Annotated in this window: 49 protein-coding genes and 1 riboswitch (2 of these 50 cut by a window edge); of the genes, 20 read left to right on the top strand and 29 right to left on the bottom strand. The window is 68.3% G+C overall.

Going from position 1 to position 57,212, the window contains the following annotated elements:
* Both DIE08_RS02135 and DIE08_RS02130 read right to left on the bottom strand, forming a co-directional pair.
* Positions 1-877, bottom strand: the 5' end (the start) of a protein-coding gene (locus tag DIE08_RS02135; RefSeq protein WP_124900881.1) for a TonB-dependent receptor domain-containing protein. 1,052 nt of this gene lie to the left of the window's left edge; 877 of the gene's 1,929 nt are visible here — the first part of the coding sequence; the start codon lies at positions 875-877; the stop codon falls past the left edge of the window.
* A 318-nt stretch (positions 878-1,195) separates the two neighbouring features.
* Positions 1,196-1,389, bottom strand: a riboswitch (cobalamin riboswitch).
* A gap of 108 nt (positions 1,390-1,497) precedes the next feature.
* Positions 1,498-2,541, bottom strand: a complete 1,044-nt coding sequence (locus DIE08_RS02130; protein ID WP_124900880.1) for an AraC family transcriptional regulator — start codon at positions 2,539-2,541, stop codon at positions 1,498-1,500.
* Positions 2,542-2,710: 169 nt separating this feature from the next.
* Between DIE08_RS02130 and DIE08_RS02125 the strand changes: the two genes are divergently transcribed.
* Genes DIE08_RS02125 through DIE08_RS02105 form a run of 5 tightly spaced genes read left to right on the top strand, consistent with a single transcriptional unit; the run spans position 2,711 to position 6,469 of the window.
* Positions 2,711-3,055 carry a hypothetical protein gene (locus DIE08_RS02125; RefSeq protein WP_059679445.1) on the top strand — a complete coding sequence of 115 codons (345 nt, stop codon included), beginning with the start codon at positions 2,711-2,713 and terminating at the stop codon, positions 3,053-3,055.
* Positions 3,045-3,677 carry a Dabb family protein gene (locus tag DIE08_RS02120; RefSeq protein WP_124622777.1) on the top strand — a complete coding sequence of 211 codons (633 nt, stop codon included), beginning with the start codon at positions 3,045-3,047 and terminating at the stop codon, positions 3,675-3,677. Before DIE08_RS02125 ends, DIE08_RS02120 begins: the two co-directional genes overlap by 11 nt.
* A gap of 54 nt (positions 3,678-3,731) precedes the next feature.
* The gene (locus tag DIE08_RS02115; protein WP_124900879.1) at positions 3,732-4,724 is read left to right on the top strand and encodes an NADP-dependent oxidoreductase; all 993 of its coding nucleotides are present in this window, start codon (positions 3,732-3,734) and stop codon (positions 4,722-4,724) included.
* A gap of 43 nt (positions 4,725-4,767) precedes the next feature.
* Positions 4,768-5,643, top strand: coding sequence for an SDR family NAD(P)-dependent oxidoreductase (locus DIE08_RS02110; RefSeq protein ID WP_124900878.1), 876 nt, complete (start codon positions 4,768-4,770; stop codon positions 5,641-5,643).
* 1 nt (position 5,644) lies between these two features.
* On the top strand, positions 5,645-6,469 hold the full coding sequence (locus tag DIE08_RS02105) for an SDR family NAD(P)-dependent oxidoreductase (protein WP_124900877.1): 825 nt from the start codon (positions 5,645-5,647) through the stop codon (positions 6,467-6,469).
* A gap of 46 nt (positions 6,470-6,515) precedes the next feature.
* On the opposite strand, the gene DIE08_RS02100 is transcribed toward DIE08_RS02105, so the two are convergent.
* From DIE08_RS02100 to DIE08_RS02085, 4 genes are all read right to left on the bottom strand, one after another.
* Entirely contained in the window at positions 6,516-6,764 is a 249-nt protein-coding gene (locus tag DIE08_RS02100; protein WP_059600498.1) for a hypothetical protein, read from the bottom strand.
* Positions 6,765-6,894: 130 nt separating this feature from the next.
* Positions 6,895-7,869 carry a threo-3-hydroxy-L-aspartate ammonia-lyase gene (locus DIE08_RS02095; protein ID WP_124900876.1) on the bottom strand — a complete coding sequence of 325 codons (975 nt, stop codon included), beginning with the start codon at positions 7,867-7,869 and terminating at the stop codon, positions 6,895-6,897.
* A 57-nt stretch (positions 7,870-7,926) separates the two neighbouring features.
* Positions 7,927-8,565 (bottom strand): transcriptional regulator, encoded by a 639-nt coding sequence (locus tag DIE08_RS02090; protein WP_124900875.1) that lies wholly within the window; start codon positions 8,563-8,565, stop codon positions 7,927-7,929.
* The gene (locus tag DIE08_RS02085; protein WP_124900874.1) at positions 8,562-9,083 is read right to left on the bottom strand and encodes a YbaK/prolyl-tRNA synthetase associated domain-containing protein; all 522 of its coding nucleotides are present in this window, start codon (positions 9,081-9,083) and stop codon (positions 8,562-8,564) included. Before DIE08_RS02085 ends, DIE08_RS02090 begins: the two co-directional genes overlap by 4 nt.
* 412 nt (positions 9,084-9,495) lie before the next feature.
* Between DIE08_RS02085 and DIE08_RS02080 the strand changes: the two genes are divergently transcribed.
* Positions 9,496-11,082, top strand: a complete 1,587-nt coding sequence (locus tag DIE08_RS02080) for an isocitrate lyase (protein ID WP_059600494.1) — start codon at positions 9,496-9,498, stop codon at positions 11,080-11,082.
* Positions 11,083-11,135: 53 nt separating this feature from the next.
* Here the strand turns inward: DIE08_RS02080 and DIE08_RS02075 are convergent, their stop codons facing one another.
* Complete coding sequence (locus DIE08_RS02075; protein ID WP_124900873.1) at positions 11,136-11,852, bottom strand: EthD domain-containing protein; 717 nt, start codon at positions 11,850-11,852, stop codon at positions 11,136-11,138.
* A 50-nt stretch (positions 11,853-11,902) separates the two neighbouring features.
* Positions 11,903-12,424, bottom strand: a complete 522-nt coding sequence (locus DIE08_RS02070; RefSeq protein ID WP_124900872.1) for a nuclear transport factor 2 family protein — start codon at positions 12,422-12,424, stop codon at positions 11,903-11,905.
* 210 nt (positions 12,425-12,634) lie between these two features.
* Between DIE08_RS02070 and DIE08_RS02065 the strand changes: the two genes are divergently transcribed.
* The 5 genes from DIE08_RS02065 (at position 12,635) to DIE08_RS02040 (ending at position 18,083) form a co-directional block, all read left to right on the top strand.
* Entirely contained in the window at positions 12,635-13,135 is a 501-nt protein-coding gene (locus DIE08_RS02065) for a nuclear transport factor 2 family protein (RefSeq protein WP_059600491.1), read from the top strand.
* Between the two features lie 51 nt (positions 13,136-13,186).
* Positions 13,187-14,053 carry an SDR family NAD(P)-dependent oxidoreductase gene (locus tag DIE08_RS02060; RefSeq protein ID WP_124900871.1) on the top strand — a complete coding sequence of 289 codons (867 nt, stop codon included), beginning with the start codon at positions 13,187-13,189 and terminating at the stop codon, positions 14,051-14,053.
* Positions 14,054-14,062: 9 nt separating this feature from the next.
* Complete coding sequence (locus DIE08_RS02055) at positions 14,063-14,818, top strand: SDR family NAD(P)-dependent oxidoreductase (protein ID WP_124900870.1); 756 nt, start codon at positions 14,063-14,065, stop codon at positions 14,816-14,818.
* A gap of 97 nt (positions 14,819-14,915) precedes the next feature.
* The gene (locus tag DIE08_RS02050; protein WP_124622758.1) at positions 14,916-15,692 is read left to right on the top strand and encodes a glucose 1-dehydrogenase; all 777 of its coding nucleotides are present in this window, start codon (positions 14,916-14,918) and stop codon (positions 15,690-15,692) included.
* Positions 15,693-16,217: 525 nt separating this feature from the next.
* Positions 16,218-18,083 carry a phosphoenolpyruvate carboxykinase (GTP) gene (locus DIE08_RS02040; protein ID WP_124900869.1) on the top strand — a complete coding sequence of 622 codons (1,866 nt, stop codon included), beginning with the start codon at positions 16,218-16,220 and terminating at the stop codon, positions 18,081-18,083.
* 131 nt (positions 18,084-18,214) lie between these two features.
* Here DIE08_RS02040 and DIE08_RS02035 read toward each other — a convergent pair whose 3' ends face one another.
* The 5 genes from DIE08_RS02035 to DIE08_RS02015 all read right to left on the bottom strand — a co-directional run bounded on the left by DIE08_RS02035 (position 18,215) and on the right by DIE08_RS02015 (position 22,150).
* Positions 18,215-19,120 (bottom strand): NAD-dependent epimerase/dehydratase family protein, encoded by a 906-nt coding sequence (locus tag DIE08_RS02035; RefSeq protein ID WP_124900868.1) that lies wholly within the window; start codon positions 19,118-19,120, stop codon positions 18,215-18,217.
* A gap of 78 nt (positions 19,121-19,198) precedes the next feature.
* Positions 19,199-20,032 (bottom strand): SDR family NAD(P)-dependent oxidoreductase, encoded by an 834-nt coding sequence (locus DIE08_RS02030; RefSeq protein ID WP_221622452.1) that lies wholly within the window; start codon positions 20,030-20,032, stop codon positions 19,199-19,201.
* A gap of 40 nt (positions 20,033-20,072) precedes the next feature.
* Positions 20,073-20,831, bottom strand: a complete 759-nt coding sequence (locus DIE08_RS02025; protein WP_124900867.1) for an SDR family oxidoreductase — start codon at positions 20,829-20,831, stop codon at positions 20,073-20,075.
* Between the two features lie 41 nt (positions 20,832-20,872).
* Positions 20,873-21,730, bottom strand: a complete 858-nt coding sequence (locus DIE08_RS02020; RefSeq protein WP_124900866.1) for an SDR family NAD(P)-dependent oxidoreductase — start codon at positions 21,728-21,730, stop codon at positions 20,873-20,875.
* Positions 21,731-21,733: 3 nt separating this feature from the next.
* Positions 21,734-22,150 carry a nuclear transport factor 2 family protein gene (locus tag DIE08_RS02015; protein ID WP_124900865.1) on the bottom strand — a complete coding sequence of 139 codons (417 nt, stop codon included), beginning with the start codon at positions 22,148-22,150 and terminating at the stop codon, positions 21,734-21,736.
* Between the two features lie 452 nt (positions 22,151-22,602).
* Here DIE08_RS02015 and DIE08_RS02010 point away from each other — a divergent pair, with 452 nt between their 5' ends.
* Positions 22,603-22,812: a hypothetical protein gene (locus DIE08_RS02010; protein ID WP_059600595.1), complete on the top strand. Its 210-nt coding sequence runs from the start codon at positions 22,603-22,605 to the stop codon at positions 22,810-22,812.
* 294 nt (positions 22,813-23,106) lie between these two features.
* On the top strand, positions 23,107-24,603 hold the full coding sequence (locus DIE08_RS02005; RefSeq protein ID WP_124900864.1) for an FAD-dependent oxidoreductase: 1,497 nt from the start codon (positions 23,107-23,109) through the stop codon (positions 24,601-24,603).
* Positions 24,604-24,698: 95 nt separating this feature from the next.
* Here the strand turns inward: DIE08_RS02005 and DIE08_RS02000 are convergent, their stop codons facing one another.
* Positions 24,699-26,363 (bottom strand): acid phosphatase, encoded by a 1,665-nt coding sequence (locus DIE08_RS02000; protein ID WP_124900863.1) that lies wholly within the window; start codon positions 26,361-26,363, stop codon positions 24,699-24,701.
* Positions 26,364-26,776: 413 nt separating this feature from the next.
* Here DIE08_RS02000 and ftsH point away from each other — a divergent pair, with 413 nt between their 5' ends.
* Positions 26,777-28,744 carry an ATP-dependent zinc metalloprotease FtsH gene (gene ftsH / locus DIE08_RS01995; protein ID WP_124900862.1) on the top strand — a complete coding sequence of 656 codons (1,968 nt, stop codon included), beginning with the start codon at positions 26,777-26,779 and terminating at the stop codon, positions 28,742-28,744.
* A gap of 33 nt (positions 28,745-28,777) precedes the next feature.
* Here ftsH and otsA read toward each other — a convergent pair whose 3' ends face one another.
* From otsA to DIE08_RS01980, 3 genes are all read right to left on the bottom strand, one after another.
* Positions 28,778-30,184, bottom strand: a complete 1,407-nt coding sequence (otsA, locus tag DIE08_RS01990; RefSeq protein ID WP_124622739.1) for an alpha,alpha-trehalose-phosphate synthase (UDP-forming) — start codon at positions 30,182-30,184, stop codon at positions 28,778-28,780.
* A gap of 533 nt (positions 30,185-30,717) precedes the next feature.
* Complete coding sequence (locus tag DIE08_RS01985; RefSeq protein WP_124900861.1) at positions 30,718-32,355, bottom strand: methyl-accepting chemotaxis protein; 1,638 nt, start codon at positions 32,353-32,355, stop codon at positions 30,718-30,720.
* A gap of 412 nt (positions 32,356-32,767) precedes the next feature.
* Positions 32,768-34,795 carry a TonB-dependent receptor gene (locus DIE08_RS01980; RefSeq protein WP_124900860.1) on the bottom strand — a complete coding sequence of 676 codons (2,028 nt, stop codon included), beginning with the start codon at positions 34,793-34,795 and terminating at the stop codon, positions 32,768-32,770.
* A gap of 474 nt (positions 34,796-35,269) precedes the next feature.
* Between DIE08_RS01980 and adhP the strand changes: the two genes are divergently transcribed.
* Positions 35,270-36,298: an alcohol dehydrogenase AdhP gene (gene adhP, locus DIE08_RS01975; protein WP_124900859.1), complete on the top strand. Its 1,029-nt coding sequence runs from the start codon at positions 35,270-35,272 to the stop codon at positions 36,296-36,298.
* 64 nt (positions 36,299-36,362) lie between these two features.
* Here adhP and DIE08_RS01970 read toward each other — a convergent pair whose 3' ends face one another.
* From DIE08_RS01970 to DIE08_RS01955, 3 genes are all read right to left on the bottom strand, one after another.
* Positions 36,363-37,823 (bottom strand): sialidase family protein, encoded by a 1,461-nt coding sequence (locus DIE08_RS01970; RefSeq protein WP_124622733.1) that lies wholly within the window; start codon positions 37,821-37,823, stop codon positions 36,363-36,365.
* A gap of 460 nt (positions 37,824-38,283) precedes the next feature.
* On the bottom strand, positions 38,284-38,715 hold the full coding sequence (locus DIE08_RS01960; protein ID WP_124622729.1) for a MarR family winged helix-turn-helix transcriptional regulator: 432 nt from the start codon (positions 38,713-38,715) through the stop codon (positions 38,284-38,286).
* The gene (locus tag DIE08_RS01955; RefSeq protein WP_124900857.1) at positions 38,712-39,629 is read right to left on the bottom strand and encodes a serine aminopeptidase domain-containing protein; all 918 of its coding nucleotides are present in this window, start codon (positions 39,627-39,629) and stop codon (positions 38,712-38,714) included. The genes DIE08_RS01960 and DIE08_RS01955 overlap by 4 nt, the downstream gene beginning before the upstream one ends.
* 299 nt (positions 39,630-39,928) lie before the next feature.
* Between DIE08_RS01955 and DIE08_RS01950 the strand changes: the two genes are divergently transcribed.
* Together DIE08_RS01950 and DIE08_RS01945 are read left to right on the top strand one after the other, a co-directional pair.
* Positions 39,929-40,894 (top strand): ABC transporter substrate-binding protein, encoded by a 966-nt coding sequence (locus DIE08_RS01950; RefSeq protein WP_124622725.1) that lies wholly within the window; start codon positions 39,929-39,931, stop codon positions 40,892-40,894.
* A gap of 52 nt (positions 40,895-40,946) precedes the next feature.
* Positions 40,947-42,041, top strand: a complete 1,095-nt coding sequence (locus DIE08_RS01945; RefSeq protein WP_124622723.1) for an LLM class flavin-dependent oxidoreductase — start codon at positions 40,947-40,949, stop codon at positions 42,039-42,041.
* Between the two features lie 91 nt (positions 42,042-42,132).
* Here DIE08_RS01945 and DIE08_RS01940 read toward each other — a convergent pair whose 3' ends face one another.
* The 9 genes from DIE08_RS01940 to DIE08_RS01900 form a co-directional block, all read right to left on the bottom strand.
* The gene (locus DIE08_RS01940; protein ID WP_124900856.1) at positions 42,133-43,062 is read right to left on the bottom strand and encodes an ABC transporter substrate-binding protein; all 930 of its coding nucleotides are present in this window, start codon (positions 43,060-43,062) and stop codon (positions 42,133-42,135) included.
* Between the two features lie 34 nt (positions 43,063-43,096).
* The gene (locus tag DIE08_RS36510) at positions 43,097-44,881 is read right to left on the bottom strand and encodes an amino acid ABC transporter permease/ATP-binding protein (RefSeq protein ID WP_124900855.1); all 1,785 of its coding nucleotides are present in this window, start codon (positions 44,879-44,881) and stop codon (positions 43,097-43,099) included.
* Positions 44,882-44,940: 59 nt separating this feature from the next.
* Positions 44,941-46,299, bottom strand: a complete 1,359-nt coding sequence (locus DIE08_RS01930) for an LLM class flavin-dependent oxidoreductase (RefSeq protein WP_124622718.1) — start codon at positions 46,297-46,299, stop codon at positions 44,941-44,943.
* 7 nt (positions 46,300-46,306) lie between these two features.
* Entirely contained in the window at positions 46,307-47,356 is a 1,050-nt protein-coding gene (locus DIE08_RS01925) for an LLM class flavin-dependent oxidoreductase (RefSeq protein ID WP_124900854.1), read from the bottom strand.
* A 38-nt stretch (positions 47,357-47,394) separates the two neighbouring features.
* Positions 47,395-48,336, bottom strand: a complete 942-nt coding sequence (locus DIE08_RS01920) for an ABC transporter substrate-binding protein (protein ID WP_124900853.1) — start codon at positions 48,334-48,336, stop codon at positions 47,395-47,397.
* A gap of 64 nt (positions 48,337-48,400) precedes the next feature.
* A complete protein-coding gene (locus tag DIE08_RS01915) occupies positions 48,401-48,961 on the bottom strand; it encodes a GNAT family N-acetyltransferase (protein ID WP_124900852.1) in 561 nt (186 codons plus the stop codon).
* A gap of 273 nt (positions 48,962-49,234) precedes the next feature.
* Complete coding sequence (locus DIE08_RS01910; RefSeq protein WP_124900851.1) at positions 49,235-50,266, bottom strand: succinylglutamate desuccinylase/aspartoacylase family protein; 1,032 nt, start codon at positions 50,264-50,266, stop codon at positions 49,235-49,237.
* A gap of 242 nt (positions 50,267-50,508) precedes the next feature.
* On the bottom strand, positions 50,509-50,784 hold the full coding sequence (locus DIE08_RS01905) for a hypothetical protein (RefSeq protein WP_059600470.1): 276 nt from the start codon (positions 50,782-50,784) through the stop codon (positions 50,509-50,511).
* A gap of 291 nt (positions 50,785-51,075) precedes the next feature.
* Positions 51,076-52,626: a sensor domain-containing diguanylate cyclase gene (locus tag DIE08_RS01900; RefSeq protein WP_124900850.1), complete on the bottom strand. Its 1,551-nt coding sequence runs from the start codon at positions 52,624-52,626 to the stop codon at positions 51,076-51,078.
* Positions 52,627-53,130: 504 nt separating this feature from the next.
* On the opposite strand from DIE08_RS01900, the gene DIE08_RS01895 reads away from it, so the two are divergent.
* The 3 genes in view from DIE08_RS01895 to DIE08_RS01885 are tightly spaced (each overlapping or abutting the next) and all read left to right on the top strand, a layout consistent with a single transcriptional unit that may run on beyond the window.
* Complete coding sequence (locus DIE08_RS01895; protein WP_124900849.1) at positions 53,131-56,007, top strand: xanthine dehydrogenase family protein molybdopterin-binding subunit; 2,877 nt, start codon at positions 53,131-53,133, stop codon at positions 56,005-56,007.
* Entirely contained in the window at positions 56,004-56,684 is a 681-nt protein-coding gene (locus DIE08_RS01890; RefSeq protein ID WP_124900848.1) for a (2Fe-2S)-binding protein, read from the top strand. Before DIE08_RS01895 ends, DIE08_RS01890 begins: the two co-directional genes overlap by 4 nt.
* Positions 56,681-57,212, top strand: the start of a protein-coding gene (locus DIE08_RS01885; RefSeq protein ID WP_124900847.1) for a cytochrome c. 731 nt of this gene lie beyond the right edge of the window; the window shows 532 of its 1,263 coding nt (coding positions 1-532); the start codon lies at positions 56,681-56,683; the stop codon falls past the right edge of the window. Before DIE08_RS01890 ends, DIE08_RS01885 begins: the two co-directional genes overlap by 4 nt.

Here is a 57,212-nt window from a genome sequence, read left to right as displayed (position 1 = left end):
CGATGCCGGTCGTCAGCTGATGATCGAGCTCGCGATTCGCAAAGCCGGCGTTGTCATAGGACAGGTCGGAGCGGTGATACAGCGAGAACGTCGAGATCGACCAGTTGTCGCGCGCGTAGCCGAGTCGCGCATCGAGGTCCTGCGCATGATACGGATTGCGGCCGGCCTCGTGCCCGTACGCGAACGGTCGCGTCGCGTCGATGCCGGCCGTGTTGTAGTCGTGCAGGCCGAGCGTGTAGGTGAGGCCGCCGAGCGCGGCGAGCGGCCCCGTCGACGGCACGGTGCCCGACGTGCGCAACTGCGTGTCGAAGGTCTTGTTCGAGCCGCCGCCGAACGACACGGTCGTCTGGTTCGGCTGGCCGGCGGCGCGGCGCGTGAACAGTTGCACGACGCCGCCCATCGCATTTGCGCCGAACGATGCGGCGGCCGGCCCCGAGATCACCTCGACGCGTTCGAACGCGTCGGTCGGCAGGTCGGCCCACGGTGCGATGCCGGTCGTCGGCGAGCCGATCCGGATGCCGTCGATGAACACCGCGACCTGGTTGGCGGACGAGCCGCGGATGCTCACGGACGCGGACGAGCCGGGGCCGCCGTTTTGCGAGACGGTCACGCCCGGCAGCGTCGCGAGCGCCTGCGTGATGCTCGGGTCGCTCGGCGACAGCCGATCGAGATCGGCGCGCGTGAGCACCTGCGTCGTCGCATAGCGCTGGTCGAACGATTCGGGCAGGTGCCGTGTGTCGGTCACGCTGATCGTCGGCAGGTCGGCGGCTTCGGCGGGTTGGGGCGGCTGCGGGAGCGCCGCATCGCCTGCGGCATGGGCGATCGGGGCGAACAGCGCCGTGGCGGCGGACGTGGCGAGAAGGTGGCGAAGATTCATGAGGCAATGAACGTGATCGTGTTGCAGGTACGGCGAGCGTAAGCGGGTGGCGGTGCGTACCGCCCGGGTTCGTGTTGGTCTATCGCGAGACCGGGGAGCGTGGGCGGTCGTCGCGAGGATCGGACGACACGGCACGGCGCACGCGTGCGCACACGCCGCGCCCATGGCTGGCGGGCGCGACGGCACGACGCTTCCGGCGAGGAAGCGGAGGCGGAAAGACTGGACATCTGAAGGGTCCTGAGGTCGGGCCGTCCATGCAACGGGGCGACCGCCAAAGGTGGCGCCTGGCGCTCCGGGACACCCCGCCCGGCGCGGCTGCTTGGACCTCGGGTCGATGGCAGGTCTCCTGGCTCGCGGGTCGCTATTCGCACCGGCCTTCCCGGTTTCCCAGTGGCGTGGGGTAGTGCGGATTCGCCGCTCACAGTTGCGGGGGCAGCCGCAGATTCGAGGCGCTGCCTCTTCTGCGTTCCCTTTTCATCCCGTCTCCGGGAACCATCAGCGCGCAAGCGTAATGGCGAGCGCTCCGGCGCGTCAATTGGCGAAGCGCGCAGGGATGCGAAAAAACGTCAGTGATCGCCGGATTTTTTCCAAATCCATTCTTGCGAGACACGCCGGCCGCTTTACATCTGATGAAATGGGGCGCTGGCCGCGCGGCAATCGCGCCGGAACCGGCTCGGCGCGACACCCGTCCATCGCACGAACGCCCGCCGGAATGCTTCCTCGCCGCCGAACCCGAGATGCGCGGCGATTCGCGCGACCGGCCAGTCCGACTCGCGCAGGCAGCGCCGTGCGACGTCGGCGAGACACTGCTCGTGCAGCGCGTGATAGCCGCTGCCTTCGGCAGTCAGCCGCCGTCGCAACGTCGCCTCGCTGACGCCGAGCCATCTCGCCAGTTCGGCGAGCGTGGGCAGCGCCTGCTCGCGCGCGAGCGCCGCGTCGAGAAAGCCGCGTACCTGCTGCGCCCATGACACGACGGCCGGCGCCGCATCGATCAGACGAAACGGAAAATCGACGAGGAACGCGGCCAGTTCGCCCGGCTGGCGGATCACGCGGGCATCGAGCTGCGCGGCGTCGAATGCGAAGCCATAGGTTTTGCGGCCGACGTTGACCGGCGCATTGAACAGCCCGAGCAGCGGCATCGCGTCGTCGCGGCGCTGATGGCCGAGCCAGACTTCGTCCGGCCGCAGCGGCTGCCCGATGAGCCAGCCGAACAGTTGCAGATAGCAGAACAGCCCCGTCAGGTCGACGAGGCACGCGGCCGGGCTGCGCGTGCGGCGCAGCGAATCCATCCGGAACGTCGCGCGCGCGTCACGCACCGCGAGCGACAGCGCACCGGCGCGCGGCGTCAGCATCTCGCAGAACTCGGCCGCGCAGCGGATCGCGTCGGCGAGCGTCGTGCAACTGAGCAGGCAGCGGCACATCAGGTCGACTTCCTGCTTGCGCATCGGCGGATGGCCGTTGCCGCGCGCGACTTGCGCCTCGAGCCGCTCGATGGCGTCGCGGTACAGCGCGACGAAGCCGCCTGGCGTCGTCGACGCGACGTCAGCGGCCGACGTCGCCGGTCGTTCCACTGGCGGTGCGCCGCTGCGCGTCAACTCGTCCCGCAGGCGGTCGCCGAGGCCCGGCAGCATGCGACCGCGTGCCGGCAATGCGCGTTGTTTCATATCTCTGCCGATCTGAGCGTTGCGACAGGGGCGGGTGAGCGGGCCGGTAGGGGTTCGCCGGCCGTCGCCACGCAAGAATGTTATCCACGCCGGCCGCTTCCGGCCTCGCCGGAACGGCGTAGGCGGCCGGCATCGCATTGCGCCACGAACGAACCGAGACGGCCCGCGAATGATCCAGATCGTAGACGAAATCACCCTCGCACCCGAACGCATTCCCGACGTGCTGGCGCTGCTCCGCGACCGTTATTTGCCGGGCCACGCGGCGCGCGGACTGACGGCGGCCGGCCGCTGGGTGTCGCCGCCCGTCGCGGTGCCGGGGCAGCCGAGCACGCTGTGGCTGACGTGGCAGGTTGCCGATGCGCCGGCGTACTACCGGATGCGCGCGCTGACCGACGGTGACGTCGTTGCGTTCTGGACAGCCATCGATGCGCTGTGCGACGCCCGCCGCCGCCATGTGATGACGGACGCCGATGCACCGCTGCCTGCACTGACGGAGGTCGACCATGCGGCATGACACGGCGCAGATATTCGTTTCGGCGACCGACGATGCCAGCGCGGTCGAGCGTGCATTGCGCGACGCCGCGCATGCGCTGCCCGGCGCGACCCGCGTTGCGCTGGCACGCAATCTGGAAGGCTGCTGGAACGCTGGCGACTACACGCTCGACGTGCTGCGCGACGAACGGGCGACCGACCACGCGCCGGGCTTCACCGCGCTGGCCCGCATACCGGGCGTCGTGCGGATCGACGGCGCCGCATGCCGGGCGATCGGCGGCGGTCTGCGCGAGCCGGCGCTGCGCGACGGCGTATGGCGCACGCTGATGTTGCGCGTGCGGCCGGAGGCCGACGAAGCCCAGGTACGCGACCTCGAGCGCGAGTTGCTGCGCATGCCCGCGTTCATGCCCGGCATCCGCAACTGGCGGCTGAGCAGGATCGTGACGCCGGGTGCGTGGACCCACGTCTGGCAACAGGAATTCGCGCACGTCGGCGATCTGCTCGGCGAGTACCTGCTGCATCCGTATCACTGGGGCTGGGTCGACCGCCGCTTCGACGCCGAAAGCCCCGACTGGACGGTCGATGCGATCGCGCACGCGTTCTGTCCGCTCGCGTCGAGCCTGCTGGCCGACACGGCGGCGTGACGCGCGGCGCACGCGACCCGCCGCCATGCAAACGACAACCCTGGAGACACCACCATGCGAGCCTTGCTGATCGACCGCATCGGTCATTCCGACGCGCTGCGAATGGCCGACGTTCCGGCACCGAGGCCGGGCCCCGGCGACGTGCTGATCCGCGTCGCGTACGCGGGTGTCAATCCCGCCGACTGGAAATGCCGCGAAGGCTATCTCGGCGCGTTCATGCGGATCACGTTTCCGTTCGTGATCGGCTTCGACGCGGCCGGTGTGGTCGAGGCGGTCGGCGATGGCGTGGAAGGATTCGCGCCCGGGATGCGCGTGTTCGCGCAGACCGACGTCGGCGCGGGGCGCTGGGGCGCGTATGCGGAATACGTCGCGGTGCGGCACGACTCGGTCGTGCGCCTGCCCGACACGGTCGGCTTCGCGGAAGCGGCCGCCACGCCGACCCCCGCGCTGGCGGCGTGGGCGGGCCTGTTCGACGACGGCGGGCTGCGTGATGGGCAGACCGTGCTGGTGCACGGCGGCGCGGGCGCGGTCGGCACGTTCGCGATCCAGCTTGCCGCGCAGGCGGGCGCGCGCGTCGCGGCGACGTGCTCGGCCCGCAACCGCGCGAGCGTCGAGGCGCTCGGCGCGGCGGCGAGCATCGACTATCGCGCACAGGACATCGCCGCGGCCGTGCGGGCGTGGGCGCCCGGCGGCGTCGATCTGGTGCTCGACGCGGTCGGCGGCGCCACACTGGCCGATGCACTCGACCTGCTGGCACCGGGCGGCACGCTCGTCAACATCATGACGCTCGCGGCCGGCGACGCGGAGCGATTGGCCGCGACGGGCGCCGAAGCCGCGAAGCGCGGCCTGCGCACCGCGATGACGTACAGCCGGATGCCGAGCGGCGCCACGCTGGCAGCGATCGCGGAACGGCTCGGCCGTGGCGCGCTACGCGTGCCGCGCTTCGAGAGTTTTCCGCTCGAACAGGCGGCGCGTGCACTCGATCTCGTTCAAACGGGCGACGCGAAAACCAAGTTCGTGTTGCACGTTGCAGATATCGCGGGCTGACGCAGAACGGCCCGCACATGACACCCCTTTTACCGGAGACATCATGACCGACTCCCGAACCGCGACGCTTGCGGGCAAATGCGCGCTCGTGACCGGCGCGAGCCGCGGCATCGGCCGCGCGATCGCGCAGCGCCTCGCGTCGGAAGGCGCGACCGTCGTCGTGACGGCGCGCAGCCTCACGCAGTCCGCGACGAGCGCCGGCACGCTCGCCGAAACGGTCGCGCTGATCGAGCAGGCGGGCGGCCGCGCGATCGCACTGGCGGCCGACCTGTCGAACCCGGCCGAGCGCGACGCGCTCGTCGGGCGCGCGGCGAAGGCGGCCGGCGGCCTCGACATCCTCGTAAACAACGCGGGCGTGGCCGACTACGCGCGCGTCGACGCGATGCCGATGGCGATGTTCGACACGACGATCGAGCACTATCTGCGCATTCCGTTCGCGCTGAGCCAGGCAGCGATTCCGCTGATGCGCGCGCGCGGCGCCGGCTGGATCGTGAACGTCGGCTCGGTCACGGCGCTCGCGCCGCTGCGGCCGTTCGACGATTTCTCGCGCGCGGGCGGCGCGACCGTCTATGCGGCGGTCAAGGCCGCGCTGGCGCGCTTCACGCAAGGGCTCGCGGCCGAGCTCGAAGCCGACGGCATCGCGGTGAACCTGGTCGCGCCGAGCACCGCGATCCGCACGCCGGGCGCGGCCCGCTACATCCCCGAAGGCTATCCGACCGAGGACGTCGCGTATCTCGCGGAAACCGCGCTCGCGCTGTGCAGCCTGCCGGCAAGCGAGCGCACGGGCCTCGTCACGCACAGCCTGCATTTCCCGCTGTCGCAGGGGCTCGCGGTGCGCTCGCTCGACGGCCGCACGCCGTTGCCGCCACCCGTGATTCCCGCATACGCGCATCCGCGCATCGACCCGACAGGACATTGACATGACGACTTCGATTCGCTTCGACGGCGGTACCGCCGTGATCACCGGCGCGGCCAGCGGTATCGGCAGCGGGCTCGCGCGCCACGCCGCCGGGCTCGGCATGCGCGTGGTGCTGGCCGATCTCGACGGGGGGAAGCTCGACGCGTTCGCCGCGACGCTCGACACCGACGTGCTGTGCGTGCCGACGGACGTCAGTCGCCCTGAAGCCGTCGATGCGCTGGCCGACGCCGCATGGCAGCGCTTCGGCGGCGTCGACCTGCTGTTCAACAACGCGGGCGTGATGGCGACCGGCTTCAGCTGGGAAATCACGCCGGAACGGTTCGAGCGCAGTTTCGCGATCAACGTGCACGGCGTGATGAACGGGATCCGCAGCTTCGTGCCGCGCATGCTCGAGCGCAACGTGCCCGCGCGCATCGTCAATACGGCGTCGGTCGGCGGCTTCCTGCCGAGCCCGTTGATGTCGCCTTACTCGGCGACGAAATTCGCGGTGGTCGCGCTGACCGAATCGCTGCACGGCGAGCTCAAGATGCTCGGCGCGCCGGTCGGCGTATCGTTGCTCGCGCCGGGCCCGGTGCAGACGGGCATTTTCAACGACCCGTTCGGCGCCGCGCACGACCGGCCCGAGGTGCAGGGCTTCGTCGACACGATGCGCGCGATGCTGAACGCGCACGGACTCACGCCCGACGCATTCGCGGCGCGGGCGTTCGACGGCATTCGCGACGGGCGTTACTGGCTGATTCCGCAGCCGGAGACGATCGACGGCGCGCTGCAGCGGCGCACCGCGGACATCCTCGCCGCGCGCGATCCGTCGCTGCCGTCGTTGTGAAGTCATGGCGCGGGCCGGCCGACCGACGCGGCCGGCTCACGCCGGGTTACATATGCGTGCCGGCGTGCGTGCGGCCGCTGGGTTCGCCGCCGCGGTCGGGTGGCGTATTGTTCTGATCGATCTTCGCGAGCACGAAGCCGGCGTGCGGCAGCGCGGCGGGCGAACGGTGGGCGGCCTGCGCGACCGGGTCGTGCGGCGAAGTGGCGGAAAAACCGGATGACGTCGCGCCCGGTTGCGCGAACGCCGTGAGGGATGCTGCCGCGAGGGCGGCGGCGACGATCGCGTGCGTGTTCATGGCGACTCCTTCTTCACGACTGACTGCGGGACAACGCATTCAGTGTAGGGCGCGAAACTTAACGCGACGTGAAGGAGTGGCGGCGCGCGGATGACGGGATGTTCATGCAGTCATCCGCGCGCCGCGACGCTCACGCGGATGCGGCGACCAGCGCGCAGAAGTTCTCGAGATCGACGTTGCCGCCGCTGATCACGATGCCGACGCGCTTGCCTTTCAGTTCGTCCTTCATCCGGCGCGCGGCCGCGAGCGACAGGCAGCCGGTCGGCTCGACGACAATCTTCATACGGGTTGCGAAGAAGCGCATGCAGTCGACCAGTTCCGCGTCGGTCGCGGTCAGGATGTCGTCGACGTCGCGCCGCAGGATCGGGAACGTCAGGTTGCCGAGGTGCTGCGTCTGCGCGCCGTCGGCGATCGTGCGCGGCGTGTCGATATGGACGATCGACCCGGACCGGAACGATTGCTGTCCGTCGTTGCCGGCTTCCGGCTCGACGCCGTACAGCTTCGCGTGCGGCGACAGCGCGCGCGTCGCGAGCGCCGTGCCCGACAGCAGGCCGCCGCCGCCGAGCGGCGTGAACACCGCGTCGAGCGGCCCGACCTCGTCGAACAGTTCCTTCGCCGCCGTGCCCTGGCCCGCGATCACGTCCGCGTGGTCGTACGGCGGCACCAGCGTGAGCCCGTGCTTCTCCGCGAGCGCGCGGCCGATCTGCTCGCGGTCCTCGGTGTAGCGGTCGTAGGTCACGACGTTGCCGCCGTAGCCGCGCGTCGCGGCCATCTTCGCGGCCGGCGCGTCCTGCGGCATCACGATCGTCGCCGGGATGCCGAGGATGCGCGCCGACAGCGCGATCGCCTGTGCATGGTTGCCGGACGAGAACGCGACGACGCCGTTGCGTCGCTGCGTCGCGTCGAAGCGCGACAGCGCGTTGAACGCGCCGCGGAACTTGAACGCGCCCATGCGCTGCAGGTTCTCGCACTTGAAGAACACCTGCGCGCCGAGCGCTTCGTCGATCGTTCGCGACGTCATCACGGGCGTGCGGTGCGCGCGGCCGTCGAGCCGTGCCGCGGCGGCCGCGACGTCGTCGTAGGTGGGGAGGGTCGGAGTGTTCATGAGTCGCTCGTCGGAAGAGTCGGTCAACAGGTCAGCGGGGCGCATCCGCCTCACGCATCATTTCGCATCGTTGTATACGGTGGCGCGCGACACGCCGAGATGCTGCGACACGATTTCCATCGCGCGGCGCACCTCGAGGAAGCCGTCGGCCTTCAGCGTCTGCATCAGCTCGCGGCGCTGGTCGGTCTTCAGTTCGCGCGGCGTGGTCGCGAGGCGCGTCGCGAACGCGTCGATGCGCTGCCGGATCGCGTCCGCGCCGGCCGGGTCGAGCGTTTCGGCGACCGGCGCGCCTTCGGTGCTGCAGAACTGGTTCAGCATTCCCTGGAAACCGCGGAACAGCGTGACGTCCGCGTTCAGGCATAGCGCGGCCACATAGCGGCCGTTCGAATCCTTGATGCCGATCGACGTGCTTTTCGCCGTGCGGCCGTCGGCGAAGCGGTTCGCGTAGTTCGCGAGCACCTGCGGGAAGTCGTCGTCGTCGATGCGGGCGAGCCCGAGTTCGGTCGCCGGATCGCCGATCGCGCGGCCCGACAGGTTGTTATGGATCGCAAGGATCGCGTGCTTCGGCGTGCGCAGGTCGTGCACGACGACTTCGGTGAACGGCGCGAACATCGCGCCGAGCCCTTCGGCGATGCGCAGCACCTGCTCGATCAGCGACGCCTGTTCCGACTGCGGCCTGGGGCGGGGCGAGGTCATGGTTTGGCCTCGAGCGCGGGCGCGTCGGTCGTTTCCGGCCGCGTGATGTCGGCCAGCAGCGGGCGGGCGATCCGCACGTAGTCGGACGCGTCGAGCACGACCGAGCGGTCGAGGCGGCCCGCGTTGAACGCGATTTCGTCGTTGAGTTCGATCAGTGCGGGGTCGACGACGAGCGTCACGTTCGCGTCGAACACGAACGGCGGCACGGCGCCCATCACGCAGCGCGTGACCGTGGCGGCAAGTTCGGGCGGCGCGAGTGTCGCCTTGCGGCGGCCGACCGCGTCGGCGACCTTGCGGAAATCGATCTTCAGATGGCCTGGGATGACCGCGAGCGCGGTGACGTCGCCGCCGTCCTTGAACGAGCAGAGCATCGCCTTCGCGCCCTGTTCGGGACGCGTGCCGCGAATCGCGGCGATCACGTCGGATTTGCCTTCGGCCGGGTGATCCAGCACGCGGAACCGCGCGCCGGAGGTGTTCAGCAGCTCGCACAGCGCGTCAAAAACGGGATAGTCGCTCATGTCGATCCGGGCAGGAGGGGCGCATCACGGTACGCGGGGGACGGCGTGCCTCGGTTTGCCGTCGATGAATTGTCCAAGTATAGACGTTTTGTCATGTGCATGGCAAAGACCCAAAACAGGGATCGCCACGTTGGTCCTCCCACCAACTGCCGAAAGGCCGTTTCATATCGCGGAATGCGCGCGGAATTCCCGCCGCGCCGCCGTCCCGCCGCTTGAAAACCGGTTTTGCATCGCAAAATGCACCGCTTATCTCATTGAAAAACAAGCAAAATTTATATCTTATGTCTTATATAAGACTTCGCCGAAAGCGCATCGGACGGCGTTACTATTGAGTCCATGCAGTTCGCTTCGTCATACGGAGCGGGCAAGCTGAACCCTTTACTCAAATGCGCTTCGTTCCCAGGAGATTGACATGTCCCAATATCAAGACGACATCAAGGCAGTGGCTGGCTTGAAGGAAAACCACGGCAGCGCGTGGAATGCCATCAATCCCGAGTATGCCGCCCGCATGCGTGCCCAGAACAAGTTCAAGACGGGCCTCGACATCGCGAAGTACACCGCGAAGATCATGCGCGCCGACATGGCCGCGTACGATGCCGATCCGTCCAAGTACACGCAGTCGCTGGGTTGCTGGCACGGCTTCATCGGCCAGCAGAAGATGATCTCGATCAAGAAGCACTTCAACAGCACCGAACGCCGCTACCTGTACCTGTCGGGCTGGATGGTCGCCGCGCTGCGCTCGGAGTTCGGCCCGCTGCCGGATCAGTCGATGCACGAAAAGACGTCGGTCAGTGCGCTGATCCGCGAGCTGTACACGTTCCTGCGCCAGGCCGACGCACGTGAACTCGGCGGCCTGTTCCGCGAGCTGGATGCTGCCAAGGACGCCGCTGCCAAGGCCGCCATCCAGGAAAAGATCGACAACCACGTGACGCACGTCGTGCCGATCATCGCCGACATCGACGCCGGTTTCGGCAACGCCGAAGCAACGTACCTGCTGGCCAAGCAGTTCATCGAAGCGGGCGCGTGCTGCATCCAGATCGAAAACCAGGTGTCCGACGAGAAGCAGTGCGGCCACCAGGACGGCAAGGTCACCGTGCCGCACGAGGACTTCCTCGCGAAGATCCGCGCGATCCGCTACGCGTTCCTGGAACTGGGCGTGGACGACGGCATCATCGTCGCCCGTACCGACTCGCTCGGCGCCGGCCTGACCAAGCAGATCGCCGTGACCAACGAGCCGGGCGACCTGGGCGACAAGTACAACGCGTTCCTCGACTGCGAAGAGCTGTCGGCCGACCAGTTGGGCAACGGTGACGTCGTCATCAAGCGCGACGGCAAGCTGCTGCGTCCGAAGCGCCTGCCGAGCAACCTGTTCCAGTTCCGCGCCGGCACGGGCGAAGCGCGTTGCGTGCTCGACTGCATCACGTCGCTGCAGAACGGCGCCGACCTGCTGTGGATCGAAACCGAAAAACCGCACATCGCGCAGATCGGCGGCATGGTCAGCGAAATCCGCAAGGTCATCCCGAACGCGAAGCTGGTGTACAACAACAGCCCGTCGTTCAACTGGACGCTGAACTTCCGTCAGCAGGTGTACGACGCGATGAAGGCAGAGGGCAAGGACGTGTCGGCATACGACCGTGCGCAGTTGATGAGCGTCGAGTACGACGAGACCGAACTGGCCAAGCTCGCCGACGAGAAGATCCGTACGTTCCAGGCCGATGCATCGCGTGAAGCAGGCATCTTCCACCACCTGATCACGCTGCCGACGTACCACACGGCCGCGCTGTCGACCGACAACCTCGCGAAGGAATACTTCGGCGAACAGGGCATGCTCGGTTACGTGGCGGGCGTGCAGCGTAAGGAAATCCGTCAGGGCATCGCGTGCGTCAAGCACCAGAACATGTCCGGCTCGGATATCGGCGACGACCACAAGGAATACTTCAGCGGCGACGCAGCGCTGAAGGCGGCGGGCAAGGACAACACGATGAACCAGTTCTCGTAATCGTCATACCCGCGGCACGACGCCAACCCGTTCATGACGGGTTGGCGTTTTTTTTATCCGCGCACGGCCTTCACGACGTATTGGCTCGTCGGCACCACGTCGATCTTGTCGAAATCGATGAAGCGTCCGCAGCTGTCCATCATCTCCGCGACGTTGCGCTGGAATTTCTCCTCGTCGCCGACTGCATCGAAGAACGCGTACGGATCGGTCATCGCGGCGGCCGGGAAGCATTCCTCGACGATCGCGTCGTAGCCGGGCGCCGCATGCGTGAGCGCGCGCACGACCACGTTCTGCACGTACAGGAAGTTGTCCTGCGTGTCGATCGCGACGCGCGTGTGATGGCCGTGCCATACGTCGAGCCATGCTTCATGCGTGAGGCGCGGCGGGCGCTTCAGGAACGCGAGCTGCGAGAAGCCGCTCGTGCGCTCGCCGGGCCGCGCCGGAAAGCGCGTGTTCGGAATCGGCTGCGATTCCGTGACGAGATACGCGGCCATGTGCGGGACGATCGCGCGCACCGCGTCGTCGAACGGCTGGCGGAACATCGGGTTCGCGCTGTCGATCCACACCGCGACGATGCCGTCGATGCCCGGGTGCGTGTTGGTCTGCTTCAGGCCGGCGGCCGGCGCGACATCGGCGTCGGCAACGTTGGCCTGCACGCCGTACGCGCCTAGCGACAGCAGCTTGTCGGCGAGCTGCGCGCGCACGCTGCGGCTCCATTGTTCGGGCGCGGCCTGCGCATCGCGCCACAACACATAAATGACTTTCTCCATTGCTCCGGCTCCAAAGGGGATGACGAGGTCGGCGGCGCTGCCGCCGGGTTTCAGGAAGCGTTGACGGCTGGATCGGTCGCGCCGGACGCGTCGTGCGCGCCCGGTGCGAAGCGGTTGGCGGTCAGCGTGAACGACGGCGGAATCGGCGACGTGACGGTTTCGAACAGGCGCTCGTGACGCGTCGCGTGAATACGCCACACGCCGTCGTGCTTCACGTACTGGTCGTCGTAGAACGCGGTGCCGTGTATCAGGTAGTTGTCCTCTAGATTGATCGCATGATCCTCGAGAAACCACACGCCGCACGCATGATCGGCGGACACCAGCGTGAGCTCGGGGTGGTGGCCGTGATGCATCGTCAGGAAGGTCGGCTTGCCGAGCAGTTCGCGCAGGCTGGACACGAATGCGTCGCGGCCGTCGTACGCATAGCGGCCGCCGTACAGGCGCGCCTCGCAGTCCTCGGTCAGGCATTGCGCGAGCAGCGCCCAGTCGTGTGTATCGACCGCGCGGAAATACCGGTACTTCAGCTGGCGGATCTGCTCGTACTCGTGGAGCGTGCGGGTCGTCTCGTCCATCGCCGTGTCTCGTGGTGGTGTCATCGGATGGTAGGAATGAAGCCGCCTGCGTCACATCGTCTGTTCGGACGAACGCCGCGGGAGCTGCGTTCAAGTTCGCCGATACGCGACATCGGGGTTCATCCAAACAGGTGATGGCCTGCCTCCCGTGCGCCTGTAACGTGGCGTCGACGCGGCTTCGATCCGCGCACACGAGACCAAGGAGACGGCATGACCCCGATCGAACGAATGGAAGCGCGCGTGCGCAGGCTGGAGGACGCCGACGCGATCCGCCGCCTGAAGGCGCGCTACTTCACGTGCTGCGACCGGAAGGATCCGCAAGGGATGCGCGACTGCTTCGCGCCCGGCGCGGTGCACATCGACTACGGCCGAATCGGCACGTTCGACCACCGCGATGCGCTCGTCGACGTGTTCGAGCGGCTCGGCTGCCATCCGCACATCGTCGAGATGCACCACGGCGTGAATCCCGACATCACCGTGCTCGACGACACGCATGCGCGCGGCACGTGGGGCCTGCATTACCAGATGCTCGACACCAACGCGCGCACGCTCACGCAGCTCGGCGCGACCTACGACGACGAATACCGGAAGGTCGACGGCGAATGGAAGATCGCGGCCACCCGCTGCGTCGTCACGTCGACGTTGTCCGCCCGCTACGACGGCGATGCGCCGGGCGTGCTATTCGCCGGCGCGCAGCCGCCTGCCGCGTGACGATGCGCACGACCCACTCAGGTTGAAAACATTCCCCAGGAGACATCGAACATGGCACAGAACAACGAGGCGCCCGTCGCCGTCGTGACGGGCGCGTCGCGCGGTGCCGGCAAGGGCATCGCGCGCGCGCTCGGCGCTGCCGGCATGACGGTCTATGTGACGGGGCGCTCGCAGAACGAAGGCGACGCGCCGCTGCCCGGCACGATCCACGAAACCGCGCGCGAAATCGACGCGCTCGGCGGCCGCGGGATCGCCGTCGCGTGCGACCACTCGGACGACGCACAGGTGAAGGCGCTGTTCGAGCGAGTCGAACGCGACAGCGGGCGACTCGACATCCTCGTCAACAACGCGACCTACCTGCACGACCAGCTGATCCTGCCAGGCCCGTTCTGGGAGAAGTCGCTCGATCTCGTGAACATCCTCGACGTCGGGCTGCGCTCGGCGTACGTCGCGAGCTGGCACGCCGCGCCGCTGATGGCGAAGCGCCGCAGCGGGCTGATCGCGTTCACGTCGTCGTTCGGCGCGAGCTGCTACATGCACGGCGCCGCGTACGGCGCGCAGAAGTCCGGCGTCGACAAGTTCGCGAAGGACATGGCTGTCGACCTGAAACCGTTCGACGTCGCGGCCGTGTCGATCTGGATGGGGCCGCTGCGAACCGAACGCACGACGCGCGTGTGGGACGAGCATCCGGACCTCTACAAGGAGTTCTCGCTCGTCGCCGAAAGCCCGGAATTCACCGGCCGCGTGATTCATGCGATCCACGCCGATCCGCAGCGCATGGCGTTGTCGGGGCAGGTGCTGGTCGGCGCGGAAGCCGCGCTGCAGTATGGCATCGCGGATCTCGACGGCAAGCAGCCGCCGTCGTATCGCGAACTGCTTGGCGGGCCCGTGCAGGCTCATCCGGCGATCGTCGCTTAAGGAGCGCACATGGGCATCCTCGAAGGCAAGGTCGCGCTCGTGACGGGCGCGGGGCAGGGCGTCGGGCAAGGCATTGCGCACGCGCTCGCGGGCGAAGGCGCACAGGTGGCCGTGGTCGGCCGCACGCGCGACAAGCTGGTCGCGACTTGCGATGCGATCCGCGCGCGCGGCGGTATCGCGGAGCCGTTCATGTGCGACGTGATGGACGCCGCGCAGATCGCGCGGTGCGTCGATGCCGTTGTCGAGCGGTTTCGCGGCGTGCAGATCCTGATCAACAACGCGCAGGTCGTGCCGCTCGGCCGCCTGCTCGACGTGACCGACACGGATTTTCTCGCGGGCCTCGAGTCGGGGCCGATCGCGACGCTGCGAATGATGCGCGCGTGCCATCCGCATCTGAAGGGGGATGGCGTGATCGTCAATTTCGCGTCGTCGGCCGCGGTGCGCTGGGACGCGTCGGGCTATGGGGCCTACGCGGCGACCAAGGAAGCGATTCGCGCGCTCACGCGTGCTGCCGCATGCGAATGGGGCGCCGACGGCATTCGCGTGAACGCGGTCGCTCCGCATGCGCTGTCGCCGGGGCTGAAGGGCTGGATCGACGCGAACCCGGACGAAGCGGCGGCGTTCTTCCGCACGATCCCGCTCGGCCGCGTGGGCGACTGCGAGCACGACATCGGGCGCGCGATCGTGTTTCTCGCGAGCCGCGACGCCGCGTACCTGACGGGCGCCACCCTGCCGCTCGACGGCGGGCAGGCGTATTGGGGCTGACGGCGAACGCGACGCACATCAAGGGCCGGCACCGATGCACGTGGCAGCGCGTCGCGGCCGGCAAACCGGAATCGGAAAGCATCGAGGAGAAAACGACATGGGTCGACTGGAAGGGAAGGTGGCGATCGTCACGGGCGGCGCGCGCGGGATGGGCGCCGCGACATGCAGGCTGTTCGTCGCGGAGGGGGCGCGCGTCGTGATCGGTGACGTGCTCGACGCGGAAGGCGAGGCGCTGGCGCGCGAACTCGGCGACGCGGCACGCTTCATGCGGCTCGACGTGAGCGACGAACAGAACTGGGCGCGCGTCGCCGATGCGACCGTGGAGCAGTTCGGCCGCATCGACGTGCTCGTGAACAACGCGGCCGTACTGATGTTCGGTGCGATCACCGAATTGTCGAAACGTGATTTCGAGCGCGCGGTATCGGTCAATCTCGTCGGCACGTTCGTCGGCATCCGCACGATCGCGCCGCGCATGATCGCGCAGAAGAGCGGATCGATCGTCAACATCTCGTCGGTGGACGGGCTGCGCGGCGTGAACGCGCTGGCCGCCTACGTATCGAGCAAATGGGGCGTGCGCGGGTTGACGAAGGTGGCGGCGCTCGAACTCGGCCACCAGGGCGTGCGCGTGAACTCGATTCATCCCGGTGGCGTCAACACCGCGATGTCGAACCCGGCCGGCGCGCCGCTCGACGAGATCAACAAGCACTACACGCACGTGCCGCTGCAGCGCGTCGGCTTGCCTGACGAAATCGCGCGTGCGACGCTGTTTCTCGCGAGCGACGAAGCGTCGTACTGCAACGGCGCCGAACTGTCCGTCGACGGCGGGATGGCGGCAGGCGCGTATTACCCCGGATTGCCGGGCGCGCCGTTTTGAGCGGTAGCGCACACAACGCATGCGCGATGGATGTTTGTGTACGCAACCTAATTCAGGGTTTGCCTGAGTAGCGAAAACGCGAATCTGCGCCGCGACATGTTCGCGTGCATCGCATGCGAGCATGTCGCGCGATTTTTCCGTTTTCGCGAAACCCTTGCAGGACGGATGTTCCAGCCGTTTCGTCCCCAAAGCTCACGCGTCGGCGCAGTAAAAAGGACATGCCGGCAAGCGGCATGCCGGCGCGTCGTCACAGTTGTTTCTTGTTGCAACGCAACGCCCGCCCAATAACGGCGATGGTATGCTGGCCGGCATGGAGTTGTACGGCAGGTTGCTTGCATGGCGAAACTCGCGTTCGCACGCTCATACGAGACATCACATTCTCTCGCCCGCATCGCGGCATCGACACGCGCTCCGCTCGCGTGTGCCGCCTTGCGCGTCGCTGCATCCTGCGCTCCGACCGCATTCCCCATCTCGCGGGCTCGTCCCGCATCCCCCATCCCCGCCCAATAGTCTGGAGACATTCCCATGTCGCAAAACAACCTGGCCGAAGCGACGCACGGCCCGCTGATCGCTCCCCCGGCATTCGTCAAGCATCGCAAACTGATCGACTGGGTGTCGCGTATCGCGGCGCTCACGGAGCCCGATCGCGTCGTCTGGTGCGACGGCTCGCAGGAAGAAAACGACGCGCTGTGCCAGGCGATGGTCGACCAGGGCACGCTCAAGCGCCTGAATCCGGCGAAGCGCCCGAACTCGTATCTCGCGCAGTCCGATCCGTCCGACGTCGCGCGCGTCGAGGACCGCACCTTCATCTGCACCGAATCGCCCGACGACGTCGGCCCGACCAACAACTGGATCGCGCCGGAAGAAATGCGCGAGACGCTGAACGGTCTGTTCCGCGGGTCGATGCGCGGCCGCACGCTGTACGTCGTGCCGTTCTCGATGGGCCCGCTCGGCTCGCCGATCGCGCACGTCGGCGTCGAGTTGTCCGACAGCCCGTACGTGGCCGCGAACATGCGGATCATGACGCGCATGGGCCGCGACGTCTATGACGTGCTCGGCGAGGACGGCGAATTCGTGCCGTGCGTGCACAGCGTCGGCCATCCGCTCGAAGCGGGCCAGAAGGACGTGCCGTGGCCGTGCAATCCGGTCAAGTACATCGTGCATTTCCCCGACACACGCGAGATCTGGAGCTTCGGCTCGGGCTACGGCGGCAACGCACTGCTCGGCAAGAAGTGTTTCGCGCTGCGCATCGCGTCGACGATGGGCCGCGACCAGGGCTGGCTCGCCGAACACATGCTGATCCTCGGCGTGACGTCGCCGGCCGGCAAGAAGTATCACGTCGCGGCGGCGTTCCCGTCCGCGTGCGGCAAGACCAACTTCGCGATGCTGATCCCGCCGCGGGGTTTCGACGGCTGGAAGGTCACGACGATCGGCGACGACATCGCATGGCTGAAGCCGGGCCGCGACGGGCGCCTGTATGCGATCAACCCGGAAGCCGGCTTCTTCGGCGTCGCGCCGGGCACGGGCGTGAAAACCAACCCGAACGCGATCTCGACGCTGAAGGAAAACGTGATCTTCACGAACGTCGCGCTGACGGAAGACGGCGACGTGTGGTGGGAAGGCCTGACCGACACGCCGCCCGCGAAGCTGACCGACTGGCAGGGCAACCCGTGGACGCCGGAGATCGGAAAGGAAACCGGCCGCAAGGCCGCGCACCCGAACTCGCGCTTCACGGCGCCGGCATCGCAATGCCCGTCGATCGACGCGGACTGGGAAGACCCGGCCGGCGTGCCGATCGACGCGTTCATCTTCGGCGGCCGTCGCTCGACGACCGTGCCGCTCGTGACCGAGGCGCGCGACTGGATCGAAGGCGTGTACATGGCCGCGACGATGGGCTCGGAGACGACCGCCGCGGCAGCCGGCCAGCAGGGCGTCGTGCGCCGCGACCCGTTCGCGATGCTGCCGTTCTGCGGCTACAACATGAGCGATTATTTCGCGCACTGGCTGAAGATCGGCAAGCAGATCGAAGGCGCCGGCGCGACGCTGCCGAAGATCTACTGCGTGAACTGGTTCCGCAAGGATGCGAACGGCAAGTTCGTGTGGCCGGGCTTCGGCGAGAACATGCGCGTGCTGAAGTGGATGCTCGATCGCCTCGAGGGCAACGGCGGCGGCGGCGAACATGCGTTCGGCGTGTCGCCGGCCTATGACGACCTGCACTGGAACGGGCTCGACTTCACGCGCGAGCAGTTCGAGGCGGTGACGTCGATGAACGCCGACGAATGGCGCGAGGAACTGAAGCTGCATGCGGCGCTGTTCGACACGCTGAAGCTGCGTTTGCCCACCGAGCTGACCGACACGATGAAGAAGATCGAACAGCGCATCGGCGGCTGACGATCCGAATCGGTGTAACGAAGTAACGACGTGGTGGCATGAACGTCCCGCCGCCGGCATGCATCGCCGGCGGCGGGACGTTTTTGTTGCTGCTTCGTTTCACCGTGGCGCGCGTTGTGCCGGCAGTGCGCTCACGCGCCGCATTGCGCGACCACTTCGTTCACCGCGCGCTGCACGTCGCCGCGCCGGTAGCGCAGCAGCGCGATATCGGCCGGATCGGGTTCGTACGACACGACGTTGCCGCGCCCCGTATAGATCGCCATGTCGGGCAGCAGCGGATGCTCCTGGTCGAGCGACGGCACCTGCTGCGGATTGCCTGCCGCGCGGAAGAAGGCCGCGAAGTAGTCGGCGAAGCTCAGGTTCTCGTCGCCGACGAGATAGGCCTTGCCGGATGCGCCGCGTTGCAGCGCGCCCCAGATCGCTTCCGACAGCGACTGCGTCGAGATGAAGTTGCTGCCGCCGGCCGGCCCGTACACCGGCAGGCCGGCGAGCTTGCCCTGCGCATAGCCCGTGTACGCGACGAACATCTCGTTGCGCAGCCCCGGCACCGACCCGACGACGAACGGCGCATTGACGCTGCACACCGCGAACGACGGCGACGCGAGCGCGCGCACGCGTTCGTCCGCGAGATGGCGCGAGCGCACGTACGGCACCGTGTCGACGAGTGCCGGCGCGACCTGCGGATAGAAGCTGCCGACCAGCACCGCGCGCTTCACGCCCGCGTCGCGCGCGAGCGCGAAGAAGCGCGGTACCGCGTCGACGTTCGCGCGTTCCCAGTGCGCGGCTTCGTCGGTGCCGGGCGGCAGGTGGCGAATGTCGTTGCCTGCCGCGAACACGACCGCGTCGAACGGCGCGAGATCGTCACGCGTGAAGTTGCCGGCCACGTAGTCGCGCAACAGCACGTCGAATTGCGCGAGCGCGCTGCCAGGCGCGGGCGGCTTGCGGGCGGCGAGCGTCACGTCGTTGCCTTGCGCGCGCAGATGCAGCGCGGCGTGGCCGCCGATGAGGCCGGTGCCGCCGATGATCAGGATGTTCATGGTGTCTCCGAGGGCGGCGCAGGCGCGCCGCATGAATTGAACCGACGATTGAACGGATGAAGCCGCACGGAAGTGCGCTCAGAAGTTGAAGCCGTTGCCCGTGACGACCGGCAGGTTGGTCCAGAAACCGTTCGGGTCGCGGTACCAGCCGGCCGCCGCGAGCGCGCCGCCGTCCACGTGCAGCGTCGTGCCGGTGACCCACGCGGCGAGCGGGCTCGCGAGGAACAGCGCGGCGCCCGCGATGTCGCCGGCGGCACCGAAGCGCCCGAGCGGAATCCAGCGCGGGATGTGCGCGCGATGCTCCGCCGCGACCATCGCGCTCACGGGCACCTGCGGCGTCTCGGTGGTCTCCGGCGCGATCTGGTTCACGCGAATGCCGGCCGGGCCGAGTTCGAGCGCGAGGCTTTTCGTGAAACCGGTCAGTGCGGTCTTGAACGACGCATAGACGGTGCAGTTCGGAATCGCGCGGAAGCCCTCGATCGACGACACGCCGACGATGCTGCTGCCGGCGCCGCGCTTGCGCAGCAACGGCAGCATCGCCTGCGTGACGACGAACACCTGGCGCAGGTTCACGTCGAACAGCCGCGCGATGTCGTCGTCGGTATGATCGTCGAACGGTTTCGCGATCTGCAGGAAATCGCCGACGTTGTTGACGAGCACGTCGAGGCCGCCGAAGCGTGCGTCGATCGTCTGCGCGAATGCGTCGACCTCGTCGCGGCGTGTGACGTCCACGACGCCGACGAGCGCGTCGACGCCCGCGGCTTCGAGCGCCTGGCGCACGTCCTGCGCGCGAGCGGGGTCGAGCTCGGCCACCGCGACGCGCGCACCCGCCGCGCCGAATCCTTCCGCGCACGCGCGGCCGATGCCCGCGCCGCCGCCGGTGATCAGTACTGTCTTGCCGGTAAATGAAATCACCACAACACTCCTTCGAACGAAAAAGCCACGAGCCGCATCACAGTGACGAAACGAGTTGCGCGTTTTCGATCCGCAGCTCCGCGCCGTTCACGAAACGCGATTCGTCGGAGGCAAGGAACAGCACGAGATTCGCGACGTCCTGCGGATCGCACATGCGTGCCATCGGATCGCTGCCGATGCCGAGTGCGGTTGGATCGAGATCGGGCATCAGCGCTTGCGTCATCGGCGTCCAGATCCCGTCCGGATGGATCGAGTTGCAGCGGATCCGGTAGCCGCTGCGCTTGCAGTGCACGGCGACGCTGCGCGCGAGCGCCGTCACCGCGCCTTTCGACCCGGTGTACGCGCACATCATCGGCAGCCCGCCGAGCGCGGCGACCGACGACATCATCACGATCGAGCCCGGCGTGTCATTGCCTTTCATCGCGCCGATCGCGTACTTGCAGCCGAGGAAATAGCCGTCTGCGTTGACGCGCAGCACGCGCCGCCAGGTGTCGAGGCTCGTGTCCTCGATCGAGCCGACCGGGCAGATCGCCGCGTTGTTGACGAGTACGTCGAGGCGGCCGAAGCGGTCGAGCGTCGACGCGATCGCGTGCCGCCAGCCGTCCTCGTCGGCGATGTCCTGGCGCACGAACAGCGCGGTATCGCCGATTTCGCGCGCGAGCGCGCGGCCCGCATCCTCGTCGATGTCGGTGAGCACGACGCGCGCGCCCTCGGCGGCCAGCAGCAGCGCATCGGCGCGGCCGACGCCACTCGCCGCGCCGGTGATCAGCGCGACCTTGTTTGCGACTCGATTCATGTTGGGTTCGATTTCCTGCGACGTTGAAAGAAGGCGGGCGCTCATGCGGCGCCCGGCGCGCGGCCGGCCTTGACCGCGTCGAGCGCGGCCGCGCCGTAGATCTGCGCGATCGTGTCGTCGACGCGCGGGTTGGTGCGCAGCTCGTGGCCGCCGTCGACCGCGAAGCTCTGGCCGGTGACCCAGCCCGACTCGGGGCCCGCGAGATAGCGCACCGCGTGCGCGATCGCTTCCGGTTCACCGAGCGTGCCGAGCGGAATCTGTTCGAGGAAGCTGTCGACCAGCGCACGGTCGTCGAACATCGGGGCGGTGGCTTCGGAGCGCGTGAGGCCCGGCCGCACCGCGTTCACGCGAATCTTCGCGCCGGCCAGCTCCTCGGCCGCACCGCGCACCAGCGCCTCGAGCGCGGCCTTCGCGGTGCAGTACGCGGTCAGCCAGCGGAAATTGATCTGCGCGGCGGTCGACGAGATGCAAACGATGGAACCGCCGCCGCTGTCGGCGAGCCGCGGCGCGGCGTGACGGATCGCGGCGAACGCGCTGGACAGGTTCAGGTCGATTTCCGCGCGGAAGCTGTCGGCGTCGTGCATCAGCAGCGGGCGGAACCCGGCGCCGCCGACGGTCGGCACGACGATGTCGAGACGGCCGTCGAGAGCCCATGCGGTATCCAGCGCGGCCTGCAGGTCGGCGTCGTCGCAGGCGTCGCCGGCGTGGATCGCGACGCGGCTGCCGGGCACTGCCTCGGCCAGATGCCGCTGCGTGCGCTCGAGCGCGTCGCGGCGGCGGCCCATCAGCACGACGGCCGCGCCATCGGCGGCGAGCGCGTGCGCGCAGGCCGCGCCGATGCCGCCGGCGCCGCCCGTGACGAGCGCGGTGCGGCCGGCGAGGGGGAGGGGCGAGCGCATCGTTCAGCCCTCCAGCGGCAGGTCTTGCGACCAGTCGACGTGCAGCGTGCGCGCGGCGAAGCGCCACGTGCCGCCGTCGAACACGCAGCGGTCGCGATAGCGCAGCCCCCAGTCGAGCTTGCGCTTCACGCCTTCGCGCACATAGACGTGGCACGCGACGCCGTAGGTCTCGACATCGGCTTCGCCGCCGTCGAGCGTGACGAGCTGGTTGTGCACGTGATGCTGGGTCGTCTCGTAGCGCTCGATCACGCTCATGCCGGCGACGATCGCGTCGCGGTCGTCGAAGCGGAAACCGGGGCCGTTGAGCTGCGCATCGGCGGTGAAGAGGGTGGCGAGGCGCGGCCAGTCGCGCCGATCGACGGCTTGCGCGTAACGGCACGCAAGTTCGTACAGCGCGTGGCGGGGATTCGAATCGGTCATGCGGTACTCCCGTGAGTGAACGGAAAGCGTTTGCCGCGCCGCGAGCGCGGATGCAGCGGCGTTGCGACGTTGACGCGCAGGTTCGCATCGGACCGATCGATGCTCATCATCCATACGGAGCAGGGTAAGGATCGGGGAAAACACCGGGGCCGACGGCGGCGCAACGTCCGATGCTGCGATGCAGCGACGGATGCGCGGCATGCGGCCGACGGTGACGCAGCCCATCGCAACAAGCCGGGTCAGACGGTTTGCGGGTCTTTCAGTCGAACCAATCACGCAGTAATGCTGCAGTGCGGTGCGCCGCATGAAGCGCGATTCGTGTTTGCCCCTAGTCGAAATGGACGATGGCTGGCGGGCCGGCGCTGGCTACCGTGCAGTCATCCGGCGCCGTTGCACGTGGTCAGTCGCCGGATACGAACCGCGATAGCGGCCAACCGGAGGGGACGACGATCATGAGACTGACGACTCGCAAGCTGTGCGTATTGGCGATAGGCACGTTCGCGGCCATGGTGGTGGCGCGATATGGTGCCGAGCAGGTCCCGTCGCCGCCGTATGCGGCCGGCATCCTGCAATGCCGCTCGGTCGACTCGAACGGCTTGCCGACGGGTTGCGTACCGATCGATCCGTCGCACTTCGGCTTCGCCGCGCTGCGCGGCATGTGACGCTGGCGCGGCCGTGCGCCGCGCCGATTCGATGTCGCCCGGAAGCCGTCGCGATGCGGCGGCGTCCTCGCGGACAGGCCGGGTGGAGCACCGCGATACATGCGCCGCGGGTCGCCCATCCGGTTTCCCGTCGTCGTTCGAGTTTCCGCCCACGACACCCGGCGCGGCTCGCATGCGCGCTCTCGAGCGCTCGCATCGACAACGCGCCGACGTCCGTGTCGGGCTGACTGCCCGGCGGTGCTTCGCCTCGACCACCGCCTTTCACCCATTCCCTTCACGCAGAACCATTACGCGATGCCATCCGACTATTCCCTGACTCGCCCCCTGAACGTCCGCGACGTGCGTCGCTGGGACGCCGAACACGACGTCGTGATCGTCGGTTTCGGCGCGGCCGGCGCGTGCGCGGCGATCGAAGCCGCGAGCGCCGGCGCCGACACGCTGATCGTCGAGCGCGCGTCGAGCTACGGCGGCACGAGCGCGCTGTCCGGCGGCGAGATCTACCTCGGCGGCAGTGGCGGCACGCCTGCGCAGCGGCAGGCCGGCTTCAGCGACGATACCGAGGATCTGTACCGCTACCTGATGCTCGCGGGCGGCCGAGACGCGGACGAGGCGAAGGTGCGTCTCTACGCAAACGAGAGCCTCGCGCATCACGACTGGCTCGTCGCGCAGGGCCTCACGTACAAGAACACGTTCATCGCCGAGCGGATCGTCGAACCGGAAACGGACGATTGCCTGATCTGGTCCGGCAGCGAGGAGGCCTGGCCGTTCAGCGAGGCCGCGAAGCCGTGCCCGCGCGGGCACACACCGCAATGGCCGGGCTGGGGCGGCGGGCAGATGCTGATGCGCGTGCTGGCCGGGCGCGTGCAGGCGCTCGGCGTGTCGACACGCTACGACACGCGCGCCCTGGCGCTGATCGTCGACGATGCCGGCGCGGTGCGCGGCGTCGTGCTGCGCGCGTACGGCGAGACGGCATGCGTGCGGGCGCGCCGCGCGGTGATCCTGTGCGCGGGCGGCTTCGCGATGAACCGCGACATGGTGCGCCGGCACGCGCCGCAGTTGCTGCGCTCGGACGAACCGATCGGCAGCCCGGGCGACGACGGCTCGGGCATCCTGCTCGGCCAGAGCGCGGGCGGGGCCGCGATCCACATGGACCAGGGTTTCGTCAGCCTGCCGTTCTACGCGCCCGAATCGCTGATCCGCGGGATCTTCGTGAACGCGCGCGGCCAGCGCTTCATCAACGAGGACGGCTATCACGGCCGCACCGGCCATCACGCGTTCCACCAGGCCGACGACCGGATCTATCTGCTGGTCGACCAGGCGACCTACCAGGAGCCGCCCGCGATCGCGCGGATCGGCATCGCGGCGGCGGGCGAGACATGGGAGGAAGTCGAACGCGACCTGCAGATGCCGGCCGGCACCCTGACGGCGACCGTCGACGTCTACAACCGCCACGCGGCCGAAGGCGTCGATCCGTTGTTCCACAAGGCGGAGAAGTGGCTGACGCCGCTGATCGAGCCGCCGTTCGTCGCGCTCGATTGCCGGATCGACTACGCGTTCTATCCGCATTTCACGCTGGGCGGGCTCGACACGCTGCCGACCGGGCAGGTGCTCGACGCCATGCGCGTGCCGGTGGCGGGCCTCTATGCGGCCGGCCGCACGAGCTGCGGGCTGCCGCGCTGGGGCGCCGGGTACAGTTCGGGGCTGTCGCTGGCCGATGCGACGTTCTTCGGCCGGCAGGCCGGCCGTCATGCCGCGCGTTCGGCGAGCGAGGCGGAGCGCCGCGCCGCGTAGCGTCGCCTGAACAGGAAAGCACGACGCCCCGGGCAACCGTGTTGCACCGGGGCGTCGTCGTTTCAGGCGGACGTCGGTGGAGCGTCGACAGGCCGTCAGCCGAGATCGAGCGCGTTCGTCAGGTCGCCCGGCGGCGTCGCGCCGCGCGACGCGAACGCCTTGTCGCGCGCGGCGACGCCGTCGAGCGGCGCGAGCCCGTGCACGCGGCTGATGAAGCGCAGGATCGAGTTCGTGTCGTACATCGTGTGGTCGACGTAACCCTTCTTCGCGAACGGCGAGATCACGAGCGCGGGAATCCGTGAGCCGGGGCCCCAGCGATCGCCGACCGGCGGCGCGACGTGATCCCACCAGCCGCCGTTCTCGTCGTGCGTCATCACGATCACGGTGTTCGCCCACTGCGGGCCGCGCCGGATGCGTTCGATCACGTTCGCGATGTGGCGATCGCCGGATTCGACGTCCGCATAGCCCGCGTGCATGTTCAGGTTGCCTTGCGGCTTGTAGAACGCGACGGCCGGCAGGCGGCCCGCGTCGATGTCGGCGATGAAGCGGTTGGTCGACGGCTCGTCGCCGAGGCCCGCGTCGCGCAGGTGCTTGCGGCGCGCGTCGGTGCCGGGCGCATAGTTCGCGAAGTAGTTGAACGGCTGATGGTGATACTGGAAATCCGGCACCGTGCCCGTGTCGCGGTGCTCGAGCGCGTATTGCCACGCGCCGCTGTACCACGCCCAGTCGACGTTCTTCTCCGACAGGCGGTCGCCGATCGTCGCATGGGCTTGCGGCGGGATCACGCGATGGTCGGCCGGATCCGCGTATGCCGCGTTGCCCGGATCGGCCGGCGGCACGTAGCTCGGCTGGTACGGCGGCGCCATCGTGTTGACGCCGTAGCCGTCGGGCGTCAGCGGGCCGTCGACCGCGAACTTCGGCGGGCCCTCGAGCGCGGATGCCGGCGAATCGGCGGCGAGCGTCAGCCGTGTGCCGGCCGGATCGTCGCCGTCGACCTTCGACAGCAGCTTCGCCGCGTGCGGATGGCGGTGTGCATCCGGATAGATCGGCGGCTGCGCGGAAATCAGGAACATGTGGTTCAGCCACGAACCGCCGAAGGCCGCCATGAAGAAGTTGTCGCACAGCGTGTATTGCCGTGCGAGATTCCACAGCCGCAGCGTGTCGGCCGAATTGCGGTAATGGCCCATCACGAGGCCGCCCGAATCGGCCCATGCGGCAAACTGGTTGTTGCGGCCGCCCGCGATCTGCATCTGGTTCTGGTAGAAGCGGTGCCACAGGTCGCGCGTGATTACGCCATTGGGCAGCGGCTTGCCCTGCGCGTCGGCGATCCGGAACGGCGCGTTCGGCAGCTTGTCGATGTCGCGCTCGGCGATCGCGTAGCGCTTGCCGTCCACTTCCTGCGCCTGCGGCACGAGTCCGCCCCAGATTTTCGGCAGCACCGGCAACGGCGTCTTGCCGTCGCGATCGAGCTGCTGCGCATGCTCGGGCCGCACCTCGCTCAGCGGGTAGCGCACACCGGGGAAGTCGCCATACAGGTTCGCGAAGCTGCGGTTTTCCGCATAGATCACGACGATGTGGCGCACCTGCCGGCGCAGCGCCTCGTCGAGCCGCAGGTCGGCGGCGGTGCGCGGCGCGGCGCCCGGCGTGGTCTCGCAGCCGCCGAGCGCGACGCCGGCGCCGAGCGCGGCGAGGCCGCCGAGCATGCGGCGGCGGTCGGGATCAACGGGAAGGTCGTCGGGGCGATCGGGGGTGTCGTTCACGTCGTGAGCTCCTCGGATGGGCGGTTGTCGTTCGATGCGCGGCGGCGTCACGCGGCCTGCCGCGACGCGGGACGGGACGCAACGGCCGGCGTCGCGCCCGGGCGGGGCGATGCCGGCTGTCACGGAAATGTCATGAACGCGACTATAACGTGGCCGCCCGCCTCGATGAAAGCTGTTTGTCGGACAATGCGCGACGCTTGCGCGCGAACTAGACTTGAATCACGGGCGGCGCGTTGCCGTGCGTCGTCCGCGCGAACGGCGCGTGGCGCGCCTTCGCGGTGTCATTCATGCGACGAAACGAGGCGAAGATGACGCGGATGCGTTCCGTATGCGCGTGGCTGCCGATGCCGCGTGCCGGCCCGGCGCGCGGGCACGCATAAGCGCGCGGCGGCGTGACCGGCCGGCCCGATGCCATGGACAGGAAATTCGACTACGCAGGATTGCTGATCGCGGCGGGCTTCTTCGTGCTGTTCGCCGCGCAGTTGCTGATGCTGCGTCCGACGTCGACGCTGATCGCGTACAGCGATTTCCATCGGCTCGTCGCCGCGCGGCTCGTCGACGATCTCGAGATCGGATCGACGACGATCACGGGCACGCTGACGATGCCGCAGGCCGGCGCGATGCTGCCGGCGTCCGAAGTCGCGGCCCTGAAGTCGGAGGGCACGCCGCCGCGCTTCGCCACCAACCGCGTGACCGACCCGCAGTTGATCGACGCGCTGACCGCCGCCGGCATCCGCTTCCACGGCGCGTCCGACACCGGCTGGATCGCGTCGCTCGCGTCGTGGCTGGTGCCGCTCGTCGCGTTCGTGTTCATCTGGAACCTGATGCTGCGCAAGCGCGGCGGGCTGCAGGATTTCACCGGGATGGGCAAGAGCCGCGCACGCGTCTACGTGCAGCAGGAAACCGGCATCACGTTCGACGACATCGCGGGCATCGACGAAGCGAAGGCCGAGCTGCAGCAGCTCGTCGCGTTCCTGCGCGATCCGGATCGCTACCAGCGGCTCGGCGGCAAGATTCCGAAGGGCGTGCTGGTTGTCGGCGCGCCCGGCACCGGCAAGACGTTGCTCGCGCGCGCGGTGGCGGGCGAGGCGGCCGTGCCGTTCTTCTCGATCAGCGGCTCGGCGTTCGTCGAGATGTTCGTCGGCGTCGGCGCGGCGCGCGTGCGCGACCTGTTCGAGCAGGCGCAGCAGAAGGCGCCGTGCATCGTGTTCGTCGACGAGCTCGATGCGCTCGGCAAGGTGCGCGGGGTCGGCCCGATGTCGGGTAACGACGAGCGCGAGCAGACGCTCAATCAGTTGCTCGTCGAGATGGACGGCTTCCAGGCCGGCTCCGGCGTGATCATCATGGCCGCGACCAACCGGCCGGAGATTCTCGATCCGGCACTGCTGCGCCCGGGCCGCTTCGACCGTCACATCGCGATCGACCGGCCCGACGTGAACGGCCGCCGCCAGATCCTCGGCGTGCACGTGAAGCACGTGAAGCTCGCGGCCGACGTCGACCTCGGCGAACTCGCGTCGCGCACGCCGGGCTTCGTCGGCGCCGATCTCGCGAACGTCGTCAACGAGGCCGCGCTGCATGCGGCGGAGCTCGGCAAGCCGGCGATCGGGATGGACGACTTCGACGAGGCGATCGATCGCGCGCTGACGGGCCTCGAGCGCAAGAGCCGCGTGATGAACGCGCAGGAGAAGCTGACGATCGCCTATCACGAAGCCGGCCATGCGCTCGTCGCGGAAAGCCGCGCGCATTGCGATCCGGTAAAGAAGGTGTCGATCATTCCGCGCGGCGTGGCCGCGCTCGGCTATACGCAGCAGGTGCCGACCGAGGATCGCTACGTCCTGCGCCGCAGCGAGCTGCTCGATCGGATCGACGCGCTGCTCGGCGGGCGTGTCGCGGAAGAACTCGTATTCGGCGACGTGTCGACGGGCGCGCAGAACGATCTCGAGCGCGCGACCGCAATGGCGCGCCACATGGTCATGCAGTACGGGATGAGCGAGCGGATCGGGCTGGTGAGCTTCGACGACGGCGATGCGCGCACCGGCATGCCGGGCGCATGGCATTCGGGCGAGGGGCGCTGCAGCGAGCACACCGCACGGATGATCGACGACGAGGTGCATACGCTGCTGACCGATGCGCATGCGCGCGTCGCGTCGACGCTCGGAGAACGTCGCGATGCGCTCGAGCGGATCGCACGACGGCTTCTTGCGTGCGAGGTGCTCGAACGCGATGCGTTGCAGGCGCTGATCGACGGGCGCGAGGCGCCTGGCGCCGTGCCGTCCACGACCGATCCCGGGCCTTGCGCGGGCGCGAATGCGCCGGAGCAGGCGTCGGCGATCGAGCGCGATTTCGTCGCATACGGGCCGCCGCGCGAACCCGAACGCTGAAGCGCGAGCCTGTCGCCGGCAGGACGCGGCGCGTCAGGACTCGGTCGCGGCGGCGACTTCCGCCGCTTCGGCGAGCGCGTCGAGAAAGCGCGTGCGCCACCAGTGCACGTCGGTCTTGCGCACGATCGCCATCAGCGCGTCGTGGCGCTGGCGGCGTTCGTCGAGCGGCATCGTGAGCGCGCGCTGGATCGCCTGCGCGGTGCCTTGCGTGTCGTACGGATTGACGAGCAGCGCGGGCTTCAACTGCTCGGCCGCGCCCGCGAAACGCGACAGCACGAGCACGCCCGGATCGGCCTCGTCCTGCGCGGCGAGAAACTCCTTCGCGACCAGGTTCATGCCATCGCGCAGCGGCGTGACGAGCGCGACGCGGCTCGCGCGGTAGAGGCCCGGCAAGCGCTTGCGCGCGACCGTGCGGTGGATGTAGCGCATCGGCATCCACTCGAGTTCGCCGTAATCGCCGTTGATCGCGCCGCACAGGCTGTCCATCTCGCGCCGCAGGTCGTCGTACGCGCCGAGATCCTCGCGGCTTGGTGCGGCGATCTGGATCAGCGTCGCGCGGTCGCGGTTCTCCGGATATTGTTCGAGCAACTGACGGAACGCGTGCACGCGCTGCGGCAGCCCCTTCGTGTAGTCGAGCCGGTCGACGCCGACGAGCAACTGGCGACGCGAATACTCGTCGCGCATCCGCTCGAACATGTCGATGCCGTCGCGGTTCTCCGCGAGCGCCGCGAATTCGTCGACGTTGATGCCGATCGGGAACGCACCGGCCGACAGCGTGCGGCCGAACGCGTGCAGGCGGCCGTCCGGTAGCCGCGCGGCGCCGGCTTCCGCCTCGACGTAGTGCTCGAAGTGAAGGAGATCCGATTCGGTCTGGAAGCCGACGAGATCGTAGGCGAACAGCGAGCGCATCAGCCACTCGTGCTCCGGGATCGCGGCCATGATCGGCGGCGGCGGCATCGGAATGTGCAGGAAGAAGCCGATAGGATTCCTGCAGCCCATCGCACGCAGTTCGGCGGCGAGCGGAATCAGCTGGTAATCGTGGACCCAGACGACGTCGTCGGGGCGCAGCAGCGTGCTCAGCTTGCGCGCGAACAACTGGTTCACACGCCGGTAGCCGTCCGCGAAGCGGCGGTCGAACTGCGCGAGATCGAGGCGGTAGTGGAACACCGGCCACAGCACGTTGTTCGAGTAGCCGAGGTAATACGCGTCGTAATCCTGCGGATCGAGATCGATCGTCGCGAGCTGGATGCCGCCGACGTTCTGGATCTGCACGTCGTCGCCGTGCGCGGGGCGTTCGCCGTCGCCGCGCAGCCTGCCGCTCCACCCGAACCAGACGCCGCCCGATTCCTGCAGGCTGTCTTTCACGGCCACGGCAAGCCCGCCTGCCGCGGCTTTACGGGGATCTGCAATGCGATTGGATACGACGACGAGTCGGCTCACCAGCTCTCCTGCGAATGGTTGGGGAAGGTTCGTGCGGCCAGGGCGCGAGGCGGACGCCGCCATCGACGCGTGGCGCGATGGGGCCGCGATACGAGCGGACGGGAATCAGGGAACGCGATTCGCCGTTCGAACGTGGAGTGCTTTTTTTAGGATACTCGTCATTCGCATGATTTAAAAGTGCATGACCGCGATCGACGAATTCGCAGGCGGTTCAACACTTGCCGTTTCGCGTGCAGGGCGGGCGGGACCGGAAATTGCGCGGCAGCGTGTGCAACGGGAGGCGGCGATCCTGGAGAAAGGGGATCGTGGACGGACGCGCCCGATCGTGCTCCGTGTCGATCGAAATTGCTTCGATCGATCGCGATGTGCGTGGTCGACGCGGCGAGGATGCGTGCCGCGGACACATGGAGCGTGCCGCGCGACGCCTGGCGTTTCAGGTTCGCACGAGCGCGACGACCGTCGCACGCAGGCGGTGGCGATGCGCAGCCGGGCCGTGTTCCGTGCGACGCGTTACGCGTGACACGCGTGACACGTTATGCGGCAGCAGCCTGCCAGTGCGACGCGCTGTCGTCTGCTTGCGCGCGCGCGTGTGCCGACGCTGCATGTTCGCCGGCCGGCATCCGGAACGCGGACACCGTCTCCGACAGATCGCGGCCCTGCGCCTCGAGCGATTTCGACGCGGCCGCGGCCTGTTCGACGAGTGCCGCGTTCTGCTGCGTCGTCTCGTCCATCTGCGTGATCGTCAGGTTCACCTGGTCGATGCCGCGGCTCTGTTCAGCCGATGCGGCCGCGATTTCACCCATGATGTCGGTGACGCGCGCGACGGCTCGCGTCACGTCCGACATCGTCTTGCCGGCTTCGCCCGCGAGCGCCGAGCCGTCCTGGATCGTCTGTACCGATGCCGAGATCAGCTCCTTGATTTCCTTCGCAGCGGTGGACGAACGTTGCGCGAGGCTGCGCACCTCGCTCGCGACGACCGCGAAGCCGCGGCCCTGTTCGCCCGCGCGTGCCGCCTCGACTGCCGCGTTCAGCGCGAGGATGTTGGTCTGGAATGCGATGCTTTCGATGATCCCGGTGATGTCCGCAATTTTCGACGAGCTGTTGCCGATCTCCGTCATCGTATCGACCACGCGGCCGACCACCGCGCTGCCGCGCAGCGCGACGTCCGACGCGTTCGCGGCGAGCGTGCTCGCCTGCTGCGCGTTCTCCGCGTTCAGGCGCACCGTCGACGTGAATTGCTCCATCGTCGCGGCGGTCTCCTGCAGCGATGCGGCCTGTTCCTCGGTGCGCTGGCTCAGGTCGAGATTGCCCGATGCGATCTCGCCTACCGCATGCGCGATGCTGTTCGACGAATCGCGCACGCGACCGACGATGTCGATCAGCCGCGCATTCATCGTGCGCAGCGCGTCGAGCAGGTCGCGCGTCTCGTCGTTGCCGCTCACGCTGATACGGCTGCCGAGATCGCCATTGGCCACCGTGCGCGCGACGTCGACTGCCGCGACGATCGGTGTGGTGATCCTGCGCGTCAGCCACAGGCCGCCGCCAACCGCCACCGCGATCGCGATTGCGCAGATGGCCAGCAGCAAGTTGCGCTCGATCGCGTAGCGATCCGAGAACGCCTGCGCGATCGCGACTTCACGCTCGTGCGTATAGGTTGCGTACGCATCGGTTGCGCGAACCAGTTGCGCAAGCAACGGACGGCAGCGATTGTCGATATCGGCGGTCGCCTCGTCCTTCTTGCCGGCCTGCGCGAGCCCGACGATATTCAGCGCGACGGGCCCGTAGCTCGCTTCGACGCGCACGATCTCGGCGACCAGTTCGCGCGCGCGGTCGGTCGTGTCGGTCGCATTCACCATCATGTCCTTCAGCTTCGCGAGGCGGTCCTGCACGTCCTTGTGCGCCTGCTGCACTTCGGCCAGTTCGAGCTGGATGTCGGACGGCGTGGTCACGAGCACCAGATTGCGCGCGGCGATCGCGCGCCGGTCGACCGCCGTACGGATTTGCGCGGACAGGTTTGCGCGCGCATTGACGCCGTTCATGTACCGGGAAAACTCGTCGTTCGTATCGGACAGCGCTTTCAGCGCCATGCCCGACACGACCACGACGACCACGGCGAGCAAACCGAAGCCGCCAAGCAGTTTTGCTTTGATCGTTATTCTGGCGATTTTCACGATGTGCCTCTGTGCGAGTGGTTGGCGATGGAGATTTGTTGTTCGACCGCGTGCAGGCCCGTGCCGTCATTAACGGGAATGCCGGATATTTCTTTACCCATCGAAAACCCTGATATTTATTTTATTTCGCTTGGAACCCTCGCCGGCTGGGCTTTCTCGATCCGGATCAAGGCTCGGGAATCATCAATGATCGTCGCGTTCATACGCGGACATAAAAATCGACTTTTTACCGAAAGTTAATACGTTCTGGTCGGTTTCTCAAATCGCCAGATTGGTATGTTCCTTGATTTACGGGTGAATCGCGCATTTACGTTCGGACGCTCGGGAACGCCCGATTTGGCCCTGTAAAAGAGGCTAAGAATGTGCGCCCGTTCGACCCGGCCCGCGGCCGGCGCCGCGGGCCGTCCGGCGATCAGAACGTCGTGCGCAGGCCGGCCATCATGCTGCGGCCGCCTTGCGGTGCGAAGCCGCGCACGACCGAGGTCGCATAGCGGATCTCCTGGTTCGTCAGGTTGTCGCCGCGCAGGTACGCGAGCCAGTGCGTCGCGCCGACACGGAACTTGTACGTGAGCATCACGCCGAGCGACGTGTAGCCGTCGGTCGGAACGTCGTTGTCGGGCACGCGGTGCTGCGACCACGCGTGCGTGACCTGTGCGCGCGCACCGAACGGGCCGTAGCCATAGTCGGCCGCGAGCGTCGCGCGCAGCGGCGCGATGCGCGGCAGCGGCTGGCCGGTGTCGACGTTGCGTGCATGCGTGTAGTCGGCGGTCAGTTCCAGGTCGACCGTGTGACCGCGCCGCGAGAATGCGCGCCACTTGCCATCGAGTTCGACGCCGTAGAACTCGGCGCGCACGCCGCGATAGATGGCTTCGTCGAGCGTATCGCCGGCGCCGGGCGCGACCGGTTCGCCGTCGTCGTTCACGATGCGGCCCGTGTTGTACTCAGTCAGGTAGTTGGAAAAGCGGTTGTAGAACACGCCGACGCTGCCGCGGTTCGGGCCGCTCGCATAGCGTAGCGACAGGTCGGTCGACACGGCCTTTTCCTTCGACGCGTTCGGGTTGCCGATCAGGAACTGGCCGGTCGCGTCGTGCGGGCCGTTCGAGTACAACTCGTAGAAGGTCGGCGCGCGTTCCGTGTACGCGACGTTCGCCGTGACCGACCACACGGGCGTCAGCGAGAACAGCGCGCCGGCCGATACGCTGCCGGCATTGAAGTCGCGCGGCTGCGCGACCGCGAATTTCTCGATACCGGCCGGATCGGGATCGATCTTCACGTGCTCGAAGCGCCCGCCGAGGCTCAGCTTCAGCGCGGGGACGACCTGCCATTCCTCGAGACCGAATAGCGCGACGCTGTTCGTTCGCGTGGACGGCACGAGCATTTCGTCGCCGAGCGCCGAGAACGTGTTCTGGCCGAACTGAACACCGATCGCGCCTTCGAACGGGCCGATCCTGCGATGCCGCGCCTCGATGCGCGCCTCGTAGCCGCGGTTGCGGAAGGTGGTGGCCGTCTCGCCGTTGTCGACTTCCTTGTGGCGATAGTCGGTGTACGCGAAGTCGAACTTCAGCGTCGTGAACGGGCCGCTCAGGTTGCGCACCTCGGACGCGAGCGCGAGGCGCTCCTGGCGCATCCGCAAGCGCACGTCGTCCTCGGCGACGGAGCCGTAGTTCGACTCGTAGCCGCTGTACGACAGGCCCGCGAAGCCATCGGCCCACGTGTACGACGCGCCGAGCGCGCCGCCATGCACGCGGCCGTCGCTGTTCGGCACGTTGCCGTACGGTTGCGGCGTGTCGGGGCCGTCGATCGCCCGTTGCTGGCTGCTGCGCGCGTAGCCGGGAATCCGCAGCCTGCTCGTTTCCCGGTCGAATGCGTCGACATGGAACGCAAAGCGGCCGTTGCCGCCTTCGACCTGCGCGGCGCCCGCGCGCACCGAATTGGCGCCACCGTAGCGCGCGTCGAGCGCGCCCGTCACGCCTTCGATCGCCTCTCGCGGAATCCGGTTGTCGATCGTGTTGACGACCCCGCCGACCGCGTTGCCGCCGTACAGCAGCGCGGCCGGCCCGCGCACGATCTCGACGCGCTCGATCGACAGCGGATCCTGCGGCACCGCGTGGTCGTACGACAGCGACGACGCGTCGTAGGCGGCGACGCCGTTCTGCAGCAGGCGGATCCGGTCGCCGTCCATCCCGCGGATGATCGGGCGGCCGACCATCGGCCCGTAGGTGGTGGTCGATACGCCGGGCAGGCCGTCGAGCGTTTCGCCGAGCGAATCGGCCTGGCGGCGCGTCAGCGCGTCGCCGGACAGTTGCACGGTCGGCGAGATCAGCTCGGTGTCGCCGAGCGGGTTCGCGGTCACGAAAATCGGCGCGAGCGGCGTGGTGTGCGTCGGCGTCGACGAGGCGGGCGTATCGGCCTGTGCGTGCGCGACGGCGGCGAACAACATCAGCGAAACGGGCGGTAGCGGGCGAAGCGGTAGAAGAGGGAGGTCGCGCATGGTCGGTGAATCGGTTGGAATGGGTTGGAATCGGATCGGGAAACGAGACATGCGGGTCATCACTTGATACGATATATTGTTGCGTCTGCGACGCGCAGTGACCCGTTTGGATATGACTCGGCGTAACCCGGCCACCCGGGCGGAACGGTTTCAGATGGACGAGTTCGCAAAATGATATGTTATATCATTACAAATTCCAAGCGAAACGGCGGTAGCCCACAGGGTCTCCGACAACCTGCCGAAATGGCCGAGAACGCAGCGGCGGGACGTTCAGACCGGCACCGGCACCGGCGGCGCGAGCGACCATGTCTCGCGATGAATGCGCCGCCGGCGCGCACGATTTCTGCCCCGTTGATGCGCATCAATGCGTTCCGGTTTCGAGCCCGGATACTGGCGCGGTCATCGACCAGACAGGAGCGACGCATGACTCAAACCATGAAAGCGGCGGTGGTGCACGCGTTCGGCGAACCGTTGCGCATCGAGGAAGTGCCGATCCCGACGCCGGGCCCTGGCCAGATCCTCGTCAACATCAAGGCGACGGGTGTCTGCCATACGGACCTGCACGCAGCCGACGGCGACTGGCCCGTGAAGCCGACGCTGCCGTTCATTCCCGGACACGAAGGCGTGGGCGTCGTCGCGGCGGTCGGCGCGGGCGTCACGCACGTGCGCGAGGGCGACCGCGTCGGCGTGCCGTGGCTCTACACGGCGTGCGGCCACTGCGAGTACTGCCACACCGGCTGGGAAACCCTTTGCCACGGGCAGCAGAACACCGGCTATTCGGTGAACGGCAGCTACGCGGAATACGTGCTGGCCGATCCCGACTACGTCGGCCATCTGCCCGCGCAGGTCGCGTTCGACGAGATCGCGCCGATCCTGTGCGCGGGCGTAACCGTCTACAAGGGGATTCGCGTCACCGACACGCGTCCGGGCCAATGGATCGCGATTTCGGGTATCGGCGGGCTCGGCCACGTGGCCGTGCAATACGCGCGCGCGATGGGCCTGCACGTCGCGGCGATCGACGTGTCTCCGGCCAAGCTCGAACTCGCTCGCCAGCTTGGCGCACAACTGACGATCGATGCGTCGACCGACGATCCGGCGAAGGTCATCCAGAAGGAGATCGGCGGGGCGCATGGCGTGCTGGTCACGGCCGTGTCGCGCAGTGCGTTCGCGCAGGCGCTCGGGATGGTGCGGCGTGGCGGCACGGTGGCGCTCAACGGCTTGCCGCCCGGCGATTTCCCGTTGCCGATCTTCTCGACCGTGCTGAACGGCATCACGGTGCGCGGCTCGATCGTCGGCACGCGTCGCGATCTGCAGGAATCACTCGATTTCGCGGCGGACGGGCTGGTGCGCGCGCATATCCATCGTGACCGGCTCGGCAACATCAACGAGATATTCGCGCGGCTGCGCGAAGGGAAGGTCGACGGCCGCATCGTGCTGACCGACATGCATTGACGCGCATGCGGGCACGCTGCCGCGACGCGAGGGGCGTCGCGGCAGCGCTGCGCTCACGCGTGCATCACGGCGCGAAGAACACGTCGGTGCGGTTCGTCAGGTTGCCCGCGTTGGTCTGGACGAAGAACGGATGGAACGACGACGACGGCAGCACGTCGAGCCCCTGGTAATCGCCGATGAAGAAGCCTTCCGCGTTCGGCGCGAGCTTCATGTCGAACGGGCCGCCGACGCGCCGCTCGTCGGCGAACGTGGTGCCGCCGTCGTGCGAGATCTTGCGCCAGAACCCGGTCGGCAGCGTCGTCGTGTTGCCGGCCTGCAGGTCGCGGAAGTCGTAGTAGGTGACCATCACCGAGCCGGCATTGTCGACGCGCACCGACGGATTGAACGCGGCACGCCCGGTTGGCGTGTTCACTTGCAGCGGCGCGCTCCAGCTCGCGCCGCCGTCCTTCGACGTCGACAGCGCGATCTCGTCGTAGTTGCCGCCGTTGAAGCGGCTGTCCTGCCAGACGACGTACAGTTGCCCCGATGCCGGATCGATCGCGGGCTCCGGAATGATGTCGCCGGTGCGTACCGGTTCGCCGGTGTTCGGATCGGTCACGCCGACCGTCTGCAGCCCGGCGATCACCTGCGGCTTCGTCCAGGTCGCGCCGTCGTCGGTCGACTTGATGAACGCGACCTTGCCGGCCGCCTTGCTGAACGGCGGCTGGATCAGGTCGAAGAAGTCGTAGAGCGTACCGGTCTTCGGGTCGACGACGATCTGGTTGCCGATCGTCTGCTGACGCGACGGCACGTTGACGATGACCTTCGCTCTGCTCCACGTCTTGCCGCCGTCGACCGTCTTCGAGAAGAATGTCGGCCCGCGATATGCCTGCGTGTGCAGGTTCGCGTACGGGTTGCCGTTCGGCAGTTCGAGGCGGTCCCACACCGCGTAGGCCGTGCCGGCCTTCACCGGGTTCGCCGTGACCGATTCCTTGTCGTTGAAGAACTGTGTCGTCGGTTCGTCGTTCGCGATCAGCACGGCCGGGCTGCTCCACGTCTGTCCGCCGTCGGTCGACACCGAGGCCGCGACCGCATTGCCGTTGTTCGACTGGTTGAACGAGATCGATACCGAATACGCGGTGCCGTCGGGCCCGAACGACACCCACGGATCTGACGCGCGCTCGTACTTGAGCCCGCCCGGCGCGCAGGCGCTGAACGGTTGCGGCGTGCGCGCCCAGGTCGCACCGCCGTCGAACGTGTAGCCGGCGACGAGCCCGTGGGCGCCGCCGTTCGACCAGCGATCCTGCTGCCACACGCCGATCATGTTGGTCGGGTTCGCCGGATTGACCGAGAGCCATGGTTCGACCTCGGCGTTCACGTAGTTCGTGCCGGGGCCGCCGATGGTGCAGGCGGCGAACGGGCTCGGGCCGGACACGACCACGGGGTCGGCATGCGCGGCCGCGGCGGCGGCCATCGCCATTCCCATCGTGGCGGACAGGCGGGTGAGGCGGGTGACAAGCGAGTGGGATACCATCGTGTGTCGCATGGACTGCTCCTCGTTCACGTGCGGCGGCGATGTCGGGGCGCAGCGGCACGTCGCGCACCGGTACGCGGCGGCAATGGATGCCGTGCCACGCGTCGGATCGTGTCGTTCAGGAGGCCGCTTCAGTCATCGCAATCCGCGTGTGCTGGATGCCGCCAGCACGTCGGTCAAGACACCTCTTCGTTTTCATTGCTTGTCGAGTGCGCCCAAGGATGCGCACGCGACGGGAAGGCCAGTCCGTGCATATGACGAATGCGTCGAAGTGGATAGCAATGTAGGCGATCGGTATGCGGCGCGGGAGGCAATTTTTTGTAACAGGACGTAGCCGGAAAGCGTTGCCGAAGCGGTGCATCCGGAACGCAAAATTTGCCGCCGGAAAGTTCGGAAACCGAATCGAAAGCGCGAATCGGAATCGCTATCGATTACGCGGCATCGTGCCGATGCGGCGCACCGCCGGCGCCGTTCAGCGTTCGGTCGGAAAGCGGTCCTGCAATGCGTGCAGCCAGCGCGCGACGACGTCGAGTTCGGCGTCGGAAAACCCGTCACACAGCTTGCCGTTCAGCTCGCGCAGCGCCACGCGCGCACGCTTGAGCGCCGCTTGTCCTTCGTCGGTCAGGAACAGGCGCGTTGCACGCCCGTCGTCCGAATCGGCGTGACGCGCGAGCAGGCCGGCCTTCGCCATCCGGTCGGCGAGCCCCGTCATCGCGGACGGCGCCAGTTGCAGCGCCGCGCCGACTTCGCCGATCAGCGCGCCGTCCTGCCTCGCGAGGCAGAACAGCACGCCGGCCTGCGCGGCGCTGGCGCGCGCATCGGTCTCGGCCTTGCGATCGACCCAGCGCTGCACGCGCCGCTGGCCGATGGTCAACAGGAAAAACAGTCGTCGGTCTTCGCTCAAGCTCGGTTCCCGGCTGCAATGGAAAGGGACGGGCGACCCGCCGCGCGCGGCGCGTCGAGTGCCTGCGCGAGCCAGTCTGCGACCGCTGGCCACAGCACGGTGCCTGGCCGGCTGCGGAAGAAACCCATGTGTCCGACCGGTCCGCTTCCCGCGGCGTTCGGATCGATCTGGCGGCGTTCGACGGCCGCCCGGGTCAGGTAGCTTACCAGCAGGTCGATCGCGGGCGGGTTCGCCCACGGATCGTCGTCAAAGCCGAGCGCGAGAATCGGCAACTGCTGCTTCGAGAAGCGCTCGGCTGCCCCGAGCGTCGGATCGTCGAAGAAGTAGCGCGGCAACGTGGTCCAGCGGCTCCACTCGCGGAACACGCCGGCGGGGAGGTCCTCGCCGAGCCCGAGACGCTTGCCCGGCACGTAGCCGAGCAGCGCGGACGCGAGCGGGCCGAGCACGCGCAGGATCAGCCGCACCTTCAGCCGCTCGGCCGCGCGGGAAATCAGCCGCGTGCTGCCCGCGTGCGCGGCGACGAGCACGGCCGCGCGCAGGTGCGCGGTGCCGGCCGACAGCCCGATCGCGTGACCGCCGACGCTATGCCCGACCGCCAGCAGCGGCAACCCTGCGTACGCGTTACGCGCCCACGCGATCGCGGCGCCCACATCGAGCTCGACCCAGTCGCGCATGCGAGCCTGCAGCGCGCTCAGCCGCGCGGGCCGCGACGCACCGATGCCGCGATAGTTGTAGGTCAGCGCCGCGAAGCCGCGTTCGGTCAGGAAGCGCGCGAAGCCCGCGTACAGCCGCTCCGGCACGGCGGTAGCCGGATGGATCAACACCAGCGCGCGCGGCAGCGTGTCCGGCAACCACAGCGTGCCGCGCAGCGTATAGCCGTCGGCGGCGCAAAACTCCACGGGGTCTGACGTCATGGCCATCCTCATTCGGGTAGTTATTTCGTATGCGAAATATAGTGCGTGGTTTATTTCGTGCACGAAATATCTATCGAGGAATCATTCGAACGGTGTTGCGCGAAGCGTGGCGGCCGGCGGCGCTTCGTGGCGACTCATCCATAAAACATTTGCATCTTTGCATAGAAGAATATTGCGTTTGTCTCATGAAGCGGATCGCCGTATCTTCATCGGTTTCATCCGTCCGCCGGCCGTCGCGGCAAGCGGACCCAAGGGCGACGCCGTCGCGCGGCCGTCCGCCAACCATCGGGGAGATCACGTTGTTGAGCCGAATCGTCACGGCGCTGCTGCTCGCGCTCGCCGCGCAGCCGGGCATCGCCAAAGACACTGTCACGCTGCGCGTCGGTGAACAGAATTACTTCAACATCCAGGCGTCGATGGAGGCGTCCGGCGTGCTGAAGGACTTGCCTTACACGATCGAGTGGAAGCACTTCCAGGCCGCCGCGCCCGTTGCCGAAAGCCTGAACGGCAATGCGATCGACATCGGCTTCCTCGGCGATTCCGCGCTGCTCACGCTGGCCGCGCGCGGCGCGCCGGTGAAAGTGATCGCGGTGTCGCGGCAGAGCCTCGACGGCGTCGCGATCCTCGTGCCGAAGAACTCGCCGGTGCGCACCGTCGCCGACCTGCAGGGCAAGACCGTGGCCGTCTGGCGCGGCGCATGGAGCCAGCAGCTCGTGCTGCGCGCGCTCGAACACGCTGGCCTGCGCGCGGATTCCGTCAAGTACGCTTACCTGATGCCGATCGATGCGACCAACGCGCTCGCGAACGGCTCGGTCGACGCCGTGTCGCTGTGGGAGCCGTTCGTCAGCACGCTCGCGCTGCGGCAAGGCGCGCGGCCGGTGACGACCGCGCAGGGCCTGATGCCCGCGCTGAGCTTCGTCGCGGCGAACGAGCAGGCGGCTACGGCCAGGCGCGCGGAGATCACCGATTTCCTGAAACGCGTGGTGGCCGCACGCCAGTGGGTCGACAGTCATCCGCGCGAGTATGCCGACCTGTGGGCGAAGCGCGCGAAGCTCGAGCCGGACGTCGCGTACCGCTGGCTCGACAACGCGCACCAGCGCGTGGGCCCCGTCGACGACACGGCCGCGAAGGATGCGCAGAACACGGCCGACTTCCTGCACAAGGCCGGCGTGATTCCGGCCGCCTACGACACGGCGAAGCTGCTCGACCGGTCGTATGCGGGCGCATTCGCGGCGCCCGCGCAAAAGACGGCCGCCGCGCAGTGACCGTGCCGCCACGCCCGCCCGTTCCGATCCACCATCAGAAGGACAACCCGACATGCCCGTCGACATCATCGGCATGATCACCGCGACGCCCGGCGCGGAGGTCGACGTACCGGGCGGCGCCGCCGTTCAGCCCGACTACGTGCGGCGCTTCGCGCAGGCGCACGAAGCCGCCGGCTTCGACCAGATCCTGGTCGGCCATTTCAGCAACGCGGCGGATGGTTTCATCGTCGCGTCGTTCGCGGCCGCCGCGACCGAACGCATCCGCATCCTGCTCGCGCACCGGCCGGGCGTGATCGTGCCGTCGGCGGCCGCGCGGCAGATCGCCACGCTCGACGTGTTCAGCGGCGGCCGGCTCGCGCTGAACGTCGTGTCGGGCGGCGACGATGCCGATCTGCAGCGCGACGGCGATTTCGTGCCGCACGACGCACGCTATCGTCGCACCGGCGAATATCTCGACGTGCTGAAACGCATCTGGCTCGCCGACGCGCCGGTCGATCACGACGGCGCGTTCTATCGGCTGCGCGGTGCGTCGCCGGTCGTGAAGGGCGCGCAGCGCCCGCACGTGCCGATCTATTTCGGCGGTTCGTCGCCGGCCGCGCTGGCGGTGGCCGGGCAACACGCGGACGTCTACATGACGTGGGGCGAGCCGCTCGCCGCGGTGCGCGAGCAGATCGCGCGCGTGCGGGCCGCCGCGGCGCCGTTCGGACGCGCGCCGCGCATCAGCGTGTCGTTCCGGCCGATCGTCGCGAGCACCGAAGCCGCCGCGTGGGAAAAAGCCGAGCGGATCCGTGCGCGCGTGCGCGCGGCGCGGCTCGCGAACGGCCAGCCGATCGACGGTCACGCACCGCAGAATGCGGGCTCGCAACGGTTGATGGCCGCGGCCGCGCAGGGCGACGTGCTCGACGAGCGGTTGTGGATGGGCGTCGCGAACCTGACCGGCGCGCGCTGGAATTCGACCGCGCTCGTCGGCACGCCGGAACAGGTTGCGCGGGCGCTCGGCGCGTATTACCGGCTCGGCGTGTCGACGTTCCTGATTCGCGGTTTCGATCCGCTCGACGATGCGCTGGCCTATGGGCGCGATCTGATTCCGGCGATTCACGCGCATGTCGCGGAACTCGACCGGTATCACGAGGCGGTGACGGCGTAGGCGGCGAAGGTTGTCTTGTCTTGTCGTTTCGCCCCGGCATGTCGATCGTGGAATGCCGGGGCGATTTCATTTCACGGGTCGGCGCATCGAGTCAGAACGACGGCAACCCCGGCGGATTCGTCTCCGCGCGCGCGACCGCCTCGCTCTGCAACCCCCAGCGCGCCAGCGCCTGCCCGTAGCGGCCGTTGCCGATGAGCGCGTTCGTCGCGAGCGTGAGCGCCGGCGCGAGCCCGCTGCCGCGACGCGTCGCGATCGCGACATCCGCATTTGCCGGCCAGCCCGCGTTGACGACGCCGACCCGGCGAATCCTGCCGTCGCGCGCGGCCTCGTAAGCCAGCGACGCATTCGGGTTCAGCTCGGCATCGGCGCGGCCCGACAGCAGCGCGACACGGGCGGCCGCATCGTCGTCGAAATAGAGCAGTTCGGTCGCCTTCAGCCCCTGCGCGACATTGCGCCGGCTCCATTCGAGCAGGATGCGCTCCTGGCTCGTGCCCGCACCCGTGATGATGCGCAGGCCCGCGACATTCTTCGGCTCGGCAATCTTCGCGATCGGACTCGCGGTGCGCACGTAGAAGCCGTGCAGCCCGAGCCGATAGGTCGTGAAATCGTATTTCTCCTTGCGCTTCTCGGTCACGCCGACGTTCGAGATCACGGCATCGTACTTGCCCGACGTGAGCCCGAGGGGCCAGTCTGCCCACGCGATCGGCACCAGCACCAGCGTGCGACCGAGCGAGTCGGCGACGAGCTGCGCATAGTCGGGATCGGCCCCGACCACGGTGCGTGCGTCGGTCGCATAGGTCGACACCGGTGGCGCGTGCGGAGAAATCGCGACCGTGAAGGCTCCGTCGCGTACCCAGCGGTAGCTGCTTGCCGCACGAATCGCCGCATCGTCGCGCGACGCGCGGATCCGGCCGGCCTGGCGCGGATCGAGGTCGGCAGTCGCGGCGGCGTCGGCCGCGTGCCACGGGAGGCCGGCGGCGGCCGCCAGCGTGGCGGTCATGAACTGGCGTCGGTCGATCATCGTCGGTTGCCCCGGAGGTCGTGAGCGGCGCGCATCAGAGCACCCGCGACAGGAACGCGCGCGTGCGCGGATGGGCCGGCGCGTCGAGCACGACGGCGGGCGGGCCCGACTCGACGATGCGGCCGTGCTCCATGAACAGCACGTGGTCCGCGACTTCGCGCGCGAAGCCGATCTCGTGTGTGACGATCACGAGCGTGGTGCCCGAACGCGCCAGCTCCTTGATCACGTCGAGCACTTCGTTGACCAGTTCGGGATCGAGCGCCGACGTCGGCTCGTCGAACAGCAGCACCTTCGGGCGCAACGCGAGCGCCCGCGCGATCGCGACGCGCTGCTGCTGGCCGCCAGACAGCTGGCGCGGGTACGCATCGGCCTTGTCGGCGAGGCCGACGCGCGCGAGCAGCGTGCGCGCGGTGCGCTCGGCGGCCTCGCGCGTGACGCCGCCGACGGCGACCGGCGCCTCGATCAGGTTCTCGAGCACCGTCAGGTGCGGAAACAGGTTGAAGTTCTGGAACACCATCCCGACCGCCGTGCGCCGCTTCAGCACGTCGCGCTCCTTCAGCTCGTGCAGCGCGTCGCCGTCGCGCCGATAGCCGATCAGCTCACCGTCGATGTCGATGAAGCCGTCGTCGATGCGTTCGAGATGGTTGATCGTGCGCAGCAGCGTCGACTTGCCGGAGCCGGACGGCCCGACGATCACAGTCACGCTGCCGCGCGGCGCGACGAACGACACGTTGTCGAGCACACGCTGCGTGCCGAACTGCTTCGACACGTTGTGCACGGCGACTTCGCCGCCGGTGCGCGGCACGGGCGCGTCAGCGGTCGTGCCCTGAAGCGTCGCATCGGCCGTTGCGCTGCGTGTCGCCGCACGCCGCCGCAGCGCACCGATGCGCGCCAGCACGAACGTCAGCGCCGACGGCGGCGGATTGCGCAGCGCGCCGCGCGCATAGTGGCGCTCGACCTGGACCTGGATCGCGGACAGCACGGTCAGGATGATCAGGTACCAGACGGTCGCGACCATCAGCAGCGGAATCACCTCGAGATTGCGGCGATAGATGACCTGCACCGTGTAGAACAGTTCGGGCATCGCGAGTACGTAGACCATCGACGTGCCTTTCGCGAGCGTGATCAGGTCGTTGAACGCGGTCGGCAGGATCGCGCGCATCGCCTGCGGCAACACGATCCGCGTGGTCTGGCGGCCGCGCGGCAAGCCGAGCGCGGCGGCCGCTTCGAGCTGCCCCTGGTCGACCGCGAGAATGCCGCCGCGAATCACTTCCGCGGAAAACGCCGCGTGGTTCAGCGTGAGGCCGAGCACGGCCGCGAGGAACGGGCTGATCAGGTCGGTGGTCGGCGTGTCGAACCACACGATGTTGGTGAACGGCACGCCGAGCCGTACGTGTTCGTACAGGTAGCCGAGGTTGTTGAGGATCAGCAGCAGCACGATCAGCGGAATCGACCGGAACAGCCACACGAACGTCCACGCGCTCGCGGCGAGCAGGCGCGAGCGCGACAGCCGGGCCAGCGCGACCAGCGCGCCGAGCGCGAAGCCGAACACCGCGCCGAGGAGCGTCAGCACCAGCGTGCGCGCGAGCCCGGACAGCACCGGCGGCGACAGGAACCATTCGGCGAACACCGGCCAGCCCCACTGCGGGTTGCCGAGAATCGAATGCAGCGCGAGCGCGATCAGCACGAGCGCGAGCACGGCGCCGACCGTGCGCGACCGGTGCCGGGCCGGCACGATCCGCGGGCGCGTGCCGGCGTCACGGGCGTGGGAGGAAGCAAGCGGCGGCAGCGCGCCGCCGAGATGTGTCGTGTCGCTCATGTCGGTGAGGGTCCTCGATCGAGTGGGCCGGATGCGGCGGGTAAGGCGCAGCGCCGGCGTCAGGCGTGCGCTTCGGCCGCGTCGCCGTGTTGTTGCACCGCGCCGGGCGCCGCATGGCGGCTCGCCTTGCGCGGCAGGCCGAGGTGGTCGCGCAGCGTGCTGCCCGGCAGGTCGCGGCGGTAGCGGCCGCGCGCCTCGAGCACCGGAATCACGAGTTCGACGAAGTCGTCGACGCCCTGGGCCTGCACCGGGAAGCCGAGGATGAAGCCGTCGCCGGCACCGGCGTCGTGCCAGCGGATCAGCTCGTCGGCGACGTGCTCGGCCGTGCCGATGAAGTTCGGTCGCGGCGTCGCGACGGCGAGTGCCGTCTCGCGCAGCGTGAGGTGCTTGCGCTTCGCGTCGGCCTTGATCCGGTCGGTGGTCGAGCGGAAGCTGTTGCGACCGATGTCGCCGAGTTCGGGGAACGGTGCGTCGAGCGCGTACTGCGTGAAATCGTGGTGATCGAAATAGCGGCCGAGATACGCGAGCGCCTCGTCGATCGTCAGCAGGTCGCGAATCGCCTGGTATTTGTCTTCCGCCTCGGCCGCCGTGCGGCCGACGATCGGCCCGACGCCGGGGAAGATCTTCACGTCGCCCGGCTGCCGCCCGTGCTCGACCGCGCTTTGCTTCACGCGCCGCGTGAACGCGGCCGTTTCGTCGAGCGACGGCGAATGCGTGAACACGGCGTCCGCATACTTGCCCGCGAGCCCGATGCCGGTGTCGGACGAGCCGGCCTGGAAGATCACCGGCTGCCCCTGCGGCGAGCGCTGGATGTTCAGCGGGCCGGCAACCTGGAAGAAGCGGCCGTGGTGGTCGAGCGTATGCAGCTTGTCGCGATCGAAGAAGCGCCCGGTCGCGCGATCGCGCACGAACGCGTCGTCGTCCCAGCTGTCCCACAGCCCCTGCACGACGTCGAGGTATTCGTCGGCGATTTCGTAGCGCAGTTCGTGATCGGGATGCGCCTTGCCGAAATTCTTCGCGGTGCCTTCGAGCGGCGTCGTCACGACGTTCCAGCCCGCGCGCCCGCCGCTGATCGCGTCGAGCGACGCGAGCTGACGCGCGACCGTGAACGGCTCGCTGTACGACGTCGAGATCGTGCCCGCGAGGCCGATCTTCTTCGTCGCGACCGCGAGCGCCGACAGCACGGTGAGCGGCTCGAAGCGGTTCAGGAAGTGCGGGATCGACTTCTCGTTGATGTAGAGGCCGTCCGCGACGAACGCGAATGCGATGCCGGCGGCTTCCGCCTTGCGCGCGATGCCGATCGCGAAGTCGAGGTTGATGCTCGCGTCCGGCGGGTTGCTCGGATGCCGCCACGCGTTCATGTGGCTGCCTGCGCCTTGCAGCATCAGGCCGAAGGGAATCGATCGTCGGGTCGTCATGGGCGCGTCACGCGTTCTGGTCGGGGGAAGGGAAACGTTCGGCGGCGAGGGCCGCCTGCACGGGCGTGATCGACTGCGCGCCGCCGAGCCATTCGGCCGACGCGAGCCGCGCCGCGTAGTCGGTCACCGGCGAGTCGATCACGAATGCATCGACGTCGAGCCGCCGGCTCAGCGCGTCGAGCGCGCGGTGCACGCGCTCGGGCGTATCGGCCAGCACGGTCGGGCGCAACTCGTCGATCCGGTAGTCGGACGCGCCGCTCTGCCGCGCGAATTCGGCGGCGGCGTGCGCGCTCGCCAGGTTGAAGCTCTGGCCGCCGGCGAATTGCAGCTTGAAGATCTTCAGCGGCCCGATCAGTTGCTCGGCTTCGTCGCGGGTCGGCGCGGCGACGGCGTACAGCGCGACGATCGGGCGTGTGCCGCCCGCGTCGCGGTACGCGGCCAGCGAGCGTTCGAGGTTCGCGTCGTCGCCGTTGAAGTGCCCCGCGTAGCAGAAGCGCCAGCCGTGGCGTGCGGCGAGCGCGCCGCTGTCGGGCGAGCCGCCGAGCAGGACGCGTTCTGGCGCGTGCGGCGGCACCGGCATCGCGACGGCGCCGGCGAGCGGATGGTCTTCGGCGACACCCCAGCCGAGGAACGCGTCGAGTTCCGCGAGCTGGCCCGCGAAGTCGGGCTTCTTCGCCTTGTCGTGAAACCACTGCAGCGCACGCGTGGTCAGCGGTAGCCCGCCGGGTGCCTTGCCGATGCCGAGATCGACGCGGCCCGGCCCCAGCGCGGCAAGCAGCTTGAACGACTCGGCGACCTTGAACGGGCTGTAGTGTTGCAGCATCACGCCGCCGGAACCGACGCGAATGCGCGACGTGTGCGCGAGCAGGTGCGCGACGACGATCTCGGGCGCGGAGCTCGCGAAGCCCGGCGCGCCGTGATGCTCGGCAATCCAGAAGCGCTCGTAGCCGAGCTGTTCGGCGCGTCGCGCGAGGGTGGTCGTGAAGCGCAGCGCGTCGGCGGCGGTCGCGCCGTCGGCGATCGGGCTTTTGTCCAGCAATGAAAGCGAATAAGACATGGTGTCGGCGTTCCGGCGAGGGCGTGGACGGGCGGCGCTCAGATCTTCGGCAAGCCCGGCGGATTCGTGCGCGACTGGTCGATCGCTTCGGAGGCGAGGTTCCAGCGATCGAGAATCTGCTGATAGCGGCCGTTCCTGATCAGCCCGTTCAGCGCGATCGTCAGCGGATCGGCGAGCCCGCTGCCGCGGCGCGTCGCGATCGCGATGTCGGCCGTGCGCGGCCAGCCGCCGCTGATTGCGCCAACGAGGCGCGTCTTGCCCTGCTGCGCGCTCTGGTAGGCGAGCACCGAGTTCACGCTGAACACGGCATCGGCGCGGCCCGACTGCACGGCGACGATCCGCATCGCCTGGTCGTCGTAGTACTGGACCTGCACGGGCTTCAGGCCGTGCGCGACGTTCTCGCGATCCCACGCGAGCAGGATCTTTTCCTGGTTGGTGCCGGCATCGGTGACGATGCGCAGCCCCGCGACGTCCTTCGGCTCGCGGATCGACTGGATCTTGCTGTCGATGCGCACGTAGAAGCCGACCTGGTCCTTGCGGTAGGTCGAGAAATCGAACTTCTGCTTGCGCTCCTCGGTGACGGTGACGTTCGAGATCACCGCGTCGACTTTCCCCGATTCGAGCGCGAGCGGCCAGTCGGCCCACGCAAGCGGGACGATCTTCAGCTTGCGGCCGAGGCTGTCGGACACGAGCTGGCCGACGTCCGCGTCGAAGCCGATCACCGTGCGCGCGTCGGTCGCATACGAGCTGATCGGCGGCAGGCTCGGCGCGACGCCGATCGTCAGCGTGCCGGCCTCGGCGAACCTGAACGACGCGGGCACCGCGCGCTCGACGGCCGCATCGGCCGCACCGCGCGGGCGGCCACGTTGCTCGGGGCTCAGGTCGAAGGTCGCGGCGGCCGCGGCGATCGCGGTCACGCCGATCAGCGCGGCGGCCAGCGTGCGGATTGCGCGCGGCGTGAAGGATGCGGCTCGTTGCATGGATGTGTCCTGTCGTTGTCGTGTCTTGGGGAACGGGAGAGCGGAATCGGATGGCGCGCGGCGTTCAGCGCGGCAGCACGGCCTCGGGCAGCGGCGCCCGCAGGTCGGCGAGCGTCGACGTGCGCGACGGATCGGCGAGATCCTTGCCGAAGCGCAGGTGGAAATACGCTTCCGGGTCGATCGACGAATCGAACAGCCGCGTATAGCCGGTCCGGTCGTACAGCGCCCACGCTTCGGGCTGGCGAAAGCCGGTGGTCAGGTACACGCGTCGATAGCCCTGCTGCGCGGCGCGCAGTTCGAGTGCGTCGACGATCAGGCGCGCGAGCCCCTGTCGGCGCAGGTCCGAGCGGGTCCAGATGCGTTTGAGTTCGGCGGTCTGCGCGTCGTAGCGCTTGAACGCGCCGCCGCCGATCGTTTCGCCGTCGCGCAGGAGCAGCACGAACGCGCCTTCGGGCGGCGCGAACAGCTCGGCCGGGTAGCGCGCGAGTTCGTCGCGTGCGGACGCACGGCTGTCGGGGCGGTATGCGTCGTAGCGCGTCGCGTATTCGTCGATCAGCGCGTCGATCAGCGGCTGGGCGCGGACGTCGAGCGGTGTCGTGTCGATGAGGCGGTCGTTCGTGGCCATGGGCATCGCGAAGGGCGCGCGATGCGGACGTTCCTGGCGGGGGCGGGCCACGGGGCCCGCCCGGTCTGTTCCGTTATCGCGACGCGGTTGTCGTGATGACGGCGGCCACGGTGCTTCCTGCGCTGCATCCGGCGTGCCGCCGCCGTTTCGAACACGTTAGCGGCGCGACCGGCAAAGACGAACGAAGCAATTTCGATAAGGATTTCGCGGGGCGCGTCAGAAGGCTTGCAGGGGGAGTGGGGTGGGCGGAGAAACCGGTGTCGATCAGGCGGATTACCCGATGACGCGCGGCGGCGTCGAAGCCTCCGCCAGCTGAAACAGGCAATCGCCGCGCCGCACCTGTGCGGGCACGCGCTTGCACACCACTTCGCCGTCGCCCTTGAAGCGGTGCAGCACCGGTTCGCGCAGCGGCGTGTCGGGGAAGTGCACCCACGCGGCCGGCTGGCCGGCCTTCACCTGGTCGCCGAGTTCGACGAGCGGTTCGTACAGCCCGCGCTCGTACGCGTAGACGAAGTGGCGATCGCCGTCGACGCGCAGGAAGCGCGTGACGGTCGGCGGCGCGTCGGGCACGAGCGCGCCGTGCAGCAGGCCGATATGGCCGAGGTAGTGCAGCAGCCCGTGGCGGCCGAGCCGGATCAGCGACGGATCGGCCATCCCCGCGCCGCCGAGCTCGGTCACGATCGAGATCGCGCCCTGCCGGCGCGCGGCCGATGCCGAGTGCACCGGGTTCGGCGCGTGCAGCAGCGCGTTCGGCAGCCCGAACGCGACCAGCAGCCCGTTGAGCTTCGCCGCCTCGTCGTCGTCGAGCGGGTCGATCGCGAGCATGTTGCCGCCCTGGTACAGCAGCGAGCTGCCGCCCGAATGCAGGTCGACCAGATACTGCGCGCGCGACAGCAGCGCATGCTCGATGTAATGCGCGATCATCTGCGTCGGCGTGCCGGTCGGGTCGCCGGGGAAGCTGCGATTCAGGTTGCCTTCGTCGAGCGGCGACACGCGCAAGCCTGCATCGGCCGCGGGGAAATTCGCCATCGGCAGCAGGATCAGTTGCCCGCTCACCATCTCCGGATCGATCTCGCGCATCAGCTGCGACACGATGATCTGGCCTTCGTATTCGTCGCCGTGGTTGCCGGCCATCACGAGCGCGACCGGGCCGTCGCCATTGCGGATCGACGCGATCGGGATCGGCAGCCAGCCGTATGCGGAGCGATGCACGGAATGCGGCAGGCGCAGGTAGCCCGCATGCTTGCCTTGTGCATCGAGATCGATTTCGCAGTGGATGGGATTTCGGTGGGAGGAGGCGGTCATGGCGACATCGTTCGATGAACGTAATCTGCCATCTTATCGGGAAACGACCGCCGCGCGGCGTGCCCAATGCGGGCGATGCCGGACGCTGTCAAGCGGCCCGCGCGCGAACCTGCGACATGCGCCATCCGAGCAGCCGCACGCGATGTTGCAGCGGTGATACGCATGCCGGCGCGCGGCCGCCCGCGCACGCCGTGTTTCGCGTCGGGCCCCTTGTCGCAACGGGGCCGGCGCGCGCGATCGCTTCAGCGACCGGATGTTTCAGCTTCGATACGGCCTTCTTCCCACAGCGCCCAGAAACGGCTGCCGGCGCGATAGGGATTTGCGCGTCGCGCCGCGTGATCGGTGACGCCCTGGCGAAATGCGCCGTACAGCGTCAGCGGCGGATTGTCGACACACGCGGCTTCACGCGCGGCGGGCGCGCGGTGATCGGAAACGAGCCGCCGGATCAGCGAGGCGCCGTCGATCACGTCAAGTTGATCGCTCGCTTCCGCACGGCTGAGGACTTCGACGGTATTCATGTGTGGGCTCCCTGACATCCTGTTTCCTAGTCAAGGAGCAATAAGGGTGCCAACCGCGAAAATCCGCGTGCCGCACCGATCGTGCGGGCTTCTGCGGCGAACGTGACGCGCGGTGCGGGCCGATGTTACGGAACACGTCACGTGACACGGGCGAGCGCGGCGGAACACGTGCGCGTATGCGCCGAGCCACGCGACGCGTTTCGGGAATCAATCGCGGGGAAGCGAAAAGGGACACGCCGTAGGGACGCGCAGTAAAGCGCGGAGGCCGTCGGTGTCAACGAACGCGCGCGCTCAGCTCGTGGTCGCGGGCGCCACGCGCCTGCTTCCTGCCGAATAGAAGCGGTAGATTCCCTTGCCGGCCGACTTCGCTTCGTACAGCGCGCTGTCGGCCTGCCGGATCAGTTCGTCGGCGGAGCCGTGCCCGTCGTCGAGCGCGATGCCGATGCTGATCCCGAAGCTGACGGTCTCGCCGATCGACAGCGCGTACGGCGCCGAGATCTGCCGGATGATCCGCGCGGCGAGGAGCGAGCAGGCCTGCATCGTGGTGGCGTCGAGCGCGACGACGAACTCGTCGCCGCCGATCCGCGCCGCCAGCTCGCCGGGCGGCAGAGTCTTGCCGAGCCGCTCGGCGACCTGCGTGAGCACTTCATCGCCGGCCTGGTGGCCGAACCGGTCGTTGATTGCCTTGAAGCCGTCGAGGTCGAGATACATGACGGCGAGCGTGGCGCCCGGCATGCGCGGCCGATGCGCGAGCATCCGCTTGAGTTGCGCATGCAGTTCGTGGCGGTTCGGCAATCCCGTCAGCGCGTCGTGTCGCGCGAGGTGCCTGATGTGCTGCTCGCTGCGGCGGCGCATGGTGACGTCCTCGACGATGATCACCGCGTTGCCGTCCGGCACGCGATGGCGTGTCAGTTCCAGCTGTCGGCCGTCGGCGAGCGTGATGTCGAGCGGCACCGGTTCGTCATGGTTCAGCCAGACGTCGCATTGCACGGCGAGACCTGCACCGTCGGAATCGGTCACCGCGTTCGCGCCGAGCGCCGCGACGACGTCGGGTAGCGGCGTATCGAGCATGATCTCGCGTGGCGAGCCGAACAATTGCGCGGTACGACGGTTCGCGACGATCACGCGGCTCTCGCCGTCGATCATGCACAGGCCGTGCGGCATGTAGGTGAGGGCGGCGTCGAAGCGCGCGACGAGCTCGGCGTTGCGCTGGCGCGCGGCGATCAGCGCGACCAGCACGCGGTAATGACGCTGGACGACCGTGCGCATGGCCGCGAGATAGATCGCGAGCGGCGGCAGCAGCAGCCATGCGCCGGGCCGGTCGACCAGCAACGCGCCGAGGCCGATCGGCAGGACGCCGAGCGTGACCTGGGTCATCGCGAGCCGCGGCAGCGCCGAATTGCGCGACGCGATCCCGCCGAACACGCCGCCCGCGACCATCACCGACAGCGTGCCGAGCTCGGCGTCAGGCGCCTCCACGCAGCCCATCACGCCGAGGCCGAGCACGAAGCACGCGACGAGCGACACGGGCGCATAGCGCAGCGCCCAGTATTCGGCGCGATCGTCGCCGGCGGCACGGTGCACTGCATACGCGCGTGCGATCGCGAGCCGCGCGGCGAGCAAGCCGACGTCGACGATGAGCCACACCAAACACCAGAGTTGTTGCAGCCGGATCAGCGCGATCGCCGCGACGAACGCGCTGGCGAGGCCGGACAGCGCCATCGGGCGTACGTCTTCGAACAGCGTGACGAGCATCGACGGGCGTAGCCCGGCCGTCACGCGGTGATTGCCGCAGGGGGGAGTGGCGAGAACGGCGTTCAGGAGGCTTGCCTTGACTGCCATGGCTATTTTGACCTCGACACGATGCGGCGCATTGCCGAGCGCCCCGCACGGCACGTGGCGGGGCGACCGGCGAGCCGGATGCGCACGACATTACCATGAAACGCCGGCCGCGCGTGACGTGCGGGGGCGTCGGCGAGTCGTCTCAGACCACGCCGGCGTGCGCCGTGCGCATTCGCCGACGCGGGGGCGGGCGTCGTTGCCCACGGGACGATGTCGGGCAGTCGCCCGCGGACCGGTTTCGGCGCGCGCCGCACATGGCAGGCCCCTGGCGCGCGATCGGCCCGCGGCGATCGATACGCCCGCCGCGACACCGCCCGGTCGCGCACGTGTGTCGCCCGCGACCGGGCGCCGCAGCCCGTGTGAATCCCGTTATAAGAAATTCAATAAGTATTTCATGTGGGAAATACTATAGGCGATATATCTAAAACAATGCCAGAATGCGCGCCGCTCCGAACGCCGCGACACCCTATCGCCGTCCGAGCCGCATCAGGAGGTTCCCCCCACATGAAAAACCACGGCCTGTCACGGCGGGGTTTTCTGAAAGCCAGCGTGCTGGCGGGCGTCGCGGTGTATGTCGCGCCCATCGGCAGCCGCGCGTTCGCGGCGCTCTTCGAAGAAAAACTCCTCACGCCCGTCAAATGGGATAGCGTCACCGGCATCCCCCAATTCCGCATCGACGGCATCGCGAAAGTCACGGGCTCAAAAGTGTTCGCCCGTGACGTGCGTGCCGCCGACATGCCGCACTGGCCGCAGCAGCAGTCGCACGCGCTGATCCTCCGCGTCACGCAGGCCGACCGCACGTACGAAGGCTTCGACCTGTCGCTGCTCGGCGACGAACTGAAGCCGGACCGCGTGGTCACGGCCGACGATCTCGCGCGCGACGGCGTCGCGTTCCCGGCGTTCTATGGCGACGACATGCTGTTGCCCGCCGGCAAGACGCCCGCGTATCTCGGCCATGCGGTCGCGATCCTCATCTATCACGACTTCGCGCGCTTCCGCTTCGCGAAGAACGCGCTCAAGTTCCGCGACGACGTGATCCGCTACGGCGCGGTCACGGGCCCGCTCGAGCGCGATCCGTGGGGCACGTTCCGCTTCGTTCGGGTAGGCGGCAAGACGGCCTATGACGACGACGTCTATTCGAGCCTGAAGGATGCGCCGATCTTCCCGAGCATGATGCGCAAGCACCTGCCGGTCTGGCCGGACGGCAAGGAGCACGGCAAGCTCGACGAGCAGGGCATGTTCCTGGCCGGACAGATCGCCAGCGAGTTCGACCATCCGCCGGCCGACTGGCTCGTGTTCGACCGCGCGTACAGCACGCAGTCGGTCGACACCGCCGCGCTCGAACCCGACAACGCGAACTGCTGGTACGACGCCGCGACGCAGGCGCTGCACCTCGTCGTGCCGACGCAGTCGCCGCTCGAAGTGGCGGAGAACGCGGCCGCGATGGTCGCGAAATGCCGCTTCCCGGTGAAGAAACTGTTCGTGCATCCGTGCTACACGGTCGGCTACGGCTCGAAGGATCACTGCAACGTGCCGTTCTACGGCCTCGTCTGCGCGCTGTACGCGGACGGCCGCCCGGTGCGGTTCGCGAACGACCGCTACGAGCAGTTCCAGACATCGCTGAAGCGTCACGCGTTCAAGATGCATTACCGGATCGCGGTCGATCGCAACACGGGTCTCATGCAGTCGTTCAAGGGCGACTTCGAGGCGAACGGCGGCGGGCGCTCGAACTTCTCGCCGTCGGTGGCGATGGTCGGCGCGACGGCCGCGCAATCGATCTACTACTTCCCGAAGAGCGACCTCGCGGCAGTCGCGATCGCGTCGCGCGCGATCGACGCAGGCTCCGCGCGCGGCTACGGCACGCTGCAGAGCATGGCCGCGACCGAGATGGCGGTCGACGAGATCGCCGCGCAACTGAACCTCGATCCGATCGAGTTCCGCCTGCGCAACGCGCTGCGTTCGGGGATGAAGAACACGCAGGGCGCGATTCCCGCCGGCGCGTTGCGCGTCGACGAAGTGCTGGAACGTGCGAGGCAGCATCCGTTGTGGACGCGCCGTGCGGCGCGCAAGGCCGAATTCGAGGCGGCGAACCCGGGCAAGCGCTACGGCGTCGGCTTCGCGTGCGTGCAGAAGGATTTCGGCACGGGTGCCGAGGCATCGTTCGCGAAGGTCGAATTCGACGAGAACGGCAAGGTGTCGCTGCATCACACGGCTGCCGAGATCGGCACCGGGATGTCGACGTCGCAGGCCGTCGCGGTCGCGAAGTGGCTCGGTCGCCCGGCGACCGAGGTGCGCGTCGCAGTGACCGAATGGCCCGATCTGCCGGTCGAGACGAGCGGCGATCCGTACCTGATGTCGCAAGCCGACCAGGACCGGCTGAGCACGAATCCGCGCTGGTCGCCGGGCTATGCGTCGCCGTCGAGCGCGACGAACTCCGCGTACTACTTCACGCACAGCACGCGCGAAGCCGCGCGCGCGGTGTTCCGCTACGGGTTGTGGCCGGCCGCGATGTCGATCTGGACGCGCGGCCTCGGCGGCGGCCAGGCCGCACCGTACACGATCCGCATCGAGGACGCGCGCTGGGTCGACGGCAAGCTGACCGCCGACGGCCTCGAGCCGCTGACGTTCGAGCAGCTCGCGAAGCAGGCGCATGCGCTCGGCCTGGCGACCGGCGCCGTCGTACACGTGTTCAACCGCTGGCAATGGACCGACGCCGAGTTCGACGTGGGCGGCGCGGTCGATCGTCTGCCGATCGACGGGCTGTCGCTGCGGATCGGCGCGCCGAAGACCGGCGACGACGGCCCGATGCCGGGCACCGCCGCGCCCGCGGGCGCGACCGCGATGCACGGCACGCTGGCGCCGACCGCGAACGGCTATCGCGTGCTGGACCGCAAGCGCGTGTTCATCCCGCCGACGAGCCGCAACAACGCGGCCGTCACGTACTACACGGCGGTCGGCACGCTCGTCGAGCTGGCCGTGCACGAAGCGACCGGCAAGGTCGAGCTGCTCACGCATCACTCGATCATGGAGTGCGGCAACCAGATCTCGCCGCAGCTCGTGTCGGGCCAGTTGCAGGGCGGCCTCGCGATGGGCATCGGCCATGCGCTGCACGAGTACCTGCCGCTTTACGAAGACGGCCCCGGCAACGGCACGTGGAACTTCAACCGCTACCAGCTGCCGCGTGCGACCGACGTCGCCGTGTGGTCGCAGACGGGCGACATCCTGCCGCCGCTGTCCGAGACCGATCCGCCGAAGGGTGTCGCCGAAGTGGTGATGATCCCCGTCGTCGGCGCGATCGTGAACGGTATCGCGCACGCGATCGGCCATCGTTTCACCGACTTGCCGGTGACCCCGCAAAAGATTCAGGAGGTGCTCGCATGACGACCGCCCAAACCGCCGCGTCGGCCGCGAGCGCCAGCGCGTCCGCGACCGGCGCATCCGCGCCGAACGCGGCTTCGGCCGCTCCGGCACCGGCTGCCGCACCGGCCGCCGTCGAGCGTCCGCTCGTCCGCTTTCAGCAGAAACCGCTGTCGGTGAACATCAACGGCAAGTCCGTCGGCCCGATGCAGGTGCCCGAAGGGCTGATGATGATCGAGTTCCTGCACGAGTATGCGGGCCTCACCGGTTCGCGGCTCGGTTGCGGGCAGGGCATCTGTCACGCGTGCGTCGTGATCGTCGACAAGCCGGACGGCACGAGCGAGGAAATGCGCACATGCATCACCGGCGCGCACTTCTTCCACGGCCGTTCGATCCGCACGATCGAAGGTCACGCGAAGCGCAACGAAGCCGGAGAAGTGGTCGAGCTGTCGCCGATCCAGCAGAAGTTCCTCGAGCACTTCAGCTTCCAGTGCGGCTACTGCACGCCGGGCTTCGTCAACGCGGCGACGGTGCTGATCGAACGCCTGAAGCGTGAGCCGGTCGCGAAGGCCGACGTCGAGCGCACGATCACCGACGCGCTGAACGCGCACATCTGTCGCTGCACCGGTTACGTCCGCTATTACGAAGCCGTGAAGGACGTGATCCTGACGACGCCGGGACTCGTGAAGGACGCCGCATGAAACGCACATTCGCCCATCGTGCCGCGCGGGCTGCGGGCCTGCCGGCACTCGCGGCCGCCTGCGCGCTGCTGCTCGCCGCCTGCGGCGGCCATGACGCGCCGGCTTCGAGCGCGGCTTCCGGCGCGCCCGGTGCCGACCAGGTCGCGCGCGGCCGCTATCTCGTGAAGGCCGCGGACTGCGCGGCGTGCCACACCGAGAAGGACGGCGCGCCGTTCGCGGGCGGTGCGCCGCTCGAATCGCCGTTCGGCACGTTCTACGGCTCGAACATCACGCCCGACAAGGACCACGGGATCGGCGGCTGGAGCGCGGACGACTTCTACGCCGCGCTGCATGACGGCAAGGCGCCGGCCAAGCGCCTGTATCCGTCGATGCCGTATACGTCGTACCGGCAGCTCACGCGCGCCGATACCGACGCGATGTACGCGTACCTGAAGACGGTGAAGCCGGTCGCTCAGGAAAACCGCCCGCACGAACTCAAGTTCCCGTACAACCTGCGCTTCGGCATGGTGTTCTGGGACATGGTGTTTC

The organism is Burkholderia sp. Bp9004 (assembly GCF_003858025.1).
GTDB classification, from domain to species: domain Bacteria; phylum Pseudomonadota; class Gammaproteobacteria; order Burkholderiales; family Burkholderiaceae; genus Burkholderia; species Burkholderia diffusa.
The sequence above is the reverse complement of the archived record's forward strand: the minus strand, read 5'-3'. Positions and strand labels throughout refer to the sequence as shown.

Coding starts and splice junctions, on each gene's coding strand:
- DIE08_RS01940 (WP_124900856.1), bottom strand. CDS start 43,062: ATGATCGACCGACGCCAGTTCATGACCGCCACGCTGGCGGCCGCCGCC.
- adhP (WP_124900859.1), top strand. CDS start 35,270: ATGACTCAAACCATGAAAGCGGCGGTGGTGCACGCGTTCGGCGAACCG.
- DIE08_RS01915 (WP_124900852.1), bottom strand. CDS start 48,961: ATGGCCACGAACGACCGCCTCATCGACACGACACCGCTCGACGTCCGC.
- DIE08_RS01970 (WP_124622733.1), bottom strand. CDS start 37,823: ATGCGACACACGATGGTATCCCACTCGCTTGTCACCCGCCTCACCCGC.
- DIE08_RS02040 (WP_124900869.1), top strand. CDS start 16,218: ATGTCGCAAAACAACCTGGCCGAAGCGACGCACGGCCCGCTGATCGCT.
- DIE08_RS02100 (WP_059600498.1), bottom strand. CDS start 6,764: ATGAACACGCACGCGATCGTCGCCGCCGCCCTCGCGGCAGCATCCCTC.
- DIE08_RS01920 (WP_124900853.1), bottom strand. CDS start 48,336: ATGCAACGAGCCGCATCCTTCACGCCGCGCGCAATCCGCACGCTGGCC.
- DIE08_RS01890 (WP_124900848.1), top strand. CDS start 56,004: ATGACGACCGCCCAAACCGCCGCGTCGGCCGCGAGCGCCAGCGCGTCC.
- DIE08_RS02065 (WP_059600491.1), top strand. CDS start 12,635: ATGACCCCGATCGAACGAATGGAAGCGCGCGTGCGCAGGCTGGAGGAC.
- DIE08_RS02010 (WP_059600595.1), top strand. CDS start 22,603: ATGAGACTGACGACTCGCAAGCTGTGCGTATTGGCGATAGGCACGTTC.
- DIE08_RS02080 (WP_059600494.1), top strand. CDS start 9,496: ATGTCCCAATATCAAGACGACATCAAGGCAGTGGCTGGCTTGAAGGAA.
- DIE08_RS01945 (WP_124622723.1), top strand. CDS start 40,947: ATGCCCGTCGACATCATCGGCATGATCACCGCGACGCCCGGCGCGGAG.
- DIE08_RS01925 (WP_124900854.1), bottom strand. CDS start 47,356: ATGTCTTATTCGCTTTCATTGCTGGACAAAAGCCCGATCGCCGACGGC.
- DIE08_RS01905 (WP_059600470.1), bottom strand. CDS start 50,784: ATGAATACCGTCGAAGTCCTCAGCCGTGCGGAAGCGAGCGATCAACTT.
- DIE08_RS01930 (WP_124622718.1), bottom strand. CDS start 46,299: ATGACGACCCGACGATCGATTCCCTTCGGCCTGATGCTGCAAGGCGCA.
- DIE08_RS02110 (WP_124900878.1), top strand. CDS start 4,768: ATGACCGACTCCCGAACCGCGACGCTTGCGGGCAAATGCGCGCTCGTG.
- DIE08_RS02130 (WP_124900880.1), bottom strand. CDS start 2,541: ATGAAACAACGCGCATTGCCGGCACGCGGTCGCATGCTGCCGGGCCTC.
- DIE08_RS02090 (WP_124900875.1), bottom strand. CDS start 8,565: ATGACCTCGCCCCGCCCCAGGCCGCAGTCGGAACAGGCGTCGCTGATC.
- ftsH (WP_124900862.1), top strand. CDS start 26,777: ATGGACAGGAAATTCGACTACGCAGGATTGCTGATCGCGGCGGGCTTC.
- DIE08_RS02060 (WP_124900871.1), top strand. CDS start 13,187: ATGGCACAGAACAACGAGGCGCCCGTCGCCGTCGTGACGGGCGCGTCG.
- DIE08_RS02075 (WP_124900873.1), bottom strand. CDS start 11,852: ATGGAGAAAGTCATTTATGTGTTGTGGCGCGATGCGCAGGCCGCGCCC.
- DIE08_RS01895 (WP_124900849.1), top strand. CDS start 53,131: ATGAAAAACCACGGCCTGTCACGGCGGGGTTTTCTGAAAGCCAGCGTG.
- DIE08_RS01910 (WP_124900851.1), bottom strand. CDS start 50,266: ATGACCGCCTCCTCCCACCGAAATCCCATCCACTGCGAAATCGATCTC.
- DIE08_RS02085 (WP_124900874.1), bottom strand. CDS start 9,083: ATGAGCGACTATCCCGTTTTTGACGCGCTGTGCGAGCTGCTGAACACC.
- DIE08_RS02035 (WP_124900868.1), bottom strand. CDS start 19,120: ATGAACATCCTGATCATCGGCGGCACCGGCCTCATCGGCGGCCACGCC.
- DIE08_RS02005 (WP_124900864.1), top strand. CDS start 23,107: ATGCCATCCGACTATTCCCTGACTCGCCCCCTGAACGTCCGCGACGTG.
- DIE08_RS36510 (WP_124900855.1), bottom strand. CDS start 44,881: ATGAGCGACACGACACATCTCGGCGGCGCGCTGCCGCCGCTTGCTTCC.
- DIE08_RS02050 (WP_124622758.1), top strand. CDS start 14,916: ATGGGTCGACTGGAAGGGAAGGTGGCGATCGTCACGGGCGGCGCGCGC.
- DIE08_RS02025 (WP_124900867.1), bottom strand. CDS start 20,831: ATGAATCGAGTCGCAAACAAGGTCGCGCTGATCACCGGCGCGGCGAGT.
- DIE08_RS02125 (WP_059679445.1), top strand. CDS start 2,711: ATGATCCAGATCGTAGACGAAATCACCCTCGCACCCGAACGCATTCCC.
- DIE08_RS02120 (WP_124622777.1), top strand. CDS start 3,045: ATGCGGCATGACACGGCGCAGATATTCGTTTCGGCGACCGACGATGCC.
- DIE08_RS02115 (WP_124900879.1), top strand. CDS start 3,732: ATGCGAGCCTTGCTGATCGACCGCATCGGTCATTCCGACGCGCTGCGA.
- DIE08_RS02055 (WP_124900870.1), top strand. CDS start 14,063: ATGGGCATCCTCGAAGGCAAGGTCGCGCTCGTGACGGGCGCGGGGCAG.
- DIE08_RS01955 (WP_124900857.1), bottom strand. CDS start 39,629: ATGACGTCAGACCCCGTGGAGTTTTGCGCCGCCGACGGCTATACGCTG.
- DIE08_RS01980 (WP_124900860.1), bottom strand. CDS start 34,795: ATGTTGTTCGCCGCCGTCGCGCACGCACAGGCCGATACGCCCGCCTCG.
- DIE08_RS02095 (WP_124900876.1), bottom strand. CDS start 7,869: ATGAACACTCCGACCCTCCCCACCTACGACGACGTCGCGGCCGCCGCG.
- DIE08_RS02015 (WP_124900865.1), bottom strand. CDS start 22,150: ATGACCGATTCGAATCCCCGCCACGCGCTGTACGAACTTGCGTGCCGT.
- DIE08_RS02105 (WP_124900877.1), top strand. CDS start 5,645: ATGACGACTTCGATTCGCTTCGACGGCGGTACCGCCGTGATCACCGGC.
- DIE08_RS02070 (WP_124900872.1), bottom strand. CDS start 12,424: ATGGACGAGACGACCCGCACGCTCCACGAGTACGAGCAGATCCGCCAG.
- DIE08_RS01900 (WP_124900850.1), bottom strand. CDS start 52,626: ATGGCAGTCAAGGCAAGCCTCCTGAACGCCGTTCTCGCCACTCCCCCC.
- DIE08_RS02020 (WP_124900866.1), bottom strand. CDS start 21,730: ATGCGCTCGCCCCTCCCCCTCGCCGGCCGCACCGCGCTCGTCACGGGC.